At 71.5% G+C, this 55,306-nt stretch carries 56 protein-coding genes and 1 pseudogene (1 of these 57 cut by a window edge); 31 read left to right on the top strand and 26 right to left on the bottom strand.

The genetic code is table 11. The features are described 5' to 3' along the window. Positions 1-728 carry the 3' portion of an enoyl-CoA hydratase/isomerase family protein gene (locus ACZ5DS_RS00285; RefSeq protein WP_468232457.1) on the top strand. 76 nt of this gene lie to the left of the window's left edge, so only the last 728 of its 804 coding nucleotides appear in the window; its start codon lies beyond the left edge, outside the window; it ends in the stop codon at positions 726-728. A 49-nt stretch (positions 729-777) separates the two neighbouring features. On the opposite strand, the gene ACZ5DS_RS00280 is transcribed toward ACZ5DS_RS00285, so the two are convergent. Further along, entirely contained in the window at positions 778-1,503 is a 726-nt protein-coding gene (locus tag ACZ5DS_RS00280; protein ID WP_468232456.1) for a nucleopolyhedrovirus P10 family protein, read from the bottom strand. 87 nt (positions 1,504-1,590) lie between these two features. Here ACZ5DS_RS00280 and ACZ5DS_RS00275 point away from each other — a divergent pair, with 87 nt between their 5' ends. From ACZ5DS_RS00275 to amaP, 5 genes are read left to right on the top strand one after another with little or no spacing between them, the layout of a single operon-like run. Further along, the gene (locus tag ACZ5DS_RS00275) at positions 1,591-2,064 is read left to right on the top strand and encodes an Asp23/Gls24 family envelope stress response protein (protein WP_468232455.1); all 474 of its coding nucleotides are present in this window, start codon (positions 1,591-1,593) and stop codon (positions 2,062-2,064) included. A gap of 49 nt (positions 2,065-2,113) precedes the next feature. Beyond that, entirely contained in the window at positions 2,114-2,308 is a 195-nt protein-coding gene (locus ACZ5DS_RS00270) for a hypothetical protein (protein ID WP_468232453.1), read from the top strand. After that, complete coding sequence (locus ACZ5DS_RS00265; protein WP_468232451.1) at positions 2,305-2,688, top strand: hypothetical protein; 384 nt, start codon at positions 2,305-2,307, stop codon at positions 2,686-2,688. The genes ACZ5DS_RS00270 and ACZ5DS_RS00265 overlap by 4 nt, the downstream gene beginning before the upstream one ends. Further along, positions 2,685-3,323 carry a DUF6286 domain-containing protein gene (locus ACZ5DS_RS00260; protein WP_468232450.1) on the top strand — a complete coding sequence of 213 codons (639 nt, stop codon included), beginning with the start codon at positions 2,685-2,687 and terminating at the stop codon, positions 3,321-3,323. Before ACZ5DS_RS00265 ends, ACZ5DS_RS00260 begins: the two co-directional genes overlap by 4 nt. A gap of 5 nt (positions 3,324-3,328) precedes the next feature. Then, complete coding sequence (gene amaP, locus ACZ5DS_RS00255; RefSeq protein WP_468232448.1) at positions 3,329-3,910, top strand: alkaline shock response membrane anchor protein AmaP; 582 nt, start codon at positions 3,329-3,331, stop codon at positions 3,908-3,910. A 19-nt stretch (positions 3,911-3,929) separates the two neighbouring features. On the opposite strand, the gene ACZ5DS_RS00250 is transcribed toward amaP, so the two are convergent. The 7 genes from ACZ5DS_RS00250 to ACZ5DS_RS00220 form a co-directional block, all read right to left on the bottom strand. Then, the gene (locus ACZ5DS_RS00250) at positions 3,930-4,685 is read right to left on the bottom strand and encodes an SDR family oxidoreductase (RefSeq protein ID WP_468232447.1); all 756 of its coding nucleotides are present in this window, start codon (positions 4,683-4,685) and stop codon (positions 3,930-3,932) included. Between the two features lie 5 nt (positions 4,686-4,690). Continuing rightward, positions 4,691-6,496: a glycoside hydrolase family 15 protein gene (locus ACZ5DS_RS00245; RefSeq protein ID WP_468232446.1), complete on the bottom strand. Its 1,806-nt coding sequence runs from the start codon at positions 6,494-6,496 to the stop codon at positions 4,691-4,693. 80 nt (positions 6,497-6,576) lie between these two features. Beyond that, positions 6,577-7,374: an SURF1 family cytochrome oxidase biogenesis protein gene (locus tag ACZ5DS_RS00240; protein ID WP_468232444.1), complete on the bottom strand. Its 798-nt coding sequence runs from the start codon at positions 7,372-7,374 to the stop codon at positions 6,577-6,579. 49 nt (positions 7,375-7,423) lie between these two features. Beyond that, a complete protein-coding gene (locus tag ACZ5DS_RS00235) occupies positions 7,424-7,657 on the bottom strand; it encodes a hypothetical protein (RefSeq protein WP_468232442.1) in 234 nt (77 codons plus the stop codon). A 78-nt stretch (positions 7,658-7,735) separates the two neighbouring features. Beyond that, complete coding sequence (locus ACZ5DS_RS00230; protein WP_468232440.1) at positions 7,736-8,722, bottom strand: DEDDh family exonuclease; 987 nt, start codon at positions 8,720-8,722, stop codon at positions 7,736-7,738. A gap of 150 nt (positions 8,723-8,872) precedes the next feature. Continuing rightward, complete coding sequence (locus ACZ5DS_RS00225) at positions 8,873-11,476, bottom strand: MXAN_6230/SCO0854 family RING domain-containing protein (protein WP_468232439.1); 2,604 nt, start codon at positions 11,474-11,476, stop codon at positions 8,873-8,875. Positions 11,477-11,638: 162 nt separating this feature from the next. Next, a complete protein-coding gene (locus ACZ5DS_RS00220; protein WP_468232437.1) occupies positions 11,639-12,265 on the bottom strand; it encodes a TetR/AcrR family transcriptional regulator in 627 nt (208 codons plus the stop codon). Between the two features lie 102 nt (positions 12,266-12,367). Here ACZ5DS_RS00220 and ACZ5DS_RS00215 point away from each other — a divergent pair, with 102 nt between their 5' ends. From ACZ5DS_RS00215 to ACZ5DS_RS00190, 6 genes and pseudogenes are all read left to right on the top strand, one after another. Beyond that, complete coding sequence (locus tag ACZ5DS_RS00215) at positions 12,368-13,165, top strand: acetoacetate decarboxylase family protein (protein ID WP_468232436.1); 798 nt, start codon at positions 12,368-12,370, stop codon at positions 13,163-13,165. A gap of 1 nt (position 13,166) precedes the next feature. Further along, the gene (locus tag ACZ5DS_RS00210) at positions 13,167-14,051 is read left to right on the top strand and encodes an SDR family NAD(P)-dependent oxidoreductase (RefSeq protein ID WP_468232434.1); all 885 of its coding nucleotides are present in this window, start codon (positions 13,167-13,169) and stop codon (positions 14,049-14,051) included. Between the two features lie 13 nt (positions 14,052-14,064). After that, complete coding sequence (locus ACZ5DS_RS00205; RefSeq protein WP_468232432.1) at positions 14,065-15,348, top strand: amidohydrolase family protein; 1,284 nt, start codon at positions 14,065-14,067, stop codon at positions 15,346-15,348. Continuing rightward, complete coding sequence (locus ACZ5DS_RS00200; protein WP_468232431.1) at positions 15,345-16,571, top strand: amidohydrolase family protein; 1,227 nt, start codon at positions 15,345-15,347, stop codon at positions 16,569-16,571. The genes ACZ5DS_RS00205 and ACZ5DS_RS00200 overlap by 4 nt, the downstream gene beginning before the upstream one ends. Positions 16,572-16,596: 25 nt before the next feature. Further along, positions 16,597-17,307 (top strand): VIT1/CCC1 transporter family protein, encoded by a 711-nt coding sequence (locus ACZ5DS_RS00195; RefSeq protein WP_468232430.1) that lies wholly within the window; start codon positions 16,597-16,599, stop codon positions 17,305-17,307. An 80-nt stretch (positions 17,308-17,387) separates the two neighbouring features. Further along, positions 17,388-18,443 (top strand): annotated as a pseudogene (locus tag ACZ5DS_RS00190) (zinc-binding dehydrogenase); the annotation flags it as partial. Positions 18,444-18,496: 53 nt separating this feature from the next. On the opposite strand, the gene ACZ5DS_RS00185 reads toward ACZ5DS_RS00190, so the two are convergent. The 3 genes from ACZ5DS_RS00185 to ACZ5DS_RS00175 form a co-directional block, all read right to left on the bottom strand. After that, the gene (locus ACZ5DS_RS00185; RefSeq protein ID WP_468232429.1) at positions 18,497-19,507 is read right to left on the bottom strand and encodes a CopD family protein; all 1,011 of its coding nucleotides are present in this window, start codon (positions 19,505-19,507) and stop codon (positions 18,497-18,499) included. A 99-nt stretch (positions 19,508-19,606) separates the two neighbouring features. Next, positions 19,607-20,986: a CoA transferase gene (locus ACZ5DS_RS00180; RefSeq protein WP_468232427.1), complete on the bottom strand. Its 1,380-nt coding sequence runs from the start codon at positions 20,984-20,986 to the stop codon at positions 19,607-19,609. 41 nt (positions 20,987-21,027) lie between these two features. Beyond that, complete coding sequence (locus tag ACZ5DS_RS00175) at positions 21,028-22,554, bottom strand: S8 family peptidase (protein ID WP_468232425.1); 1,527 nt, start codon at positions 22,552-22,554, stop codon at positions 21,028-21,030. Positions 22,555-22,837: 283 nt separating this feature from the next. Between ACZ5DS_RS00175 and ACZ5DS_RS00170 the strand changes: the two genes are divergently transcribed. The 3 genes from ACZ5DS_RS00170 to moaA all read left to right on the top strand — a co-directional run bounded on the left by ACZ5DS_RS00170 (position 22,838) and on the right by moaA (position 25,960). Next, positions 22,838-23,194 (top strand): DUF485 domain-containing protein, encoded by a 357-nt coding sequence (locus ACZ5DS_RS00170; RefSeq protein ID WP_468232423.1) that lies wholly within the window; start codon positions 22,838-22,840, stop codon positions 23,192-23,194. Further along, positions 23,191-24,816: a solute symporter family protein gene (locus ACZ5DS_RS00165; protein ID WP_468232422.1), complete on the top strand. Its 1,626-nt coding sequence runs from the start codon at positions 23,191-23,193 to the stop codon at positions 24,814-24,816. The genes ACZ5DS_RS00170 and ACZ5DS_RS00165 overlap by 4 nt, the downstream gene beginning before the upstream one ends. A gap of 154 nt (positions 24,817-24,970) precedes the next feature. Further along, positions 24,971-25,960, top strand: coding sequence for a GTP 3',8-cyclase MoaA (gene moaA / locus ACZ5DS_RS00160; RefSeq protein ID WP_468232421.1), 990 nt, complete (start codon positions 24,971-24,973; stop codon positions 25,958-25,960). Here moaA and ACZ5DS_RS00155 read toward each other — a convergent pair whose 3' ends face one another. Both ACZ5DS_RS00155 and ACZ5DS_RS00150 read right to left on the bottom strand, forming a co-directional pair. Beyond that, on the bottom strand, positions 25,961-26,179 hold the full coding sequence (locus ACZ5DS_RS00155) for a hypothetical protein (RefSeq protein ID WP_468232419.1): 219 nt from the start codon (positions 26,177-26,179) through the stop codon (positions 25,961-25,963). Between the two features lie 225 nt (positions 26,180-26,404). Further along, positions 26,405-26,761, bottom strand: coding sequence for a DUF3099 domain-containing protein (locus ACZ5DS_RS00150; protein WP_468232417.1), 357 nt, complete (start codon positions 26,759-26,761; stop codon positions 26,405-26,407). A 243-nt stretch (positions 26,762-27,004) separates the two neighbouring features. Here ACZ5DS_RS00150 and ACZ5DS_RS00145 point away from each other — a divergent pair, with 243 nt between their 5' ends. Next, the gene (locus ACZ5DS_RS00145) at positions 27,005-27,283 is read left to right on the top strand and encodes a GlsB/YeaQ/YmgE family stress response membrane protein (protein WP_468232415.1); all 279 of its coding nucleotides are present in this window, start codon (positions 27,005-27,007) and stop codon (positions 27,281-27,283) included. Between the two features lie 85 nt (positions 27,284-27,368). On the opposite strand, the gene tyrS is transcribed toward ACZ5DS_RS00145, so the two are convergent. The 3 genes from tyrS to ACZ5DS_RS00130 are packed head-to-tail and all read right to left on the bottom strand — an operon-like array spanning position 27,369 to position 31,617. Next, a complete protein-coding gene (gene tyrS / locus ACZ5DS_RS00140) occupies positions 27,369-28,637 on the bottom strand; it encodes a tyrosine--tRNA ligase (RefSeq protein WP_468232413.1) in 1,269 nt (422 codons plus the stop codon). A 56-nt stretch (positions 28,638-28,693) separates the two neighbouring features. After that, positions 28,694-30,097, bottom strand: coding sequence for a metallopeptidase TldD-related protein (locus ACZ5DS_RS00135; protein WP_468232412.1), 1,404 nt, complete (start codon positions 30,095-30,097; stop codon positions 28,694-28,696). Beyond that, entirely contained in the window at positions 30,094-31,617 is a 1,524-nt protein-coding gene (locus ACZ5DS_RS00130; RefSeq protein ID WP_468232411.1) for a TldD/PmbA family protein, read from the bottom strand. The genes ACZ5DS_RS00135 and ACZ5DS_RS00130 overlap by 4 nt, the downstream gene beginning before the upstream one ends. A 248-nt stretch (positions 31,618-31,865) precedes the next feature. Between ACZ5DS_RS00130 and fabG the strand changes: the two genes are divergently transcribed. The 3 genes from fabG (at position 31,866) to ACZ5DS_RS00115 (ending at position 33,853) form a co-directional block, all read left to right on the top strand. Further along, positions 31,866-32,570 (top strand): 3-oxoacyl-[acyl-carrier-protein] reductase, encoded by a 705-nt coding sequence (gene fabG / locus ACZ5DS_RS00125; RefSeq protein WP_468232409.1) that lies wholly within the window; start codon positions 31,866-31,868, stop codon positions 32,568-32,570. Positions 32,571-32,575: 5 nt separating this feature from the next. Then, complete coding sequence (gene fabI / locus ACZ5DS_RS00120; RefSeq protein WP_468232408.1) at positions 32,576-33,343, top strand: enoyl-ACP reductase FabI; 768 nt, start codon at positions 32,576-32,578, stop codon at positions 33,341-33,343. A gap of 159 nt (positions 33,344-33,502) precedes the next feature. After that, entirely contained in the window at positions 33,503-33,853 is a 351-nt protein-coding gene (locus tag ACZ5DS_RS00115) for a hypothetical protein (protein ID WP_468232406.1), read from the top strand. On the opposite strand, the gene ACZ5DS_RS00110 is transcribed toward ACZ5DS_RS00115, so the two are convergent. Continuing rightward, on the bottom strand, positions 33,831-34,523 hold the full coding sequence (locus ACZ5DS_RS00110) for a FadR/GntR family transcriptional regulator (protein ID WP_468232405.1): 693 nt from the start codon (positions 34,521-34,523) through the stop codon (positions 33,831-33,833). The two genes, ACZ5DS_RS00115 and ACZ5DS_RS00110, sit on opposite strands and share 23 nt — an antisense overlap. 70 nt (positions 34,524-34,593) lie before the next feature. Between ACZ5DS_RS00110 and ACZ5DS_RS00105 the strand changes: the two genes are divergently transcribed. From ACZ5DS_RS00105 to ACZ5DS_RS00090, 4 genes are all read left to right on the top strand, one after another. Then, a complete protein-coding gene (locus ACZ5DS_RS00105; RefSeq protein ID WP_468232404.1) occupies positions 34,594-35,946 on the top strand; it encodes a CynX/NimT family MFS transporter in 1,353 nt (450 codons plus the stop codon). A gap of 48 nt (positions 35,947-35,994) precedes the next feature. After that, positions 35,995-36,114: an SGM_5486 family transporter-associated protein gene (locus tag ACZ5DS_RS00100; protein ID WP_468232402.1), complete on the top strand. Its 120-nt coding sequence runs from the start codon at positions 35,995-35,997 to the stop codon at positions 36,112-36,114. A gap of 165 nt (positions 36,115-36,279) precedes the next feature. Next, on the top strand, positions 36,280-36,486 hold the full coding sequence (locus tag ACZ5DS_RS00095) for a hypothetical protein (RefSeq protein WP_468232400.1): 207 nt from the start codon (positions 36,280-36,282) through the stop codon (positions 36,484-36,486). Positions 36,487-36,563: 77 nt separating this feature from the next. Then, the gene (locus ACZ5DS_RS00090; RefSeq protein WP_468232398.1) at positions 36,564-37,082 is read left to right on the top strand and encodes a SixA phosphatase family protein; all 519 of its coding nucleotides are present in this window, start codon (positions 36,564-36,566) and stop codon (positions 37,080-37,082) included. A gap of 79 nt (positions 37,083-37,161) precedes the next feature. Here the strand turns inward: ACZ5DS_RS00090 and serB are convergent, their stop codons facing one another. After that, complete coding sequence (gene serB / locus ACZ5DS_RS00085; protein ID WP_468232396.1) at positions 37,162-38,370, bottom strand: phosphoserine phosphatase SerB; 1,209 nt, start codon at positions 38,368-38,370, stop codon at positions 37,162-37,164. Between the two features lie 241 nt (positions 38,371-38,611). Then, positions 38,612-40,462, bottom strand: coding sequence for a streptophobe family protein (locus ACZ5DS_RS00080; RefSeq protein ID WP_468232395.1), 1,851 nt, complete (start codon positions 40,460-40,462; stop codon positions 38,612-38,614). A gap of 241 nt (positions 40,463-40,703) precedes the next feature. Here ACZ5DS_RS00080 and ACZ5DS_RS00075 point away from each other — a divergent pair, with 241 nt between their 5' ends. Next, a complete protein-coding gene (locus ACZ5DS_RS00075; RefSeq protein WP_468232394.1) occupies positions 40,704-43,238 on the top strand; it encodes an ABC transporter ATP-binding protein/permease in 2,535 nt (844 codons plus the stop codon). A gap of 78 nt (positions 43,239-43,316) precedes the next feature. Here ACZ5DS_RS00075 and ACZ5DS_RS00070 read toward each other — a convergent pair whose 3' ends face one another. The 3 genes from ACZ5DS_RS00070 to ACZ5DS_RS00060 all read right to left on the bottom strand — a co-directional run bounded on the left by ACZ5DS_RS00070 (position 43,317) and on the right by ACZ5DS_RS00060 (position 46,138). Continuing rightward, entirely contained in the window at positions 43,317-44,060 is a 744-nt protein-coding gene (locus ACZ5DS_RS00070; RefSeq protein WP_468232392.1) for a transglycosylase SLT domain-containing protein, read from the bottom strand. A gap of 300 nt (positions 44,061-44,360) precedes the next feature. Then, positions 44,361-45,446, bottom strand: coding sequence for an S-adenosylmethionine:tRNA ribosyltransferase-isomerase (locus ACZ5DS_RS00065; protein ID WP_468232391.1), 1,086 nt, complete (start codon positions 45,444-45,446; stop codon positions 44,361-44,363). Continuing rightward, positions 45,443-46,138, bottom strand: coding sequence for an SDR family NAD(P)-dependent oxidoreductase (locus ACZ5DS_RS00060; protein ID WP_468232389.1), 696 nt, complete (start codon positions 46,136-46,138; stop codon positions 45,443-45,445). The genes ACZ5DS_RS00065 and ACZ5DS_RS00060 overlap by 4 nt, the downstream gene beginning before the upstream one ends. 228 nt (positions 46,139-46,366) lie before the next feature. On the opposite strand from ACZ5DS_RS00060, the gene ACZ5DS_RS00055 reads away from it, so the two are divergent. From ACZ5DS_RS00055 to chpE, 3 genes are all read left to right on the top strand, one after another. Next, on the top strand, positions 46,367-47,512 hold the full coding sequence (locus tag ACZ5DS_RS00055; protein WP_468232388.1) for a GAF domain-containing sensor histidine kinase: 1,146 nt from the start codon (positions 46,367-46,369) through the stop codon (positions 47,510-47,512). Further along, positions 47,505-48,146 (top strand): response regulator, encoded by a 642-nt coding sequence (locus tag ACZ5DS_RS00050; protein WP_468232386.1) that lies wholly within the window; start codon positions 47,505-47,507, stop codon positions 48,144-48,146. Before ACZ5DS_RS00055 ends, ACZ5DS_RS00050 begins: the two co-directional genes overlap by 8 nt. A gap of 171 nt (positions 48,147-48,317) precedes the next feature. Then, on the top strand, positions 48,318-48,563 hold the full coding sequence (chpE, locus tag ACZ5DS_RS00045; protein WP_468232384.1) for a chaplin ChpE: 246 nt from the start codon (positions 48,318-48,320) through the stop codon (positions 48,561-48,563). Between the two features lie 162 nt (positions 48,564-48,725). Here the strand turns inward: chpE and ACZ5DS_RS00040 are convergent, their stop codons facing one another. Beyond that, positions 48,726-49,511, bottom strand: a complete 786-nt coding sequence (locus tag ACZ5DS_RS00040) for a hypothetical protein (protein WP_468232382.1) — start codon at positions 49,509-49,511, stop codon at positions 48,726-48,728. Positions 49,512-49,660: 149 nt separating this feature from the next. Here ACZ5DS_RS00040 and ACZ5DS_RS00035 point away from each other — a divergent pair, with 149 nt between their 5' ends. The 3 genes from ACZ5DS_RS00035 to ACZ5DS_RS00025 all read left to right on the top strand — a co-directional run bounded on the left by ACZ5DS_RS00035 (position 49,661) and on the right by ACZ5DS_RS00025 (position 52,016). Beyond that, positions 49,661-50,452 carry an ABC transporter ATP-binding protein gene (locus ACZ5DS_RS00035; RefSeq protein ID WP_468232381.1) on the top strand — a complete coding sequence of 264 codons (792 nt, stop codon included), beginning with the start codon at positions 49,661-49,663 and terminating at the stop codon, positions 50,450-50,452. A gap of 61 nt (positions 50,453-50,513) precedes the next feature. Continuing rightward, positions 50,514-50,945, top strand: coding sequence for an NfeD family protein (locus ACZ5DS_RS00030; protein WP_468232380.1), 432 nt, complete (start codon positions 50,514-50,516; stop codon positions 50,943-50,945). A 111-nt stretch (positions 50,946-51,056) separates the two neighbouring features. After that, positions 51,057-52,016: an SPFH domain-containing protein gene (locus tag ACZ5DS_RS00025; RefSeq protein ID WP_468232378.1), complete on the top strand. Its 960-nt coding sequence runs from the start codon at positions 51,057-51,059 to the stop codon at positions 52,014-52,016. 75 nt (positions 52,017-52,091) lie between these two features. On the opposite strand, the gene ACZ5DS_RS00020 is transcribed toward ACZ5DS_RS00025, so the two are convergent. The 3 genes from ACZ5DS_RS00020 to ACZ5DS_RS00010 form a co-directional block, all read right to left on the bottom strand. Continuing rightward, positions 52,092-52,598, bottom strand: a complete 507-nt coding sequence (locus ACZ5DS_RS00020; RefSeq protein WP_468232376.1) for an HNH endonuclease — start codon at positions 52,596-52,598, stop codon at positions 52,092-52,094. A 168-nt stretch (positions 52,599-52,766) separates the two neighbouring features. Further along, positions 52,767-53,306 carry a YbhB/YbcL family Raf kinase inhibitor-like protein gene (locus ACZ5DS_RS00015; RefSeq protein ID WP_468232375.1) on the bottom strand — a complete coding sequence of 180 codons (540 nt, stop codon included), beginning with the start codon at positions 53,304-53,306 and terminating at the stop codon, positions 52,767-52,769. 40 nt (positions 53,307-53,346) lie between these two features. After that, positions 53,347-54,129, bottom strand: a complete 783-nt coding sequence (locus tag ACZ5DS_RS00010; protein WP_468232374.1) for a sporulation protein — start codon at positions 54,127-54,129, stop codon at positions 53,347-53,349. Between the two features lie 137 nt (positions 54,130-54,266). Between ACZ5DS_RS00010 and ACZ5DS_RS00005 the strand changes: the two genes are divergently transcribed. Continuing rightward, complete coding sequence (locus tag ACZ5DS_RS00005; protein ID WP_468232373.1) at positions 54,267-54,917, top strand: DNA-3-methyladenine glycosylase; 651 nt, start codon at positions 54,267-54,269, stop codon at positions 54,915-54,917. The last annotated feature ends 389 nt before the right edge of the window (positions 54,918-55,306 follow it).

Below are 55,306 nucleotides of genomic sequence, written 5' to 3'. Positions count from 1 at the left end.
CCACGGTGACGCTGACGAATCCGGCCAAGCGCAACGCACAGAGCCCCGCCCTGTGGCGGGCGCTCGCCGAGGCCGGCCGGCTGCTGCCGGGCTCCGTCCGTGTCGTCGTGCTGCGCGGCGAGGGCAAGTCCTTCTCCGCCGGGCTGGACCGGCAGATGTTCACCCCGGAGGGGATCCCGGGCGAGCCGACGTTCACCGATCTCGCGCGCCGTGACGACGCCGCGCTCGACGCGAGCATCGCCGAGTTCCAGGAGGCGTTCACCTGGTGGCGGCGGAACGACATCGTGTCCATCGCCGCCGTCCAGGGGCACGCCATCGGCGCCGGGTTCCAGCTCGCGCTCGCCTGCGACCTGCGCGTCGTCGCGGACGACGTGCAGTTCGCCATGCGCGAGACCGCCCTCGGCATCGTCCCCGACCTGACCGGCACGCATCCGCTGGTCGGCCTGGTCGGGTATGCCCGCGCGCTCGAGATCTGTGTGACCGGGCGGTTCGTCGGGGCGGCGGAAGCGGTGACGTCCGGGCTGGCCAACCTCGCGGTGGCCGCCGGCGAACTCGACGCTGCCGTGCAGGACTTGGCCGGTGCGATGCTGGCTGCGCCGCGGGATGCGGTGGTGGAGACCAAGGCGTTGTTGCGGGGTGCGCTGGAGCGGGATTACGAGGCTCAGCGTGCTGCGGAGCGGGCTGCTCAGGGTCGGCGACTGCGGGACCTGGCCGGCGTAGGCGAATGAACCGTCAGCCGGGCAGGCGCCCGGTGTCGGCCACAGCGGGGCGGAGCAGTCATCCGACCGCTGTGACCAGTACCGCCACGGTCGGGTGGCCGTCCAATGCGTCCCGCACCGCCGCGCGCACCTTCCCGGCCACCTCCACGGCCCGGTAGTCCGTGCCCACCGCCACCTCCACCTGGACGTGGCGGTGGGGCAGCGATGTGTCGTTCGCGTGCTGCTCGATGTGCACGGCGCGGCCGAGCCCTCCCAGTGAGCCGGTCAAGCGGGTCACGCCGGGGACGGAGAGCGCGGCGGCGGCCACGCGGGACTCGTCCGGGTCCGTGGTCTCCCGCGCCGGCGGCGGCTGTGGTGCACGGACCTCGGCCGCCTGCCCGTCGACCGCCTCCAAGAGGTCCGTCACCCGGAGGTCGACCTCCAAGACCGCGAGGCCCAGGCGTTCCGTCGCGGCCGTCGCCAGGATCCGCCGCAGGCGCGACGCCGTCGTCGGCAGGGGCTCGGCGGCCGTGGCCGCGAAGTCCGCCGTCACGCGGAGCATGCCCGGGTGCAGGGCGCTCGGCGGAGGCGGTACGACGGGTTCGTGGACGTTCTCCGGATCGGCGAGCGCGATGCGCAGTGTGCCGAGGCGCACCCCGGACACCTCGGCCGCCACCGCGCGCTCCAGGGCCGCCCGGGCCGCCGCCTCCGTGATCCACGCCCCGGCGCGCGGGCCGCCGAGCGGCAGCAGCCTGCCCAGCCGCAGCTGCTGCCCGACTGTCTGTGCCCACCGTTCCCCGGTCATTCCTCCAGCCTGCCGCATACCCGGCGCGCTACGGAGCATCCTTGCTTACGGTGGTCGCAGGACGACGACCGAAAGGGATGTACGGCGATGACCGAGATGACGACGACTCCCGAAGGTGACAGCGAACCGCAGGTGTCCACCCGCAAGGCCACCCGGCGCGGCGGCGGAGACCCGGCGACCCGGGGGCGGACGACCATCGCCGACGGTGTCGTGGAGAAGATCGCCGGGCTGGCCGCCCGGGAGGTGGTCGGCGTGCACGCCATGGGCAGCGGACTGGCCCGTACGTTCGGGGCCGTGCGCGACCGGGTGCCGGGCGGCTCGAAGTCGGTGACCCGGGGGGTCAAGGCCGAGGTCGGCGAGGTGCAGACGGCACTCGACCTGGAGATCGTCGTGGACTACGGCGTGGCCATCGGCGACGTGGCCCGCGCGGTACGGGAGAACGTGATCGCCGCCGTGGAACGCATGACCGGACTCGAAGTCGTCGAGGTCAACATCGCGGTGAGCGACGTCAAGCTCCCCGAAGAAGAGGAAGAGGAGCCCGAGGCGCCCCGGATCCAGTGAGGAGCCGGGCGGCCGACCCCCGCACACCTGACGAACTGAGGAGCGCTGCATGAGCTTGGCCGTGGTCGGCATGATCGCCGGAATGGCGCTGGGGTTCGCCGGGTACTTCGGCGGGTTCGGAGCCTTCCTGCTGGTGGCGGCGCTGGGTGCCGTCGGGTTCATCGCCGGCCGGTTCCTGGAAGGCGACCTCGAACTGGGCGACTTCTTCCGCACCCGCGACGACCGGCGCGACCGGCGGCGGTGACCGCGGTGAGCGCGGAGACGGGCCCGGCACGCCGGCCCCTGGACCTCGTGCCGCCCGGTGAGCGCGGCGCCACCAGGATCGCCGACCGGGTCGTCGCGAAGATCGCCGCCCAGGCCGCACGCGAGGCGCTCGCCCCGCTGCCCGAAGGCGCCGCGGCCCCGCACGCCACGGTCGTCGTCCACCATGAGAAAGCCCGCGTCCGCGTCCAGCTCGAACTCGGCTATCCCTGCGACGTCGGCGCCCGCTGTGCCGCCGTGCGTCGTCATGTCGTGGAGCGGGTAGGCGCGTTGGTGAGCATGGAGGTGCCGGAGGTCGCCGTCCAGGTCGAGCGACTGCATCTGGCTCCGGCACCCGGCGCACCCCACGGGAGGACGCCATGAGCGAGCCCCGGCCCACCGCGAACACCACGCAGCCACTGCCCGTCCTCGACCTCGACAAGACCCCCGAAGCCCCACCGTCCCTGCTGCCCGAGGGAAGCGGCCGCTTCTGGTCGGCGCGCCGCGTCCCGGCGGGCATCGTCGCCCTGCTCCTCCTCGCCGGCGCGGGCGTCCTCCTGTACGACATCGCCGCCGTACGCGCCCACCGTCCCGCGCTGCACTGGCGCCGCGCGCTGGCCCGGCAGCTCGCCGAGCGGCCCCTGGACGACACCTGGGTGCTGGCCGGCGCGGGCGTCGTCGCCGCCCTCGGCCTGTGGCTGATCGTGCTGGCCGTCACCCCGGGCCTCAGGGACCTGTTGCCCATGCGGCGCCCGCACCCCGACGTCCGCGCCGGACTTGGGCGCGAGGCGGCCGCCCAGGTGCTGCGCGACCGGGCCATGGAGGTCTCCGGCGTGCGGGCGGTACGGGTGCGGATGCGCCGGAAGCGGGCCGACGTCCGCGCGGTCTCGCACTTCCGCGACCTGGACGACGTACACGCCGACCTGGACGCGGTGCTCGCCGACACGGTCCGGGGGCTCGGACTGAGCCGCCCGCCCGCGCTGTCGGTGCAGGTCCGACGCCCCGTCCGGAAGGGGTGAGCCGGATGCGCAGCGGTACCGTCAACCGCGTCCTGCTCGCCATCGTGGGCCTGCTGCTGCTCGCCCTGGGCGGCTCGGTGCTGGCCGTGGGCCTGGGCGCACCGCCACCGCACTGGTGGCTGCACACCGGCCCGCACGACGTCCTGCTCAGCAGCGCCGAGCGCACCCGCTGGCGGGACGCCGACTGGTGGTGGCCGACGGTCATCGCCGCCCTGGCCCTTCTCGTGCTGCTCGCCCTGTGGTGGCTCACCGCGATCCTCCGCCGACGCCGCCTGACCGAGGTCCTGGTCGACACCGGCGACGGCGAGGGCGCCCTGCTGCGCGGCAAGGCCCTGGAGTCCGCCCTGGCCGAGGACACGGCCCGCCGGCAGGGCGTGTCCCACACCGAAACCCTGCTGACGGGCCGCCGTACGGCTCCGGCGGTACGGGCCTGGCTCCGACTGGAACCGGACGTGGACCCCGGCACCGCACTGACGGACTTCACGGCCCAGGCCCTGACCCACGCACGAGAGTCGGCAGGCTTGGCATCACTCCCGGCGGAGGTACGACTGAGGGGGATCAAGCACCGTGCGGAGAGGGTGACTTGATGCACCCGAAAGCCGGCCCTCAGAACCCGTGCCTCATCCCCCCGTCCACAGGCACCATGATCCCCGTCAGATAGGAGGCAGCCGGAGACAGCAAGAAGGCCGAGACCCGCCCGAACTCCTCAGGCGTCCCATACCTCCGCAACGGAATCCGAGCCTCGTTCGCCGCCCGGGTAACCTCAGGATCCGCGGACATCGCATCAAGTTCGCGCACGCGATCCGTGTCGATGCGAGCCGGCAACAGCCCCACCACCCGGATCCCCCGCGGCCCCAACTCGTCGGCGATCGACTTGGCGAAGCCGGCGAGCCCCGGCCGCAGCCCGTTGGAGATGGTCAGCCCCGGAATCGGCTCGTGCACCGACCCGGACAGCACGAACCCGATGACCCCGCCGGGCTCCAGTTCCGCCGCGGCCGCGCGGGCGAACCGCACCGCGCCGAGGAACACCGACTCGAACGAGTTCCGCCACTGCTCGTCCGTGTTGTCGGCGACGAATCCCGGCGCCGGTCCGCCGACGCTGACGAGGACTCCGTCGAAGCCCCCGAAGTGCTCCCGCGCGGCCGCGATGAGCCGCTCGGGCGCGCCCGCGTCGGCGTTGTCGACGCTCACGCCGACCGCGTTCGGGCCCAGCTCCGCGGCGGCCTCGGCCACTCGCTTTTCGTCCCGGCCGGTGATGACCACCTTCGCCCCGTCGGCCACCAGCTCCCGCGCGGTGGCGTTGCCCAGCCCGCGCGTGGCGCCGGTGACGATGTACACCCGGTCTTTCAGTCCAAGATCCATGGCCCCTATCCTGCCCCGTGCCCGGTCCCTGTGGTCCCGTCGCCCCCGAACAGGGTGAGGGCGGTGTTCACCAGCGCGATGTGGCTGAACGCCTGCGGGTAGTTGCCCACCTGTTGGCCCAGCTCGGGGTCGTACTCCTCGGCCAGCAGTCCGACGTCGTTGGTGAGGCCCACCAGCCGTTCGAACAGCTCGCGTGCCTCGTCCGTGCGGTCCGTCATGTGCAGGGCGTCGGCGAGCCAGAACGAGCAGGCGAGGAAGGCGCCCTCGCCGCCCGGCATTCCGTCGACGCCGACGGCGTCGGTGTCGTAGCGGCGCACGAAGCCGCCGTGGCCCAGGTCCGCGCGGATCGCGTCGACCGTGCCTCTCACCCGCGGATCGTCGGGCGGCAGGAAGCCGACGCGGGGGATCAGCAGCAGGGAGGCGTCCAGCTCGCGCGAGCCGTAGTACTGGGTGAAGGTCCTGCGCCGGGAGTCGTAGCCGTGCTCGCACACCTCCCGGTGCACCTCGTCGCGCATCGCCCGCCAGCCCGCAAGGTCGCCCTTCAGCTCGTCGTACTCCTCCAGGGTCCGTACGGCGCGGTCGGCGGCCACCCACACCATCACCTTGGAGTGCACGAACTGGCGCCGGCCGCCGCGCACCTCCCACAGGCCCTCGTCGGGCTGCTGCCACTGCGACTTCAGGAAGTCCATCAGCGAGCGCTGAATGGCCCACATGTGGGGCTTGGTGGACAGACCCGAGGAGCGCGCCAGCGACAGCGAGTCCATCACCTCGCCGTACACGTCCAGCTGGAGTTGATTGACGGCGCCGTTGCCGACGCGCACGGGTGCGGAGTCGGCGAAGCCGGACAGCCAGGGCAGCTCGAACTCCGGCAGCCGTCGTTCGCCCGCCAGGCCGTACATGATCTGGAGGTCCGCCGGGTCGCCCGCGACCGCACGCACCAGCCAGTTGCGCCAGGCCTCGGCCTCCTTGTGGTAGCCCGCCGACAGCAGGGCGCCCAGGGTGAGGGTGGAGTCGCGCAGCCAGCAGAAGCGGTAGTCCCAGTTGCGCACACCGCCCAGCTCCTCGGGCAGCGAGGTGGTGGCCGCGGCGACGATCCCGCCCGTCGGGGCGTAGGTGAGGGCCTTGAGCGTGATCAGGGACCGTACGACGGCGTCCCGGTACGGCCCGTCGTAGCGGCAGCGGGACGCCCAGCGCCGCCAGTCCCGGACGCTGGTGCTCAGCGCGTGATAAGGGTCGACGAGCCGGGGACGCGGCTCGTGCGAGGGGTGCCAGGTGAGCACGAACGCGACCCGCTCGCCCTCGGCGACGGCGAACTCGGAGTGGGTGCCGAAGTCCTCGCCCCACATGTCCACGTGGGGCTCGGTGCGCAGCCACACCGAGTCCGGCCCGGCGACGGCCACCCGATGGCCGTCGGAGCGGCGCATCCACGGAATGATGGACCCGTAGTCGAAGCGCAGGCGGAGGGTGCTACGGACGGTGACGCGTCCGCTGACGCCCTCCACGATGCGTACGACATCGGGGGCGCGGTCGCGCTGCGGCATCAGGTCGGTGACCCGCACCGTGCCCTCGGCGGTCTCCCACTCGGTGTCGAGGACGAGGGTGTCGGGCCGGTAGGAGCGGCGCGTGCAGGTGTCCGCCCCCTTCGGCGCGATCCTCCAGTAGCCGTTGTCCTCGTCGCCCAGGAGCCGGGCGAAACAGGCACCGGAGTCGAAGCGGGGCAGGCACAGCCAGTCGATCGAGCCGTTCTTGGCGACCAGTGCCGCGGTCTGTTCGTCGCCGATGAGGGCGTAGTCCTCGATGCGCGCGTTCACGCGATGCGGGTTCCCGGCGGACCTGGGGGCCAATCAGGTGGTGCGCCGGGGGAGTGACGCCTGTCCCGGACGGGCCGGGCTCACACCGTGGCCGGTTCCGTTTCCTCCGGCTGCTCCTCGGCCGCGGCCTCCTCGCGGTCGCGGATCTCGCGCCGGACCAGGAACCACCAGCCCACCGGGACGCCCGCGGCGAACAGCCACCACTGGATCATGTACGCGTAGTTCAGCGGGGCGTCCTCGCTGCCCGGGTCGGAGATCTGCTCCGGGGAGCCGCCCTTCGGCTCGGGCGCCGTCTGCTCGACGTAGCCGCCGAGCACCTGCGCGCCGAGCCGCCGCGCCTCCTCCGCGCTGTCGATCAGCATGATCTGCCGGTCCGGCAGGCCCTTGACGTTCTTGATGCCGCTCGCCGCGGTGGTCTCGTCGGTCTTCAGCCGCCCGGTGATCGTGGTCCGGCCGGCGGGCGGCGCGGGGATCTCGGGGAAGGCGGTCTGCACGCCGTTCGCGGGGATCCAGCCGCGGTTGACCAGCAGCACCTTGCCGTCCGTCAGGACGAACGGGGTCAGGACGTGGAAGCCGACCTCGTCGTCGGAGTTGGTCCGGCGCCGGACCACGACCTCCCGGGAGGTGTCGAAGGTGCCGGTCGCGGTGACCGTGCGGTACTTCTCGGTGCGGGTCACGGTGTGCCCGGGGGAGGTGAGCTGCTCCACGGGGACCGGCTCGGCGTGCAGCGCCCGGGAGACCAGGTCGTTGCGGGCGGTGCGCTCCTCGTACCGGTGCTGCTGCCAGAACCCGAGCCGGATCATCGTCGGGATCAGCGCGATCGCGCAGAGGGTGAGGATCACCCACTGGCGGGTCAGCAGGAAGCGGTAGCGGTGCACCCCACGACGGTACAACTCGGTCGTGGGGTGCGATCGGGCGGGTACCGGGTCACACGCGGTCGACGATCCCCACCTTCCCCTCTTCGCGGGCGCAGTGGGCGCCGCAGTAGAAGTGGCCGTCGGCCTCCACGCCCTGGCCGATGATCCGCACCTTGCAGTGCTCGCAGATGGGGGCCATGCGGTGGATGGCACAGGTGAAGCAGTCGAAGACGTGGACTGCACCCTGGGCGTGGACCTCGAAGGTCATCCCGTAGTCATTGCCGCAAACTTCGCATTTCGCCATGGGGCACAGGGTGAGCCGTCACCGACGCCCGGGCGAGCGGGCGTCGGGCGAGTCGTGGGGAATCACCCATCCGTACGGTCACTCGTCGGCGCTCTCGACATCCCGCAGCAGCTGCCCGAACGCGGCCTCGTCGACGACCGGCGTGCCGTACTGCCGCGCCTTGACCGCCTTCGAGGTGCCCGAGTCGGGATCGTTGGTGACGAGCAGACTGGTGAGCCGGGACAGGCTCGTCGCCACGTGCAGCCCTGCCTCGGTCGCCCGGTCCTCCAGCAGCTCCCGCTCGGTGGAGGTGTCCCCGGAGAACGCCACCCGCATGCCCTGTTTGAGGCGTTTGCCGTCTTCGTACCGCCCCGGGTTGGGGTAGGGGCAGGCGGGCCGCTTCCGGGACGGGCGCCAACCGGACGGCCGGTAGCCGCCGTAACCGCCGCTCGCCTGCCGGCCGATCCGGGGCGCGTCCGACCACTCCGTCAGCGGCCGGCACTCCAGCAGCGGCAGCCGTACACCGCCCACCGCCGCGGCCCGCAGGCTGGGCCGGAACGCCTCGGCGAGCACGCGCGCGTCGTCCAGCGCGTGGTGCGCCCGCTGCTGGACGACCCCGTAGTGCGCCGCCAGCGACTCCAGCTTGAAGTTGGGCAGCGGCAGTCCCAGCTCCTTGGACAGCGCGATGGTGCACAGCCGCTGCCGCACCGGCGCCTCGCGCTCCGCGCGCGCGTACTCGCGCGCGATCATCTGCCAGTCGAAGACCGCGTTGTGCGCGACCAGCACCCGGCCGTCCAGCCGGGCGGCGAACTCCTCGGCGACGTCCGCGAACAGCGGCGCCCCTTCGAGTACCTCGCTCGTCAGACCGTGTATCCACACGGGGCCCGGGTCGCGCTCCGGGTTGACCAGCGTGTACCAGTGGTCCTCGACCTCGCCGCGCTCGTCCAGCCGGTAGACGGCCGCCGAGATGATCCGGTCGTCCCGGGCCAGGCCGGTGGTCTCCACGTCAACGACCGCGTATCCCTTCGGATACGCGGCCGGCCACTGGGTGGGGGAGGACACTGCGGTCGCACGGTCTTCGAGCATGGTCATTGAGGATACGGGCCGCGACTGACAGCGCCGTCCCACAGGGGGCGGCACCGGCCACGCGCACCCGCCCTCCTGCTCGGCCGCCGCACACGCGTGCGTGCCCGTAATAAGGCGGACCCGCAGGACAGTTCGGGGCGCCGGCGGACGTCACCCCAGCGCGGCCACCAGATCCTGGGCCGTCAGCGGCTCCAGACCACAGCCGTCGGCCGGGCCGGGCAGCAGCCGGTACACGGCTCCGCTCGCGCCCTGAGGCGCCACCCCGCCGTGCACCAGCGCGAGCAACACATGCTTCTTCGCGGCCGCTTCACCCGCACGCGTGTCGGCGTCCGCCGCGTCCGTCGCGGGCTCCCGCCGCTGCGGCGGCTCCAGGGCGCGCACCCGGGCGGCGAACGCGGTGTCCGGTTCCCCGTCCTGGCGCCGGTAGTGCCACAGCTCGTCGACGACGCCCGGATCGGGCGCGCGCCGGACGACCAGGACCTCGTCGGCGCGCGCCGACGCGTGCCACACCGCGAGGTCCCACAGCGTCGTACGACCGGACGCGAAGTACTGGAACAGGTCCCGTCCCACGCGGCCCAGGTCCTCACCGTGCCGGTACACGTTGTGGTAGCCGTCGGCCGAGGGAAGATGGAGGTCCGTCCACAGGAACGTGCGGTGGCGCAGGTCGACCAGCATCGGCACATGGATGCGCGAGTCGCCCACCAGGTCGTAGCGCTGACGCACCGTGCGCGGGTGGTACCCGGCGCCGCGCTCCTCCTCGGCCGCTGACGGCAGCGCCATGAAGCCCGCGAAGGCGTCGAGCAGCTCCTCGAACGGAATGTTGTTGAAGCTGAAGACGACCGGCACCACATACCGCACGCCCAGCTCGCCGAGCGCCGCGAGGTCCAGGTCCACGTACTCGGTGGCGCCGTCCGGTGCGGGTGCCGAGGTCAGGTCGCCGGAGTGGACGGCCCACCGGTCGCCGTACACGAGGTTCGTGTAGTCGCACAGGCCGGCGAACGTCCAGTGCTCGTCGTACAGGGCCACCGACAGGTCCAGGTCCACGCGTGTCTTCGCGGGCTGCATCCAGTGCAGGAAGAGCCGCAGCACCGCGCCCTCGGGCAGGGGCTGGGTGCTGCCGCGCGGCACCGACACCAGTGCCTTGGCGGCGGCGCGCTCGGCGGCGGGTACCGCGAGCCCGGCGAGCGCCGAGTCGAGCACCGCCAGGTCGAACCGGGGCCGCCCGGCCAGTCGGCGCAGCGCCTCGGCCTCCAGCAGCGCGCACGCGCGCGTGGTGACCGCTTCGGCGAGCGGTGCCCGCGTGTCGTCGACCGTGAACGCGTGCGTCACCTGCCCGCGCGGGAAGAACACCCGCCGCTCGCAGGGCAGATGACGGATCCGCATCCGGCCCAGCGCGGCGAGCAGCGGCCCGGGGCCCGCCTTGGGCAGGACACGCTCCAGCACCTCGGCGAACTCGTCGGGCAGCGTGTCGAGTTGGCGCAGCCGCAGCAGGTGGTCGAGGCGGCGCAGCAGCTCGCCCGGCCGCTGCGAGAGGAGGGCCAGCGCGGCCCGGGCATCTCGCTCGTACAGAGCCTGCTCCACCCGCGCGCCCCAGGTGGCCGCCCGGATGCGGCCGCCGACGACCCGCACGGCCTGCGGATGCTCGGCGGCCGTGCGCAGCAGGGCCTCGCCCAGGGACGTGCCGGTGGTGTCGGTGCCGCGCAGGACGGCGAAGGCGAGGGCGGCCCGCGGGTGGCGGGCGTGGTGCTCGAAGGGGTGGAGGAGCTCGGCGGCCCGCTTCCACGGGCCCGGGTGCCGCAGCACGTCCTCCACGAGCGACGGGACCGCCAGACCGTCGAGCACGCCGAGCAGCCGGTTGCGCAGCGCGCGGGGCAGCGAGCGCAGCCGCGGCGGCTCCAGCAGATCCCCCTCGCCGCCCGCCCACACGCACAGCAGGCGCAGCACGTCCGTCGCGGTGGTCAGATACGTGGCGAGCAGCTCGGTGACGGCCACGCGCGTGTGCCGGTCGGCCAGCAGCGTGCCGAGGACGAGTGCCTTGGTCTCGCGGACCGGGATCTCCTGCGGCAGCCGGCCGAGGTCCACGGGTGCGTGGCTCAGCAGCACCTTCAGGTCGGCGCGGTCCTGCGGCGGCAGGGGAGTGCGGCGGGCCGACAGCGTCCGCAGGGCGTGCACCGTGTCCGCCGCGCTGTCCGTGCCCAGCGTGAGCAGCTTCAGCGGGCCGGCCGGCACATCGCGCGGGCGGCGCGGCTCGCCCGGCACCAGGAAGGGATCGGCGGGGTCGATCCGGCGGTGGCAGAGCGGGCAGCCGGTGTAGTCCGCGCCGTCCCAGCAGGCGCGGCACACGAGGTGCGCGCACGGCGCCACCGGGTGCACGCTGCCCACCGTGCCGCACAGCACACAGGGCTGCGCGGGCCACTGCAGCAGCAGGGCGAAGACCCGGTCGACGTACAGCTGGAACGTGTCGTCGGGGACCGAGGCCGGGAAGCTGCGGAACAGCGGCATGTGGGTGCGGTCCGCGCCCAGTTCGGCGTCGATGTGCCGGATCAGCTGCCGGCCCGCGTCCGCCAGCCCCGCGGGGCCCAGCCAGGCCAGTGCCGCCCGCAGCTGTGCCGTCGGTGCGAAACCCCGGTCGAGCAGCTCGCCCTCCAGGGCGACGAGTCCCTCCGCCGTCGACGGATCGCCCGGGCGTGGTCCGGCCTGGTCGACGTAGACGGTACGGAGGCGGCGGAGCAGCACGGACGACAGTACGGACAAGCGGAATCCCCCGGCGGGACGGAAGTGACAGAAAGAAAGTGGTCGAGGCGGAGGCGGAGAGTGAGCGCGCTGCGATGTCCAGGAAAGGGAGAGAAGGAAGCACGCTTGCGGAGCCGCCCCCGCGATCAGGAACATTAGGCGCAGGGGAAGTCCGGCCGCCACTCATTTTCCGTGCGGTGCGAGCAGTGCGCCCACCAACGCGCGTACGACGGTGACGAACAGCTGATCGGTGTCGACGGGGCGGGCCAGCACGCGGGCCAGGGCGGGGTCGTCGCCGGCGGCCTCGGTGCTCCACAGCTCCTCCTCGTCGGGCTGCTGCACCGGGGCACGCTCGCGGTTGCGCTCGACCAGCACATGGCCGACGACCTGGAACTGCACCGCCCGCACGAGCTCGGCGGCCCGGGCGCCGCGCAGCCCCGCCGCGTGGGCCTCGCGCACCAGCGCCTGCTGGGCGGGCAGGAACATCCGCTCGGTCAGCCCGCGCTCATGCACCAGGGCCACCAGATGCGGGTGGTCGCGCAGCTGCCGGCGCAGGGAGCGCGCGACGGAGACGATCCGCTCCTCGGGCGTGCGCCCGAGGGGACGGATCTCGCCCAGGTCGGCCACGGTCCGCTCCACCAGGGCGTCCAGCAGGGCCTCACGGCCCCCGACGTGCCAGTAGATCGAGGTGACGGCGGTGCCCAGCTCGGCCGCGAGCCCCCGCATGGTCAGCGCCTGCGGGCCGTGCTGCCGCACCAGCTCGGCTGCGGCCTCAAGGACCTCCTCCCGGCTCAGCGCCCCTCTCGCCATGATCCCCCCAACTCCATTCGGTGCACGCGTATTTACCCCTCACCCAGTCTGCTGTAACTGTGTTACAGATGACGGCTTGTCAGAAGAAGGGCGGTACGGCGTATGACACGCGTACGGTACGGCGCACGGACCGAGCAGGAGATCACCGCGACACGCACCGCGAGCGCGCGGCTCCCCGACATCTGGTCCACCGGAGTGGTGGCCGTCTGGGAGACCGACCCGGACGCGGTCGCGGCGGTGCTGCCACCGCCCCTGAAACCCACCGGAATCCCACTTGTCCGGGTGAACATCAGCAAGGTCGACCTGCCCGGATACCCGCTCGGCGCGGGCTCCTTCGCGGTCGCCGCGGCGCACGGCGAGGTCGAGGGCTGGTACCCGCTGGTGATGCCGATGACCCACGAGCGCGCCCTCACCGGCGGCCGCGAGGTCTTCGGGGAGCCCAAAAAGCTCGGCGAGGTGACCGTCGAACGCGACGGCCTCGTCGTCCGGGCCTCACTGGCCCGGCACGGCATCGTGTTCGTGGAGGTGCGCGGCGCGGTGAGCGGGGACCTGCCCCTCCCGGAGCCGTCCCGCAAGACCGACTTCTACTTCAAGTTCCTTCCCGCAGTGGACGGTTCGGGCTTCGACGCGGACCCCGTGCTGGTGCACTGCGTACGGCACGAGAAGGTGCGCCGACTGGAGCGGGTCACCGGGGACGTCGTCCTGCGCGAGTCCCTGTACGACCCCGTCGCCGACCTCCCGGTGCTGCGCCTGCGAGAGATCACCATCGGCGAGAAGACCAGCGACCAGAGCGGCCGGGTCGTCGAGCGGGTCGACGCACAGGCCCTGCTGCCGTACGTCCACCAGCGCTACGACGACCCGCTCCAGATCCATGACGGGCCGCCCGAGGGGAGCGCGTGAGATGGACCTGAGGGCGGGACAGGTCGCCGTCGTCACCGGGGCGGCGAGCGGGATCGGGCTGGCGATGGCACGCCGGTTCGCGGCCGAGGGCCTGAAGGTCGTCCTCGCCGACGTCGAGGAGGCGGCCCTGGACAAGGCCGCGGCGGACCTGCGCGCGCAGGGCGCCGACGTGCACGCGCGCGTGGTCGACGTCGGCGTCCGCGAACAGGTCCTGGAACTGGCCCGGTCGGCGTACGAGACCTACGGCGCCGTACACGTCCTGTGCAACAACGCGGGGGTCGGCTCCGGTGCCGAGGGGCGCATGTGGGAGCACGAACCGAACGACTGGCAGTGGGCCTTCGCCGTCAATGTGTGGGGCGTCTTCCATGGCATCCAGGCGTTCGTGCCACGGATGATCAAGTCCGGTCAACCTGGTCATGTCGTCAACACATCGTCCGGTGACGGCGGCATCGCGCCCCTGCCGACCGCCTCCGTGTACGCGGTCACCAAGGCGGCCGTCGTCACCATGACCGAGTCGCTGTACGCCCACCTGAAGGCCGAGCACGCGCGCGTGGGTGCCTCGGTGCTCTTCCCCGGGCCGCACATGCTGCGCACCGGTCTGTGGGAGTCGCACCGCAACCGGCCCGCCCGCTACGCCAAACAGCGGCCCCGGAAGACGCCGTACCGCAGCCTCGACCAGTGGGAGGCGGCGATGCGCGACGCCGGCCAGGAGGTCCGCTTCACGCCCGTCGAGGAGGTCGCCGGGTCGGTCGTGGACGGCATCCGCGCGGACCGCTTCTGGCTGCTGCCGGCGAGCGAGCACAGCGACGCCCAGATCCGCGCGCGGGCGCGCTCGATGCTGGAGCGCGCGAACCCGTCGTACCTCGAAAGCTTCGTACTCGATTGACCGGGAGGCGGTTGTGACCGGCCAGGACCCGTACCTGATCATCTCTTCCGACTGCCATGCCGGGCTGCCCACCGAGCAGTACCGGCCCTACCTGGAGTCCCGTTTCCACCGGGACTTCGACGAGTTCCTCGCGGGCCGCGACCGGCGCCGCGCGGAGATGACCCGCCTCGGCATCCGCAACGAGGCGTTCGCGGCCCAGTGGTTCCAGGACAACGAGGAGGGCCTGCGCGGCGGCTGGGACGCTGCTCAGCGCCTGAAGGAGCTGGACGGGGACGGCGTGGCCGCCGAGGTCGTCTTCCCGGACGCCGACGCCGTGGACAGCCAGACCGCCGCGCCCTTCGGTGTGGGCCTCGGCCTCTCCGGCGACCACGATCCGCAGCTCGGCATGGCGGGCGCCCAGGCGCACAACCGCTGGCTCGCGGAGTTCGTGTCCGAGCACCCCGAACGGCACTGCGGAGTGGCTCTGTTGCCGGTCACCGGGGAGACCGACAGGGTGGTCGCCGAGGTGTACCGCGCCAAGGAGTCCGGCCTCGGCGCCCTGATGATCCCCGCCCTGTGGGCCGGCCGGGAGCCGTACCACGACCGCCGCTACGACCCGGTGTGGGCGGCCGCCGCCGAGTGCGGGATGCCCGTGCTCACCCACTCCGGCACGGCCCCGCGCGAGGAGTACGGCGACCACCTCGGCATCTACGTCAGCGAAGTGACCTGGTGGCCGGCCCGGCCGCTGTGGTTCCTGCTCTGGTCCGGGGTGTTCGAACGCCATCCGGGACTGCGGTTCGGGGTCGCGGAGTCGGGCTGCTGGTGGCTGCCGAACCTGCTGTGGTTCATGGACCGCCTCTACCTCGGCGCGCACGGGGGCAAGAAGCTCTCCCCGTTCCAGGAGCTGAAGCGCCCGCCGCACGAGTACCTCGACCGGCAGATCTTCGTCTGCGCCACCAACACCAAGCGGCGCGAACTGGCCCAGCGGTACGAGATCGGTGTCGACAACATCCTCTGGGGCAGCGACTTCCCGCATCCCGAGGGCACCTGGCCCGACACGCGCGCGTGGCTGCGGCGCACCTTCCACGACATCCCGGTGAGCGAGACCCGCCGGATGCTGGGCCTGGCCGCGGCGGAGGTCTTCGGCTTCGACGTACCACGGCTGACGCCTCTGGCCGAGCGCATCGGCCCCACCCCCGCCGACCTCGGCCAGCCGGCCGACCAGGCGGCCGTGGAGGCCTCCTGGGCGCGCTCGCGCGAGGTGGGCCGGCACTGGCTGACCGACCACGACTTCCCGACGCTGGGGGTGACGCAGTGAGCGACCGGTACACGGTGATCTCCGCCGACTGCCATGCGGGAGCCGATCTCCTCGACTACAAGCCGTACCTGGAGAAGCGCTACCACGACGAGTTCGACGTCTGGGCGGCCACCTACGTCAACCCGCACGAGGACCTGCTCGCCGACACGGCCGACCGCAACTGGAACTCCGAGCGGCGCCTTTCGGAGCTGGAGGCGGACGGGATCGTCGCGGAGGTGATCTTCCCGAACACCATCCCGCCGTTCTTCCCGTCGAGTTCGTTGATGACGCAGCCGCAGACCGCCGAGGACCTCGAACGGCGCTGGGCGGGCCTGCGCGCCCACAACCGCTGGCTGGCGGACTTCTGCGCGGCCGCGCCGGGCCGCCGGGCCGGCGTCTTCCAGATCCTCCTCGGCGACGTCGAGGAGGCCGTCAAGGAGATCAGGCGGGCCGCCTCGGCGGGCCTCAAGGGCGGCCTGATGCTGCCCGGCACCCCGCCGGGCTCGGGCCTGCCCGAGCTGTACTCGCGCACGTACGACCCGATCTGGGCCGTCTGCGCGGAACTCGGCGTCCCCGTCAACCACCACGCGGGCTCCGCCTCCCCGCCGCTCGGCGACGAACCGGCCGCCCGCGCGGTCTTCATGGTCGAGACGACCTGGTTCTCCCACCGCGCGCTGTGGCACCTGGTCTTCGGCGGCGTCTTCCGTCGGCACCCGGGGCTGAAGCTGGTGCTCACCGAGCAGGGCTCCGGCTGGATCCCGGGCGTCCTCGACATGCTGGACTACTACCACGGCCGCCTGGTCTCGACGGCCTCGACGGCCGACACCGCCGAGGCCAGGTTCGGCGCCGGCCTGGCCGAGGGCATGGGCGAGGCGCCGTCGCAGGTCTGGCGCGACCACTGCTACGTCGGCGCGAGCTTCATGCGCCCGCACGAGGTCCCGCTGCGCGACCGCATCGGCATCGACAAGATCATGTGGGGCAGCGACTACCCGCACGACGAGGGCACCTACCCGTACACCCGCGAGGGCCTGCGGTTCGCCTGCCCGGGCGTCCCGCGCGCGGAGCTGGCGGCCATGCTCGGCGGCAACGCGGCCCGCGTCTACGGCTTCGACCTGGACCTCCTGGACCCCATCGCGGCGAAGGTGGGCCCGACGGTCGAGGAGATCGCCGAGCCCCTGGAGGAGCCGCCGACGGACGCCACCAGCCCGGTGTTCGCGCGGGGAGCGTCGGTACGGGTCTGGTGACGGCCGGGGTGCGATCCTCCCTGCTGTGACGGAACCAACCCATGACGAGGCGCACGGCGGTGCGCTGGGCTCCCGCCTGAACTGGCTGCGGGCGGCCGTCCTCGGGTCGAACGACGGCATCGTGTCCACCGCCGGACTCGTCGTCGGCGTGGCCGGTGCCACGGACTCCCGCTCCGCCCTGCTCACCGCCGGTCTGGCCGGCCTGCTCGCCGGATCGATGTCCATGGCGGCGGGGGAGTACGTGTCGGTGTCGACCCAGCGTGACTCGGAGATGGCCGCACTGGCCCTCGAGCGGCGGGAGCTGCGCGAACAGCCCGAGCAGGAGCTGGAGGAGCTGACCGAGCTCCTCCAGCGGCGCGGGCTGACCCAGGAGGTCGCCCGGGAAGCCGCCGAGCAGCTCAGCGCCCGAGACGCGCTGAAGGCCCACGCGCGCGTGGAGCTGGGCATCAACCCGGACGAGCTGACCAACCCCTGGCACGCGGCCTGGGCGAGCTTCCTGTCCTTCACGGTGGGCGCACTGCTGCCCCTGCTGGCCATGGTGCTGCCCCCGGCCGACCGGCGGCTTCCGCTCACAGTGGCGTCCGTGCTGGCCGCGCTCGTGCTCACCGGGTGGAGCAGCGCCCGGCTGGGAGCGGCCGACCCGAAACCCGCGGTGCTGCGGAACGTGGCGGGCGGGGCACTGGCCATGGGGGTGACGTACGTGGCGGGGACGCTGCTGGGCGCGGTGGGGGTGTAGCGGACCAGCACCCTGGCCGCGCGGCCCGCGGCAGCCACGACGTACCGTGAAGTGCGCTCGCCCCCCGGGCGCACCGCCGGCGCGCCTGCATCTGCGGCAGCGACCTGTGGGCGTACCGGGGCGAGGCGGATCGGCAGCCGGGGCTGGGGGTGCCCCCAGGCCCTTAAGGCACTGGGGGAGCATCGGGCGCGAGTTCCTCGGCGTGGTCGAGGAGACCGGCTCCGAGGTGTCGGCCGTCCGCCGCGGTGACCTGGTGGTCGCGCCCTTCATGTGGTCCGACGGCGTCTGCGACTACTGCCGCGAGGGCCTGACGACGTCCTGCGAGCACGGCGGCTTCTGGGGCTCCGTCGGCTACGACGGCGGCCAGGGCGAGGCCGTGCGCGTGCCGTTCGCCGACGGCACCCTCGTCCAGCTGCCGAAGGAGGCGGCCTCCGACGACCACCTGCTGTCCGCCCTGCTGGGCCTCTCCGACGTGCTCGGCACCGGCCACCACGCCGCCCTCGGCGCGGGCGCCCGCCCGGGCGCCACGGTCGCCGTGGTCGGCGTGGTCGGCGACGGCGCGGTGGGCCTGTGCGCGGTGCCGGCCGCCAAGCGGCTGGGCGCCATGGGGGTGCCCCCGGTCGAGCGAAGCCGAGACTGGGGGAGGATCATCGCGCTGGGCCGCCACGAGGTCCGCACCGACATCGCGCGCCGCTTCGGCGCCACCGACGTCGTCGCCGAGCGCGGGGACGCGGCCGTCGAGGCCGTCCGCGCCCTCACCCGCGGCCAGGGCGCGCACGCCGTCGTCGAGGCCGTCGGCACCGAGCAGTCCATGCGGACGGCCGTGAACATCACCCGCGACGGCGGCGCCATCGGCTTCGTGGGCGTGCCCCACGGCTGGGGGTGCCCCCAGGCCGTTCAGGCACTGGGGGAGGCACCGGCCGGACCTCGGCGTCATGTTCGACCGGAACATCGCCCTGCGCGGCGGTGTCGCGCCGGTCCGCGCCTACATCCCCGACCTGCTGCCGGACGTCCTGGACGGCACGATCGACCCCTCGCCGGTCTTCGACATGACCGTCGGCATCGAGGGGGTACCGGACGGCTACAAGGCGATGGACGAGCGCACCGCCCTCAAGGTGCTGGTCACCAACGACTGAATCAACGACGGCTGCGTCAACATCGCTGAATCAACGTCACTGTCCACACTTGATCAGGACCAGCGGATCGGCAGCGGCAGTGCCGTGAGCAGACCCGAGACCGCGACCACCGCACCCAGGGCGATCACCTCGGCCCGCGCGGGGGCGTACGCGGTCAGCGGGTCGGCCGCCCGGCTCAGCCGGATCCGTGCCCACAGGGCGAGCACGGCGACGACGGCGACCAGGATCACCTTGGCCAGCAGGGTGCGTCCGTACGCCGTCGTCGTCAGCTGGTCCAGGATCGTGGCCGCCGGCATGCGCCGCAGTGCGCTGCACACGCCTGTCGCCGTGAGGGCCGCGAGCAGAACCGCGGCCACGCGCGCGTAGAGCCCCAGCAGCGCGGCCCCGGCCGCGTCGCCGCGCCACAGCCTGAGGGTCCGCAGCGCGTGCAGCAGTCCGCCCGCCCACAGGGCCGCGCAGGTCAGGTGCACCAGCGTCAGACCCGAGCCGACCAGCGGGTTGTGTTCGGTCGCGGGGTGTGCGCGCAGCGCCTCCGCGACCACCACCGCGGCCGGCGGCCACACCTGGGCCGCCGGGCGACGCGCGAGCGCGCACACCGCCGTCAGCAGGAAGGCGTTGACCTCCACCAGAGCCAGCTTGCCGTCGCGGGAGTCGTACAGGGCGCCGACGTCGATCTGGCCGAGGCTGTGCGGGACCAGGTTGCCGGTGGAGACCACCGAGGCGAGGGCCAGCGCGGCCACGAAGCCCGTGCAGGCCGCCAACAGAGCCCAGCTGCACGGCCGTTCGGGCGGGGCACCGGGCAGGTGCCGGGCGAGCCGGAGCACGAACAGCTCGCCGAGCGGGACGCACAGGGCGGCGAACAGCACCCCGCGCAGCAGCGCGATGCCACCCACGCCGGGCGCGGCGGCCTCCCCGCTGCCGTGCAGCGCGGCGGGAGGCCCGAACAGCGGGATCAGGGCGGCCAGGGCCACCAGGACCACGACGGCGACGGCCCGGCCGATGCCGGAGCGCCGGGCCGGGTCGTCCCCGTCGGCGGCCTCGGCGGTCGGTCGTGTCAAGGTCACCCGTGATCCTCACCAGCCGTCGCAGAGCAGGGCAACTCAAGGAAAACAGCTGACGCTACGGCATTCCACCCATTCGTACGCTTCCGGTCGCCCGCGCGCTCACTTCCAGGCGGCCGGGCCCGAACCCCATGGCACCGGAGGCCGTACCCAGTGGGCGGGGCCGCCCGCGAAGCACACCGGTGGCAGGGCGTGCCGCAGTCGGCCGAGGGCGCTGTCCGTCTCAGCCAGCCAGGCGTTGGGGCCCTCGTACGCGGCGCCTCCCACGGCCGAGTCGGGTCGGATCCCGTCGGTCAGCCAGAGCGCGGTCCGGGCGAGCGCCAGCCGGACGAGCCGACCGGATCCGTCGTACGACTGCTCGGTCAGCGCCCGCAGTACGGCCGCCGCCAGCAGATAGCCGGTGCCGTGGTCCAGGGCCTGCGCGGGCAGTGCACCGGGCTGCCCGGCCGAGCCCTCGGTCACCGCGATGCCCGTCGCTGCCTGCACCAGGCTGTCGAAGCCGCGCCGCCCGCCCCAGGACCCGTACGCGCCCCATGCCGAGACCTGCGCCACGACCAGGCCGGGGCGCCGCTCGGCCAGCGCCTGCGGGGAGAGCCCGAACCGGTCCAGGGCACCCGGCCGGTAGCCGGTGACCACGACGTCCGCCGCGGCCAGCAGCTCCTCGAAGGTGTCCCGGTCGGTGGCGAGGTCGAGGGTCGCCGACCGCTTCCCGAAGCCCGTGTCCGTGTGCTGGTCGGCGAGTTCGGGCAGCTGCGGGGCGTCCACGCGCAGGACGTCCGCGCCGAGCAGGGCCAGCGTCCGGGTGGCGACCGGACCGGCCAGCACCCGGGTCAGGTCGAGCACGCGGAGCCCGGCGGCCGGCAGCAGGGGAGCGGCGGCCGGATCGAGCGGAGGGAGTACGCGCGCGGGCGCCGGGTCCAGCCGCTCCCGCTCGACCAGGGGCCGAGCGGCCACCTCGGCGGCCTGCGCGTGCGCCGCCCACTCCTGCGGGGTGCGCAGGGCCACGGCGAGGCCTCCGGCGCCGTACACCGCCTCCTCCACCTCCAGGGCGGAGCGCTCGGCGAGCCGGCCGGCCACCTCCTCCACCGAGGCGTTCGCCGGCAGGCCCAGTGCGCCGAGCAACCGGGCCCGGTGGTGCGGGTAGTTGGCGTGCGTGCGCACCCAGCCGTCGGCCGTCGGCCAGAACCGCGACAGCGGTGCGAAGACGACCGGCGCACGCCCGTCGACCTGAAGCAGCCGTTCGCTGTGGAATGCGGCGGCGACCGCACCGTCGTCGACCCGGACCTCCGGCACCTCGGCGAGCCCCGCCCGCCGCGCCCCCAGCTCGGCGGCGGCCAGCGCGCACGCGCCGACGCACGCGCGCGCCAGCCGCCGTACGGGGAGGCGCGCCGGAAGCGCGCCCTCCCGCACCACGGTGGTGACCCGTTCGGCAGGGCCGGGACGGCCGCCCAGGACGGACCATGCGTACTTGATGTCAGTCATGACTGCACTATGCAGTATTGACTGAATCAATATATGGACGCCTACTGGACAGCGCGCAGCGCGTTGACGACGCCGAAGCCGTAGAAGCCGTTGACGCGCTTGCCGCCGACGCAGGTCGCGTCCACGACGCCGTCGCCGTTGCCGTCGTAGGGGTCGGCCGGGCAGCCCGGGTTGTCCGCCTGGGCCTTCAGGAGGGCCTGCAGCTGGGCGGGGGTGGCGTACGGGTGGGCCGACTTCAGCAGCGCGGCCACGGCGGCCACGTGCGGGGACGCCATCGACGTGCCCTGGAGGAAGCCGTACTGGTTGTTCGGCAGCGTGGACAGGATGCGGCCGTTCTTCGACGGCGTGTCCGGGATCTGGTACTTGTCGCCACCCGGGCCCGCCACGTCCACGACGCCTTGGCCGTAGCTGGAGTAGTACGACTTGGCACCCTTGACGCCCACCGCGCTCACGGTCACCACGCCGGGCAACTGGGTCGGCACGTCGAAGCACTCGTGCGGGTCGACCGTCCGCGACACGGCCGTGGAGTCGTCCGGGCTGGAGGTGTCCACGATCGAGTCCGCGTCGAGGTCGTGGTTGGAGTTGCCGGCCGATGCCACATTGAGCGTGCCCTTGCGCTGTGCATACAGCTGGGCCCTGTTGACCGCGTCAACGATGGCACGTTGATCGGGATCGTCCATGCAGTTGTACAGCCACGGGTCAACGTAGTAGCTGTTGTTGGTGATCTCGATGCCGTGGTCCGCGGCGAACACGAAGGCGCAGACCACGCTTTCGGGGTAGAACAGCGAGGTCGCGTCCGGCTGGGACACGGTGATGCTCGCGACCTTCACACCCGGCGCCACACCCGCCACGCCTATGCCGTTGCGGGCCGCGGCGATCTCGCCCGCCACATGCGTGCCGTGGTAGTGGCTGGCGTCCACCGGCCGCCAGGCGCCGTAGGTCGTGTCCGCCTTGCCGCTCACACAGTTCGCCGACTGGGAAGCGGAGAAGTTCGGGGCGATGTCCGGGTGGGTGTCGTCGACGCCGGTGTCGATCACCCCGACGGTCACGTTCCTGCTGCCCGGGTCGATCGTGGCGGCCCTGTCGGCGCCGATCGCCCGCAGGTCCCACTGGTCGGCCTCAAGGGGTTCCTCGCCCGCCGTCGCGCCCTGGGCGATCTTCGTGGCCTCCGCCTTCGACAGGACCTGCACCGCGCCCTCGTCGGTCGTGCCCGCCGCCGTCAGCGGAGCGGTACGCGTGGCGCCTGCCGACTGCACACCGCGTACGGCACGCATCTGCGCGCCGAAGTCGGGGTTGGCGGAGTGGGCGACGATCACACCGATCCGGTCGTAACTCGCCACGATGGTGCCGCCGTTGCGCGTGATCTCCTGCTGCACCGACTCGATCGTGTGGTGGTCCGTCCTGGTGTTGACCACATACGCGAGGTTGGGGCCGTCCGCCGCCCGCGCCGCCGTGGCCGCCGGGGTCGCCGCCGAGGCCGCCGACGGAAGGAAACCGAGCGAGGCGGTCAGTGACAGCACGACCGGCACGGCGAGCGCGAGCCGACGTCTGGAGCGCAGATGAGCCATGGGATCTCCACATCATCCGGATACGAGACAGCCCGAGACGCAGGTGCTGTTCGGGCAGGTACATGACGGGTGGTGCAGGGCGAAGCTATCTCTCGGGACTGATCTCCGAAAGAGCCAGGCGGGCTTGAACCGCTCCGCGCGTGGCGCCGTGACCGTGGACAGAGGGCCCGTGAGGATCGTGGCCCTGCCGGAATCACGCAGGGGAGTCTGTCGGTGACTCCCTGTAATGTGATCCCGTCCCTGTGAGGCCAGACAGCGCATGTCCGTGACGCGAGGAGACTCCGTGGCTACCGAGACACCGCCACCCGCGAAACCCCAAGCCCACCTTCCCTCCACCGAGGAGTTCGTCGAGGTGCAGCAGAGCGCGGAGTTCGGTGAACTGCGCCGCGCCCACCGCTCCTTCGCCTTCCCCCTGACGATCGCCTTCATCGCCTGGTACCTGCTGTACGTCCTGCTCTCCAACTACGCGGGCGGCTTCATGGGCACCAAGGTCGTCGGCGACATCAACGTGGCCCTGGTCCTGGGCCTCGCCCAGTTCCTCACCACGTTCCTCATCGCCTGGTGGTACGCGCGGCACGCCGCCGCCGAGCTCGACCCCAAGGCCGAGGCCATCAAGTCCCGGATGGAGGGCGGAGCATGAGCCCCGCGCAGCACACCCTGCTCGCCGCCGGCGAGGCGAGCGAACACCGACCGCTGATCATCACCCTGTTCGCGGTGTTCGTCGCCGCGACCCTCGTCATCACCGTCTGGGCGGGCCGGCAGACCAAGGACGCGTCCGACTTCTACGCCGGCGGCCGCCAGTTCACCGGCTTCCAGAACGGCCTCGCCGTCTCCGGCGACTACATGTCCGCCGCGTCCTTCCTCGGCATCGCCGGCGCCATCGCCCTCTTCGGCTACGACGGCTTCCTCTACTCCATCGGCTTCCTCGTCGCCTGGCTCGTCGCCCTCCTCCTGGTCGCCGAGCCACTGCGCAACTCCGGCCGCTACACCATGGGCGACGTGCTGGCCTACCGGATGCGGCAGCGGCCCGTCCGCACGGCCGCCGGCACCTCCACGATCGTCGTGTCGATCTTCTACCTGCTCGCCCAGATGGCCGGCGCGGGCGTCCTGGTCTCCCTGCTCCTGGGCATCACCAGTGACGGCGGCAAGATCGGCATCGTCGCCCTGGTCGGCGTCCTGATGATCGTGTACGTCACCATCGGCGGCATGAAGGGCACCACCTGGGTCCAGATGGTCAAGGCGGTGCTCCTGATCCTGGGCGCCCTGCTGCTGACCTTCCTGGTCCTGCTGAAGTTCCACTTCAACATCTCGGACCTGCTGGGCAAGGCCGCCGACAACAGCGGCAAGAGCTCGGCGTTCCTGGAGCCCGGCCTGAAGTACGGCGCCACCGGCACCACCAAGCTGGACTTCATCTCGCTCGGCATCGCCCTGGTCCTCGGCACCGCGGGCCTGCCGCACATCCTGATCCGCTTCTACACGGTCCCGACGGCCAAGGCCGCCCGCAAGTCCGTGATCTGGGCGATCGGCCTGATCGGCGCCTTCTACCTGATGACCCTCGCCCTCGGCTTCGGCGCGGCCGCACTGATCAAACCGGACGAGATCATCGCCTCCAACAAGGCCGGCAACACGGCCGCACCCCTGCTCGCCCTCCACCTCGGCGGAGTGGACTCCAACTGGGGCGCGATCCTGCTGGCCACCATCTCCGCGGTCGCCTTCGCCACGATCCTCGCGGTCGTCGCGGGCCTGACCCTGGCCTCGTCCTCCTCCTTCGCCCACGACATCTACGCCAACGTCATCAAGAAGGGGCAGGCCACCGAGAAGCAGGAGATCAACGCGGCCCGCTACGCGACCGTCGGCATCGGCGCCGTCTCGATCGTCCTCGGCGCCCTCTCCCGCGACCTGAACGTCGCAGGCCTGGTCGCCCTCGCCTTCGCGGTCGCCGCCTCCGCCAACCTGCCGACCATCCTCTACAGCCTGTTCTGGAAGCGGTTCACCACCTCCGGCGCCCTGTGGTCGATCTACGGCGGCCTGGTCACCGCGGTCGGCCTGGTGCTGTTCTCGCCGGTGGTCTCCGGCAAGCCGACCTCGATGTTCCCCGACGTCGACTTCCACTGGTTCCCGCTGGAGAACCCGGGCATCATCTCGATCCCCGTCGGCTTCCTGCTGGGCGCCGTGGGCACCCTGCTGTCGAAGGAGGCCCCGGACACCGGCAAGTACGCGGAACTGGAGGTGCGGTCCCTGACCGGGACAGGAGCCCACTGAGCTTCGTACGGACGGCCGCGTCGTTCGGGACTGTACGGTCCTACGACGCGGCCGCGTCGTACCTCGTAAGATCGGGCTGCTGTCGATGTCAGTGGTCTCACGTAGGCTCGCAAGTGACGGAAGACAAGCGCTCCGGATCGAGGGAGGGGGCCACGTGCTCATCGACACCTACGGCCGTGTGGCCACCGACCTGAGGGTCTCGCTGACCGACCGGTGCAATCTGCGCTGCACCTACTGCATGCCCGAGGAAGGCCTGCAGTGGCTGGCCAAGCCCGACCTCCTCACGGACGACGAGATCGTCCGCCTCATCGACATCGCGGTCCGCCTGCTCGGCATCGAGGAGGTCCGCTTCACCGGCGGCGAGCCCCTGCTGCGCCCCGGCCTGGTCGGCATCGTCGAACGCGTCGCGGCCCTCGCCCCCCGCCCCCAGATGTCCCTCACCACGAACGGCATCGGTCTCAGGCGCACCGCCTCCGCCCTGAAGGCGGCGGGCCTGGACCGGGTCAACGTCTCCCTGGACACCCTGCGCCCGGACGTCTTCAAGACCCTCACCCGCCGCGACCGCCACAAGGACGTCATCGAGGGCCTTTTCGCCGCCCGCGAAGCCGGCCTCACCCCGGTCAAGGTCAACTCGGTCCTGATGCCGGGCCTGAACGAGGACGAGGCCCCGGACCTGCTGGCCTGGGCACTGGAGCACGAGTACGAGCTGCGCTTCATCGAGCAGATGCCCCTGGACGCCCAGCACGGCTGGAAGCGCGAGGGCATGGTCACCGCCGGCGACATCCTGGCGTCGCTGCGCACCCGCTTCGACCTCACCCCCGAGGGCGCGGACGAGCGCGGCTCGGCCCCGGCGGAGCGCTGGCTGGTGAACGGCGGCCCGCAGCGGGTCGGCGTGATCGCCTCGGTCACCCGCCCGTTCTGCGCGGCCTGCGACCGCACCCGCCTCACCGCCGACGGCCAGATACGGACCTGCCTGTTCGCCACCGAGGAGACCGACCTCCGAGCCGCCTTGCGCTCCGACGCCCCCGACGAGGAGATCGCCCGCATCTGGCGCCTGGCGATGTGGGGCAAGAAGGCAGGGGCGGGTCTGGACGATCCTTCTTTCGTCCAGCCGGACCGCCCGATGTCGGCAATCGGCGGCTAGTCAGGATTCCTCGGGAGCCTGCCAGTCCTCGACCTTCACCACGTCCTTCAAGAACCCCCGCACCCCGAGGAACTGCGAAAGATGCTCGCGGTGTTCCTCGCAGGCGAGCCACGCCTTGCGTCGTTCCGGCGTATGAATCTTCGGGTTGTTCCACGCCAGCACCCACACGGCATCGGCACGGCAGCCCTTGGCGGAGCAGATGGGGGTCTCGTCACTCACAGCTTCGTCACTGGTTCCGTCTCACAGAGCCCCGCAAAACAAGGCGACGCCGAGCAGCCACGGGGGGAGCTGCCCGGCGTCGGTCCGTCGCTCCGACGGGGGATGCGGAGCGCGTACGCAGTATGTCACGGGTCACCCATCGCCCGGCACTGGAACTACACGATTGATCTGAGCTTTTCTTGAGCTTGACTGGGCCGGCAGCCACCTCCGCCGCGTCCGCCGTGGTCACGCCCCTTCGGGTCGTTCGGACTCCGCCTGCGCCGTCTGCTCCTCCGCGCGCGGCGCCGCGATCATCGGCCGCGTCGGCGCGGCGACGAAGGTCGACGGAAGCGACGGCGGCCGCTCCCGGCCCGCGTTCGCGATCACCACGGCGACATAGGGGAGGAGCGCACCGAACACGAGCGCCACGACGGCGACGTACCGTTCCACGTTCCACAGCGTGGCGGCGAGGATCACCGAGGCGGTACGGATCGTCATCGAGATGACGTAGCGCCGCTGCCGCCCCCGTACGTCCTCGGCCAGCCCGGTCCGGGCACCGGTGATCCGGAACACCTGGCCGCTGCCCCCGTGCTGTTTCCGCATCACATCCACCATCCGCCCGCATGGGACTCTCCCCGGCCCGCTCCTTCGTCCCTGCCCCGCGGGGAACCGGGCCGGAACAAGTCCACGTTACGCCGCGACTGCAGCGGTCACGAGACCGGGTCGCCGCCTGCCTGCACCGATGCCCTCGGCCGCGCCGCGTACGGGCGCACCCGACATGCGTCGTACGGCGGACGGACCCAGACTGACCGTAATGCTCACGTCGAGCCGTACGAGGAGGCAGCCATGGGCTGGTTGTGGGCGATCATCGTGGGATTCGTGCTGGGTCTCATCGCGAAGGCGATCATCCCCGGCAAGCAGCACAGCCCCCTCTGGCTGACCACCATCTGCGGCATCCTGGGGGCCATCGCGGGCAACGCGATCGCCCGTGCCTTCGGTGTCGCGGCGACCCCGGGCATCGACTGGAGCCGGCACGCCTTCCAGCTCGTCGCCGCGATCATCATCGTCTTCGCCGTCGACACGCTCTACATGGCGACGCTCGGCAAGAGGAAGCAGCAAGCCTGAACCGGAGCGCCCCGACAGGGGCGCGGGGGCGCGAGAAACCACGACGAAGCCGCAGCCCCGCACACCGCCCACGCCCCCCACGGCGCTACGCGGAAACGACCTCCACTGCAGCAAGATTCTTCTTGCCCCGCCGAAGCACCAGCCACCGCCCGTGCAGCAGATCCTCCTTGGCCGGGACGGCGTCCTCGGCGGTGACCTTGACGTTGTTCACGTAGGCACCGCCCTCCTTGACCGTGCGCCGCGCAGCGGACTTGCTGGCCACCAGCCCGACCTCGGCGAACAGGTCGACCACCGGGCCCAGCTCGGCCACCTGGATGTTCGGCACCTCGGACAGCGCGGCCGCCAGCGTCCGGTCGTCCAGCTCCGTCAGCTCGCCCTGGCCGAACAGGGCCTTGGACGCGGCGATCACGGCGGCCGTCTGGTCGGCGCCGTGCACCAGCGTCGTCAGCTCCTCGGCGAGCGCGCGCTGCGCCGCACGAGCCTGCGGACGCTCCGCCGTCTGCTCCTCCAGCTCCTCCAGCTCCTCGCGGGACTTGAAGGACAGGATCCGCATGTACTTCGAGATGTCACGGTCGTCCACGTTCAGCCAGAACTGGTAGAACGCGTACGGCGTCGTCATCTCCGGGTCGAGCCAGACGGCGCCGCCCTCGGTCTTGCCGAACTTGGTGCCGTCCGCCTTGGTCATCAGCGGGGTGGCCAGGGCGTGCGCCTCGGCGTCCGGCTCCAGCCGGTGGATCAGGTCGAGACCGGCCGTGAGGTTGCCCCACTGGTCGCTGCCGCCCTGCTGGAGCGTGCAGCCGTACCGCCGGTACAGCTGCAGGAAGTCCATGCCCTGCAGGATCTGGTAGCTGAACTCGGTGTAGCTGATGCCCTGGTCGGACTCCAGGCGGCGGGCCACCGAGTCTTTCGTCAGCATCTTGTTGACGCGGAAGTGCTTGCCGATGTCCCGCAGGAACTCGATCGCCGAGAGGCCCGCGGTCCAGTCGAGGTTGTTCACCATGACGGCCGCGTTCTCGCCCTCGAAGGACAGGAACGGCTCGATCTGGGCGCGCAGCCTGCCCACCCAGCCGGCCACCGTCTCCGGGTCGTTCAGCGTGCGCTCGGCGGTGGGGCGCGGGTCACCGATCAGGCCCGTCGCGCCGCCGACCAGCGCCAGCGGCCGGTGCCCGGCCTGCTGGAGCCGGCGCACGGTGAGCACCTGCACCAGATGCCCCACGTGCAGCGACGGCGCCGTCGGGTCGAAACCGCAATAGAACGTGACGGGACCGTCCGCGAGAGCCTTGCGCAAAGCGTCCTCGTCGGTGGACAGGGCGAACAGCCCACGCCACTTCAGCTCGTCGACGATGTCCGTCACGGTTCTCGTGTCTCCTCGGTGATCCTGGGGCAGTCGGGTGACAGCCGCCTACGAGGTTATACGCCCTGACTGACAGAGCTCATGTTGAAATCGGAGATCCGCAGCGCCGGCATCGCGGTCCGGGTGAAGTAGTCGCTCCACTCGCGCGGCAGCGTCTTCTCCGTGCGCCCGGCCTCGGTGGCCCGGCCGAGCAGGTCCACCGGCGACTCGTTGAACCGGAAGTTGTTCACCTGCCCGGTCACCTCGCCGTTCTCCACGAGGTAGACGCCGTCCCGGGTCAGTCCGGTGAGCAGGAGCGTCGCCGGGTCGACCTCGCGGATGTACCACAGGCAGGTCAGCAGCAGCCCGCGCTGGGTGCCCGCGACCATCTCCTCCAGGGAGCGGTCCTGCCCGCCGTCCAGGATCAGGTTCCCGATCGCCGGGGCGACCGGCAGCCCGGTCAGGCCCGCGCTGTGCCGGGTCGTGGTCAGGTGCTTGAGCACGCCCTCGCCGATCCACTCGGTGGGATGCGCCGGCAGCCCGTTGTCGAACACGGACTGGTCGCCGCCGGAGGAGTGGGCGACCACGAACGGCGCGCACTCCAGGCCCGGCTCGTTCGGGTCGCTGCGCAGGGTCAGCGGCAGCTCGCTCAGCTTCTCGCCGACACGGGTGCCGCCGCCCGGCGTGGAGAACACCGTCCGGCCCTCGGCCGCGTCCCGGCCCGAGGCCGACCACAGCTGGTAGATGAGCAGGTCCGCCACCGCGGTCGGCGGCAGCAGCGTCTCGTACCGGCCGGCGGGCAGCTCCACGCGCCGCTCGGCCCAGCCGAGGCGTACCGCCAGCTCGGCGTCCAGGGCGCCCGGGTCGACGTCCTTGAAGTCCCGCGTGGACCGGCCCGCCCACGCCGAGCGGACCCGGTCCGGGGACTTGGCGTTCAGCTCCAGCGTGCCGCTCGGCTGGTCGTGCCTGAGGCGCAGCCCGGTGGACGTGCCCAGGTACGTCGACACCATCTCGTGGTTGGCGAACCCGTACAGCTCGCGGCCGCCGGCACGCGCGCGTGCGAAGGCCTCGCCGAGCGCGGGGGCGAAGTCCGCGAAGACGACGGAGGAGGTCTCGGCGGGCGCGTCCGTGAAGTCCGGGGACTCAGGAACACCGGTGACCAGCGGCTGGGCGTCCTCGGCGGGCCCGGCCCCGCGCGCGGCCTCCTCGGCGGCCCGCACCAGCGGCTCCAGCTCCTCGGCGGTCACGGCGGACCGCGAGACGACACCGGAGGCGGTGCCCTGCTGCCCGTCCACGGTCGCGATCACGGTGAGGGTACGGCTGCGGGTGACGCCGTTGGTGGTGAGCGCGTTTCCCGCCCAGCGCAGGTTGGCGGTGGACTGCTCGTCGGCGATGACGACACAGCCGTCGGCCCGGGAGAGCGCGAGCGCCTGCTCGACGATCTCGTGGGGCTTGTTCGCCTTGGTGGTGGGCGCGCTCATCGACCGGCCTCCTGCGTGGTGTTCAGAATGTTGACGCCCTTGAAGAGGGCGGAGGGGCACCCGTGGGAGACCGCGGCGACCTGGCCCGGCTGGGCCTTGCCGCAGTTGAAGGCGCCACCGAGGACATAGGTCTGCGGGCCGCCCACGGCCGCCATCGAGCCCCAGAAGTCGGTGGTCGTGGCCTGGTAGGCGACGTCCTTCAGCTGCCCGGTGATCCGCCCGTTCTCGATCTTGAAGAAGCGCTGCCCGGTGAACTGGAAGTTGTACCGCTGCATGTCGATCGACCAGGACCGGTCGCCGACGACGTAGATGCCCCGGTCGACGCCCCCGATCAGGTCCTCGGTGGACAGCCCGGCGGGATCCGGCTGCAGGGACACGTTGGCCATGCGCTGCACCGGGACATGCCCGGGGGAGTCGGCGTACGCGCACCCGTTGGACCGGTCGAACCCGGTCAGCTTCGCGATCCTGCGGTCCAGCTGGTAGCCGACGAGCCTGCCGTCCTTCACCAGGTCCCAGGACTGCGCCTCGACGCCTTCGTCGTCGTAGCCGATGGTCGCGAGCCCGTGCTCGGCGGTGCGGTCACCGGTGACGTTCATCAGCTCGGAGCCGTACTTCAGCTTGCCCAGCTGGTCGAAGGTGGCGAACGAGGTGCCGGCGTACGCGGCCTCGTAGCCGAGCGCGCGGTCCAGCTCGGTGGCGTGCCCGATGGACTCGTGGATGGTCAGCCACAGGTTGGACGGGTCGACCACCAGGTCGTACAGGCCCGGCTCCACGCTCGGCGCCCGCATCTTCTCGGCCAGCAGCTCCGGGATGCGCTCCAGCTCGGCGTCCCAGTCCCAGCCGGTCCCGGTCAGGTACTCCCAGCCGCGGCCGACCGGCGGCGCGATGGTCCGCATCGAGTCGAACTCGCCGCTCGACTCGTCGACCGACACGGCGGTCAGCTCCGGATGCAGCCGCACCCGCTGCTGGGTGGTCACGGTGCCCGCGGTGTCGGCATAGAACTTGTTCTCGTGCACGGTGAGCAGCGAGGCGTCCACATGGCTCACGCCGTCCGCCGCCAGCAGCCGATTGCTCCACTCCGCCAGCAGCGCGGCCTTCTCCTCGTCGGGCACCGAGAACGGATCGATCTCGTACGACGAGACCCATGTCTCCTCGGCGTGCACCGGCTCACCGGCCAGCTCCACCCGCTCCTCGGATCCCGCCGCCCTGATCACCTGCGCCGAGAGCTTCGCCATCGCCACCGCCTGCGAGGCGACCTTGGCGGCCGCGTCCAGGGTCAGGTCCACCCCGGACGCGAAGCCCCACGTACCGCCGTGCACGACCCGGACCGCGTACCCGAGGTCGGTGGTGTCCGACGACCCGGCGGGCCTGGCGTCCCTGAGCCGCCAGGACGCGCTGCGCACCCGCTCGAACCGGAAGTCCGCATGCTCGGCCCCGAGCGCACGCGCACGGGCGAGCGCGGCGTCGGCCAGGGCCCTGAGCGGAAGCGCCGTGAACGCTTCGTCGATGGAATGAGGCACGGAGGTCTCCCTGCTGTCGTGGCCTGTCGCATCCGATCATGTCCTGGGAGCGGCCCGGCGGACCACAGGTTTCGCTCCGGTACGAGCCTTTTCTGTAGGGATCCGACAGCGTCGCACTCGCGCCACTGTCGGTGCCCGCTTGCCCGCGGAAGGGCCGCTACCGATAGGTTTTCGATGAAGCCGCCTGCCATCCAGGTGTCCGGGCGGGTTGTACGACCGCATCAGACCGCAATCGAAAGGGTGATCCGTTGAGCCGCTCGGTTCTCGTCACCGGAGGCAACCGGGGCATCGGCCTCGCCATCGCCCGAGCTTTCGCCGATGCCGGCGACAAGGTCGCGATCACGTACCGCTCGGGTGAGCCGCCGGCCGGCTTCCTCGCCGTGAAGTGCGACATCACCGACGCCGAGCAGGTGGAGCAGGCCTACAAGGAGATCGAGGACCAGCACGGTCCGGTCGAGGTCCTGATCGCCAACGCCGGCGTCACCAAGGACCAGCTCCTGATGCGCATGTCCGAGGAGGACTTCACCTCGGTCATCGACACCAACCTCACCGGCACCTTCCGCGTCGTCAAGCGCGCCAACCGCGGCATGCTGCGCGCCAAGAAGGGCCGCGTCATCCTGATCTCCTCCGTGGTCGGCCTGCTCGGCTCGGCGGGCCAGGCGAACTACGCCGCCTCCAAGGCCGCCCTGGTCGGCTTCGCGCGCTCCCTCGCCCGTGAGCTGGGCTCGCGCAACATCACCTTCAACGTCGTCGCGCCCGGCTTCGTCGACACCGACATGACCAAGGTGCTCAGCGACGAGCAGCGCGCCGGCATCGTGTCGCAGGTGCCGCTCGGCCGGTACGCGCAGCCGGAGGAGATCGCCGCGACGGTGCGGTTCCTCGCCTCGGACGACGCCTCGTACATCACTGGAGCCGTCATCCCCGTTGACGGCGGACTGGGAATGGGTCACTGATCACCATGAGCGGAATCCTCGAGGGCAAGCGCATCCTGATCACGGGTGTGCTGATGGAGTCCTCCATCGCCTTCCACGTCGCCAAGCTCGCCCAGGAGCAGGGCGCCGAGATCATCCTGACCGCCTTCCCGCGGCCCACGCTGACCGAGCGCATCGCCAAGAAGCTGCCGAAGCCGACCAAGGTCATCGAGCTGGACGTCACCAACGAGGAGCACCTGGCCCGGCTGGCCGACATCGTCGGCGAGGAGCTGGGCGGTCTCGACGGCGTCGTGCACTCCATCGGCTTCGCGCCGCAGGACGCGCTCGGCGGCAACTTCCTCAACACGCCGTTCGAGTCCGTCGCGACCGCCATGCACGTCTCGGCGTTCTCCCTGAAGTCGCTGACCATGGCCTGCCTGCCGCTGATGCAGAACGGCGGCTCGGTCGTCGGCCTCACCTTCGACGCGAAGTTCGCCTGGCCGCAGTACGACTGGATGGGTCCGGCCAAGGCCGCCCTGGAGGCCACCAGCCGCTACCTCGCCCGCGACCTGGGCAAGCAGAACATCCGCTGCAACCTCGTCTCCGCCGGCCCGCTCGGCTCCATGGCCGCCAAGTCCATCCCGGGCTTCGCCGACCTGGCCTCCGTGTGGGACACCCGCTCCCCGCTGGAGTGGGACCTGAAGGACCCCGAGCCGGCCGGCCGTGGTGTCGTCGCCCTGCTGAGCGACTGGTTCCCGAAGACCACCGGCGAGATCATCCACGTGGACGGCGGTCTGCACGCCATCGGCGCGTGACCCTCGCCTGACGTCGACGCCCCGTTCCCCGCACGTCCGCGGGGGCGGGGCGTCACTCGTTCGGCGTACTCGGCCGGGCAGGGCCGGGTGCGGGCGGCGCACCCTGGATTACGGATTCACCCGCGCATCCCTCCGCAGCCCGGCCGAGGAGGTCCTTTTGTGCGCCTGTCCCGCAGCCTGGCCCCGGTGATCGTGGCCGTAGCCCTCGTGCTCTCCCTGCCGTACGACGCGATGCCCCACGCGCGCGTGGGCGACGGCAAGCCGCCCGCCCCGAGCCTGTTCGGCGCCGCCTGCCGTACGACCGTACGCCGCTCCCACGTGGTGGCCTACTGCCACAACCCCTACGTCGACACCGACCGGGTCCGCCTGCACATCGAGTGCGCGCGCTGGTGGGACATCGACACCGACAGCGCCCCGGTGGACACCGCGCCCGCCATGACCGTCCGGCTGACCGGCCGGTGCTGGAAGGAAGTCCGCTCGGTGTGGATCAGCCACCAGAAGGCGCGTTGAACCGGTCCGGGCGGCACAGGAACGGATAGCTCGCGGCCTCCGTGGCGGCCGCCTCCGCGTCGCCCGCGCGGATCGCATCCAGCAGCCCGGTGTGCTCCATGTACGTCTCGGGCGTCAGCTCGGCGCCGACGTCCGCGCGCAGCCAGTCCCGCAGCACCTCGCCCAGGTCGGCGTACATCGCCGTCATGACGTCGTTGTGGGAGGCGGCCACCACGGCCAGGTGGAAGGTCGCGTCGGCGGTCACGAACGCCTCGGCCTCGCCGGCCGCCCAGGCCTCCTCGCGCCGCACCAGCAGCGCGTCCAGCTGCTTGAGATCCTTCTCGGTGCGCCGCTCGGCGGCCAGCTTGGCCGCCGCCGACTCCAGCGTGGAGCGCAGCTCGGCGATGTGCCGGGGGTCGGCTCCCGCGAACCGGCGGTGCATCACGCCGGCCAGCTCGCTCGTCGCCGCGACATAGGTGCCCGAGCCCTGACGGATGTCCAGCAGACCGTTGTGCGCGAGCGCGCGAACGGCCTCGCGGACGGTGTTGCGGGCGACCCCCAGCTGCTCGACCAGCTCCGGCTCGGTCGGGATGCGGGAGCCGACCGGCCACTCGCCGGAGGCGATCTGATTGCGCAGCTCGGCGATGACCTGCTCGGACAGCGCCGAACGGCGCGGGTGGCTCAAGGGCATGGCACACCTTCGCACGAGAGGCCCGGGGGGAACCGCACGGGGAATGGACAACCAATCATCCCATGATTCTATGATGGCCGGCATGGCTAGTGAGGAAACCCGGACCTCGGCACCCCGTACGGCGACGTCTCCGCCCGAACCCCCCAAGGCCGCGTCGTCGACCGCACGCGGTACGACCACCGAAGCGGGTGCGCCCCGGACGCCCGCCATGCGCGTGTGGGCGACCCGGCTGGTCGTCGTCGGCATCGTGCTGGCCGCGGTGAACCTCCGCCCGGCCATCACCAGCCTCGGCGCGCTCCTGGAGGAGGTCCGCGACGGCCTCGGCATGAGCGGCAGCGTGGCCGGGCTGCTCACCTCCGTGCCCCCGCTCTGCTTCGCCGTCTTCGGTGTCACCGCACCCCGCCTGGCCCGCCGCTTCGGACCGGCCGCCGTGGTGTGCGCCGGCATGGCCGCCATCACCGCGGGCCTGCTGATACGGCCGTACACCGGAAGCACGGCCGGTTTCCTGGCCGCCAGCGCACTCACCCTCATGGGCATCGCCGTCAGCAACGTGCTGATGCCGGTCATCGTCAAGCGCTGGTTCCCCGACCGGGTCGGCTCCATGACCGGCCTGTACTCCATGGCCCTCGCCCTCGGCACCTCGCTGGCCGCCGCGGTGACCGTGCCCATGACCGACGCCCTGGGCGGCAGCTGGCAGTCCGGCCTCGCCGTGTGGGCCGGGCTCGCGGCCGCCGCCGTCCTGCCCTGGCTGCCACTGGTACGAGAGCGGGGCGCCGCCCCCGTCCAGGCGCCCGCGCCGTCCGTGCGGGAGCCCGGCGAGCAGCGGCAGCAGGCCCCACTGCGCATCACCCGCAGCCGCACCGCCTGGGCGCTCGCCGTCTTCTTCGGACTCCAGGCCACCGCCGCCTACATCACGATGGGCTGGATGCCCCAGATCTTCCGCGACTCCGGCGTTCCCGCGAGCACGGCCGGCCTGCTCCTCGCCGTCACCATGGTGATGGGCGTCCCCCTGGCCTTCGTCATCCCGCGGGTCGCCACCCGGCTGCCCCACCAGGGGCCGATCGTGCTCTTCCTGGGCGCCTGCGGCCTGGCCGGATACACCGGCCTGTACGTCGCCCCCGCCGCCGGCGCCTGGGCCTGGGCGGTGCTGCTCGGCGTCTCCAACTGCGCCTTCCCGCTGGCGCTGACCATGGTCGGCATGCGGGCCAGGACCGGCCCGGGCGTCGCCCAGCTGTCCGCGTTCGCCCAGAGCACCGGCTATCTGATCTCCATCCCCGGCCCGCTGCTGGTCGGCGTGCTGTACCAGCACAGCGGCGGCTGGGGGCTGCCGATCGCCCTCATGACGGGCCTGATGCTGCCCCAGATGGCGGTGGGCTTCCTCGCGGGACGCGACCGCATCGTGGAGGACGAAGCGAGCCGGTAGCCGGCCCCCGGCGGACCGGGTCCGGACGAAGGGTGCGAGACTGGGCGCATGCAGCCTGTGCTCGACCCGAACCCGAAGAACGGCCAGAAGAAGATGCTGGTCGTCTTCGGCTCGTTCTTCGCCATCTTCGTGATCATCGCCGTCATCGCGACGATCGCCTCGCCCTGACCCGGTTCGCACCCTGATGGTGGGGCTAGCCCCCCCATCCCCTAGGGGGTCAGGGTCAGGGTCAAGTGGGTGGATCTCCGGATGGGTTGGCGGCCCCGGATTCCGTAGCTTCGAGATGTGACCGCACCAGGCGGCCAGGAGACTCGAAGACCCACGGAGGCGACCATGCCGGCCCGCACGCACACCCGGCCCCACCCGGCGCACACGGGCGGCGTCGACATCCGGCTGCCCTGGTGGGCGCTCGCCCTGCCCGCGCTCGCCTTCATCGCGCTGCTCGCGCTGATACTGAACCCGTCGGACGCCCACGCGGCGAGCGGCGACCCGGCGATCACGCAGCTCTTCGAGCGTGTGCAGCAGCTGCTCGCGCGCTGACGCGGAGCCCCCGCACGCGGTGAATCCGCATGTCAACTCCCTGCGCCGCATGGTCTGTTTCATGCGAAGCTGAGCCCATGAGCGTCGCAGAACCCCGCAGGATCGTCCTCTTCCGGCATGCGAAAGCCGACTGGCCCCAGGTGTCCGACCACGAGCGCCCGCTCGCCGAGCGGGGCCGCAAGGACGCCGCAGTCGCCGGGCGCAAGCTGGCCGACACCGGTATCACCTTCGACCTGGCCCTGTGCTCCACGGCGGTCCGGACCCGCGAGACCTGGAAGCTCGCGGTCCACGAACTCGCCCACCGGCCGAAAACCATCTACGAGGAGCGGGTCTACGAGGCCTCGCCGGGCGAGCTGATCGCCGTGCTCAACGAGACCCCGGACGACGTGCAGAGCGTGATCCTGATCGGCCACAACCCCGGCGTGCACGGCCTGGCCGACGTCCTGGCAGGCGAGGCCGAGGGCGACACTCTCACGCGGATGAGCCGCCGCGGCTTCCCCACAGCGGCCTTCGCGCTGCTGACCTTCGACGGCGCCTGGAAGGGCCTGGAGCCGGGTGTGGCCACGCTGACGGACTACTGGGCGCCATCCGAGTGACGGCACACACGGCAGGAGGGCCCGGCACCGAGCGGTGCCGGGCCCTCCTGCCGTGTGTGCACGAGCGGTCCGGGGCGGCTCAGCCCTCGTCGTGGGTGTCGGCCGCCTCGACCTCTTCGCGGGTGATGCCCAGCAGATACAGGACCGTGTCCAGGAAGGGGAAGTTCACCGCGGTGTGCGCGGCCTCGCGGACCACCGGCTTGGCGTTGAAGGCGACACCCAGACCGGCCGCGTTCAGCATGTCCAGGTCGTTGGCGCCGTCGCCGATCGCCACCGTCTGCGACAGCGGCACCCCGGCCTCCGCGGCGAACCGGCGCAGCAGCCGCGCCTTGCCCGCGCGGTCCACGATCTCGCCGGTGACCCGCCCGGTCAGCTTCCCGTCGACGATCTCCAGGGTGTTGGCCTGGGCGAAGTCCAGCCCGAGCCGCTCCTTCAGATCGTCGGTGACCTGGGTGAACCCGCCGGAGACCACGCCGACTTGGTAGCCGAGCCGCTTCAGCGTACGGATCAGGGTGCGCGCGCCCGGCGTCAGCCGTACCTCGCTGCGCACCTTCTCCACCACGGAGGCGTCCAGCCCCTTCAGCAGCGCCACCCGCGCGTGCAGCGACTGCTCGAAGTCCAGCTCCCCGCGCATCGCCGCCGCCGTCACCTCGGCGACCTGGTCCTCGCAGCCGGCATGCGCGGCGAACAGCTCGATGACCTCGTCCTGGATGAGCGTGGAGTCCACGTCCATGACCACCAGCCGCTGGGCGCGCCGGTGCAGGCCCGCCGAGACGACCGCGATGTCGACACCCAGTGCCGCCGCGTCGGTCGCCAGGGCCGTGCGCAGCGGCTCGGTCTCCACTCCGGAGACGGCGAACTCCACGGCCGTCACCGGGTACTTGGCGAGGCGGAAGATACGGTCGATGTTGCCGCCGGTCTTCGCGATCCGGGCGGCGACGGCGGCCGTCGACTCGGCGGTGAGGGGGTGACCGAGGACCGTCACCAGGGAGCGCCCGTGACCGCGCGGACGGTTGTCGCCGTGTCCCGAGATGATCTCCGCCTGCATCTTCATCGACTCGGCCCAGCTGTGCACGGTGGCCCGCAGGTCGCCCTCCAGGCCGGCCGGCGGCTGGGTGACCAGAACGCACAGCACCAGGCGCCCCCGGGTGACGACCTGCTCGATGTCGACCACGTCGACGAGGTACGCGGCAAGGGTGTCGAAGAGGCCGGCCGTGATGCCCGGCCTGTCCTTGCCGAAGATCTTGACGAGGAGAGTGGGGACCTCGGAGGTCTGCGAAGCGCTCATGGTGTCACCACCGTATCCGGCACCCAGTGCCTTCCGCCCGTGAGGTCCGCCTGACGGACACGGAACAATGGGTGTCGGGCCGATGTCGAGGATCTTGCCTCTGCACGACGGCCCGCGCGGTGCGCCACCGGCGTACGGCTGCGTGCTCTACCACGACTGTGCCACGCCCGCGCTCGCGACGGGCAGACAGATGGGCAGACGGGCAGCACAAGGGCGTCCGCTTCTCACGGAGGCCGGGGGCTCACTTCCTGGGCCTGCCGGGCGGACGCGGCGGCAGGGGTGGAGGTGGCGGTGGCCCCTCGTCCGGCGCGTCCGGCGCATCGGGCGCACGGTCACGCGAGCGTGGGTGTGAGCCGGGACGGCGTCGGGGCGACGGGGGAGGCATGTCGACGGGGCGGGCGAGGGTGGGGGCGCCGTACACATCGCCCCCGGTCGGCTGCGGCCGCGCGTCCTCGGGCTCCGCCTGCAGCTCCTCCGGCACCCGGAGATAGGGGTTCGTCTCGGGGTTCGGCGGCCGGTACGGCCTGCTCGGCACGTACGGCCCGGACTCGCCGCCGTACCGGGAGCGCCCGGGGGCGCCGCCCTGGGCCGAGGTCCCGCCACCACCGCCGTACGCCGGGTTTCCGGAACCACCGTCGTACGCAGCGCGCCCGGCCCCACCGCCGTACCCCGAATCCGCGCCTCGCACTCCAGCCGGCGCCTCACCCCGCGCCGGCCCCACCACCCGTGCCCCCGCCGCCCCCGTGACCCAGGCGAACAGTGCCCCCGTCGCCCCGGCCCCCGCGCCCCACACGGCGCCCAGGAGCAGGGCCATACCCAGATGGCCGTGCAGTTGGATGCCCGCGCCGAAGGCGTCGAAGCCCAGGACGGACAGGGAGGCGTCCACCGAGACGTCCGCCAGCCAGGCGAGGAAGGGCAGGGCGAGCGCGGTCACGATCCCGAGCCGCAGGGCGCAGCGGCCGGCGAACCCCGCCGCGCCGCCCGTGCCGGGCACCGGCGTCCGTACCGCCGTCAGTACCCCGGCCAGCAGCATCATCAGCGCCGCCGCGATCGTGAGCAGCCACACCCGCCCGTCCAGCTCGGCCAGCCGGCCCAGCGTGACGGGCTGGTCGGACCGCGCGCTCAGGAGCTGGTCGAGGGGGTGGGGCAGCACGGTGCCCAGGGCGCCGGTGGCCTTGCCGTCCCATGGGACGAACAGTCCCATCGGGATGCCGAGCCACACCCCGTTCGGCGCGCCCAGCAGGGCCGCGCCCGCGATCCGGCCCGGGTGGTCGTCGCCGATCGCCGCGTACGCCGCCGCCGCGAGCCCGGCAGCCACGGCCACCAGCAGTACGGTGACCAGCGCCGAGACGGCCGGCCGCACCACCCGGTGCACGGCGTCCCAGCCGGGCGGCAGGGGAGTGCGGCGGGAAGCGAGCAGGGCGATCAGCAGGATTCCGGCGGACCAGCCCAGGCCGCCGAGCAGGGTGGGCGCGGTGTCCACGCTGAAGCCGACGGCGGCCTTCGCGTCGATCAGATCACCGATCCGGTCCGGCAGCAGCCCGCCGACATCCCCCAGGCCGGGGATGCTGAGGCCGCCCCCCTTGCCGTCCCCACCGGGCAGGTCGTCCAGGCCGAGCGAGCCGCCGTCGAGGGTGATGACGTCGTGCCCGGCCCAGGCCAGGCCGCCGAGCGTCGCCACGAAGAGGACGACCACCGCGCCCGCACGCGCGAGGAGTTCGGACGGCGCGATCACAACTCCGGCCGCGCGCAGGGACCGTAGGAAGAACCACGACAGCAGCAGTGCGCCGACCAGGCTCACCCCCAGTGGCGTGATCTCGACAGCCGTGTGCGCCTCGGCGCCCTTCAGCCCGAAAGCGGACACATCGCCCGACGGCGAGACCGAACCACCCGCCCCGAGCGCCACAACGGCCGCCGTCATGGGGCCCAGTGAGCCCGCCGCGTCCGCCTGCAGCAGATGCAGACCGAGCGCGGCCGTGCCCGCCATCCCTATCAACGACCAGCTGACGGCGGCGATCGCGGACAGCAGGATGTCCGTCCACGGCAGCGAGGTGCCGTGCCGTGCGGTCTCGACGCCCGTGGCAGCACTCATGGCAGACCCCCCGATCCGCGGCGCGGCACCGCAGCCGCGCGTGTCCCCCTCGCGGGGGATTACCACTCTCCGGCCCGGTTTCAACCCCGTCAACGGGGCGACTTGAAGCGCGTACCGGCGCCCTTCACAAGGCCCGACTTTCGGTCACGGGGCCGAGCCTGAAATAGTTCCCCACGATGTTCGACATCCCTAGACTCCCTGTGATGGGGGTAACTCGGGGGACAACTCAGTGGGGCATGGAGTGCCGGAACTCGTACTCGAATCAAACGGACGTACCTGGACGCTCGATCCGTCCAGGCCCTACACCCTCGGACGCGATCCGCAGGGTGACATCGTCTTCGACGACGCCAGGGTCTCCTGGCGCCACGCCACGGTCAGTTTCAACGGCCGCAGTTGGGTCATCGAGGACCACGGCAGCACCAACGGCACCTTCGTGCAGGGCCAGCGGATCCACCAGATGGAGATCGGCCCCGGCTCGTCGGTGCACCTCGGCAACGGGACCGACGGACCGCGCGTGAACCTCTCCGGTGCCGCCGCCACCGCGCAGCCTCAGCAGCAGGCCGCGCCGTACGCTGCCCAGGGCGCGGGGCCCGGCTGGGCGCAGCAGGCTCCGCCGCAGCAGGCCCCGCAGGCCGGTTGGCAGCAGCCGCAGCAGGCCGCGCCGATTCCGCAGCAGCAGGGTGCTCCGGCCGAGCAGTACGCGCAGAAGGTGCCCGGTGGTGGCGCGGGGGCGCCGCCGGTCTACGGCGACCGCAGCCCGACGACGTTCCACCAGTTCGCCATCGGCCACGTGATGCGCATCGGTCGTGCCCTGGAGAACGAGCTGGTCGTCTCCGACCTGCAGGTCTCCCGGCATCACGCCGAGTTCCACTCGATGCCCGGCGGGCGCTTCGAGATCCGGGACCTGGGCTCGCACAACGGCACCTACGTCAACGGCCAGCCGATCCCCAAGGGCGGTTCGGTCCAGCTCGGCCCGAACGACATCGTCGGTGTCGGCCACTCGACCTTCCGTATTGTCGGCGACCGTCTCGAGGAGTTCGTCGACACCGGTGAGGTCTCCTTCTCGGCGCGCCACCTGACCGTCACGGTCGACGGCGGCAAGCAGATCCTGAAGGACGTCTCCTTCGGCGTCCCGGAGAAGTCCCTGATCGCGGTCATCGGCCCGTCCGGCTCCGGCAAGTCGACCCTGCTGAAGGCGCTCACCGGCTACCGGCCCGCCAACCAGGGCGAGGTGCTGTACGACAACCGGAACCTGTACAAGCAGTTCGCCGAGCTGCGCCAGCGCATCGGTCTGGTCCCGCAGGACGACATCCTGCACAAGGAGCTGACCGTCAAGAAGGCCCTGAAGTACGCGGCCAAGCTGCGCTTCCCGGCCGACACCACCGCGCAGGAGCGCGACGCCCGCATCGACGAGGTGCTGCGCGAGCTGAAGCTGGACATCCACAAGGACAAGAAGGTCACGTCCCTCTCCGGCGGCCAGCGCAAGCGCGTCTCGGTGGCCCTGGAGCTGCTCACCAAGCCGTCGCTCATCTTCCTGGACGAGCCGACCTCGGGTCTCGACCCGGGCATGGACCGCGATGTCATGCAACTGCTGCGCGGCCTCGCCGACGACGGCCGCACCGTCCTCGTGGTCACCCACTCGGTGGCCGAGCTGGCCCTGTGCGACAAGCTCCTGGTGATGGCGCCGGGCGGTGCGGTCGCCTACTTCGGCCCGCCCGAGGAGGCGCTGAACTTCTTCGGCTACGACACCTGGGCCGACGTCTTCTCCGCCTTCGAGAACTACCGCGACTACGACTGGGCGGGCCGCTGGAAGGGCTCGCAGCACTACCAGATGTACGCCGCGGACATCGACGCGGTCGCCCCGCAGTCCGTACACATGCCTCCGCCGCAGGCCATCAGGCCGCCCAAGCCACAGGGCTGGGGCTCCCAGCTGATGACCCTGATCCGGCGCTATGTGGCGGTCATCGCCTCCGACAAGGGCTTCCTGGCGCTGACGGTGATCCTGCCGGCGGTGCTCGGCGCGGTCAGCCTGCTGATCGACCACAACCGGGGCCTGCTGGTCAACGAGGCGGTCAACCCGCGCACCGGCCAGCACATCCCGAACGGTACGGCCACGACCGTGCTGCTGATCCTCGCGGTCGGCGCGTGCTTCGCCGGTGCGGCGAACTCCGTGCGTGAGCTGATCAAGGAACGGGTCATCTACGAGCGGGAGCGCGCGACCGGCCTGTCCCGGTCGGCCTACCTGATGTCGAAGGTGGTGGTCCTGGGCGTGATCACCGTGCTCCAGGGCCTGATGGTCGGCGTGATCGGCTTCTCCAGCCGTGAGATCCCCGACGAGGGGCTCGTCCTCGGCAGCTCGACGCTGTTCGAGCTGTGCCTGCCGATCATGGCGCTCGGCTTCAGCTCGATGATGTTCGGCCTGGTGATCTCCTCGCTGGTGAAGACCGCCGAGAAGACCATGCCGCTGCTGGTGATGTTCGCGATCATCCAGGTCGTCTTCACCGGCTGCCTCTTCACCCTGCACGGCACCCTCGGGGTCAACGAGTTCTCGTACCTGATGCCGTCGCGCTGGGCGGTGGCCGCCGCGGGCGCCACGCTGGACTTCAACAACATCGCGCCGAACGCCGACGACCCGGGCAACACGGACCCGCTGTGGGACCACGCGGCCTCGGCCTGGGGCCTGGACATGGTCGCGCTGATCGCCCTCGGTGTGGTCTGCGGCTTCTTCGTCGCCCGCTTCCTGCGCCGGCACGAGCCGGAGGTCATGCGGAAGTAACCGCACCCGGACGACGTGAAGGGCGGCACCCCCAGGGGGTGCCGCCCTTCCGCGTTACGTGAGAGGTCCGCGCCGGCCTCAGTACGCGCTGTTCACGTTGTCGATCGAGCCGTACTTGTCCGCCGCGTAGTTGGCGGCGGCGGTGATGTTGGCGACCGGGTCGTAGATGTTCCACGACGTGCCGGCGACGTGGTAGGCGTTGAAGGTGGGCGGGATCACCTGCAGCAGGCCCTTGGACGGGATGCCGTTGATGGCGTTGACGTCCCAGTTGTTGATGGCCATGGGGTTGCCGGACGACTCCCGCATGATGTTCTTGTGCAGGCCGTGGTAGCTGCCCGGGATGCCCTTGGACTTCATGATGTCCAGGGCCTGGCGGATCCAGCCGTCGAGGTTGTTCGAGTAGGTCTTCGCGGCGACCAGCTGCACCTGGGGGCGCTGCGCGGAACGGCTCGCGGCCTCCTTGGCGACGCGCTCCTGGGCAGCCTTCTTGGCGGCCTCGGCGGCGGCCTTCTGCTGCGCCTGGGCGTCGGCCTGCTTCTTGGCCACGGCGGCCTCGGCGGCCTGCTTCTTGGCGGCGAAGCCGTCGAGCTTGACGGTCTCGGTGGCGAGCTGGTTCGTCAGCGCGGCCTTGACGTCCTTGGCCGGCTGGGCAGCCACCTGCGCCGCCTCGGCCGGGGCACCGACGGTGATGGTCTCAGCGCTGCTGGGGACGGCCGAGAAGGCGAGGGCGGCGGCACCGAGGACGCCGACACCGGCGATGGCGATCTTGTGCTGCTTGGTCAGCGCACGACTATGACCACGGGTGAGGATGTTCTTGGGCATGGCTGATGGACCTCTTCGAGTAGCGCGGAGGTCGCTCTCCTGCGTCCGCCGAGGATCGGCTCCTCCGGTACGGACGCCGCCGGGGGGAACCCGCAGCGCCGAGCGACGGGAGCAATTCTTAGCGGCCGCAAAATGCCCTGGCAAAGGTGTGACGTACGATCCCCGATAGTGGATCAGGGAAGGGCAAAACGGGACAGACTGGACCGTCTGTCCCGTTCAGCTTGGGGTGGTTTATCTCCTATGCACCTTCGTACGTGATGTGGGCCCTATGTGCGGGCTCACATCGACGGCGTAACAGTCTCACCAGGAGTTGCCGTCGCAACGCTCTGTGTGAGGGTTCTCCTCCGGGAGGATGAGATGGACGTCCCCGAACTCGTGCCACAGGTAGAGCCCGCGCAGCGCCTCGTCGTACGCGCGGTCGACCGCGGCCCGCCCCGCGACCGCCTCCAGCATCAGCAGATGCGAGGCCTCCGGCTCGTGCAGCCCGGTCAGCAGCCCGTCGACCACCCGCACCCCGCGTTCGGGCGTGACCACCAGATCGGTCCACCCCTCGGCCGCCCGCACCACCCCGTCCGCCCCCGTCGCCGACTCCACGGCGCGCACGGCCGTCGTCCCGACCGCGACGACTCTGCCGTCACCTGCCCTGGCCGCGTTGATCAGCCGCGCGGACGCCTCCGGCACCGCGAACCGCTCCGGATACGGCGGCTCGTGCGCCTCCGCCGACGCCACCCCCGTGTGCAGGGTGATCGGCGCGAACTGCACCCCGCGGCTCACCAGCTCCGCCACCAGCCGCGCGGTGAAGGGCCGCGCCGCACTCGGCATCTCCGCACTGCCCGCCCCGTCCGCCGAGGGCAGCGCGAACACCGTCTGGTACACGGACAGCGGCTGGTCCCGCTCCGTATAGGAGTAACGGATGGGACGCCCGTGCTCCCGCAGCACCCGAAGGACCTCCGCCCCGGACACCCGCCCCCACCACAGCCGCTCACCCCGCGCGCTCAGCGGCTCCTCCAGCACCAGCCGAGCCCCGCCCGGCAACCCCACCTCTGTCCCCGCAGGCACGCCCGCACGCGCGCGCGTAGTACCCCGTCCGTCCGGTTCCCGCAGCTCGACCGCCCACCGCCCGTCGTCCCCGCGTGTGGAGAAGTGCACCACCACGCGCGCGTGCCCGATCCGCCCGTCCACCGCAGCGGCCAGCGTGGGCGAGGTGTTCACCACCAGCAGGTCCCCCGCCCGCAGCAGCCGCGGCAGCTCGGCGAACACGTGGTGCGCCACCTCGGTGCCGCGCGACACCAGCAGCCGTACGGCGTCCCGGTCGAGGCCGGGCCCGCGCTGCTCGGCCGGCTCCCGCGCCGACAGCTCCTCCGGAACCGTCACCGCCGTGGTCATCGCCCCTCCACCAGGGACGGCGCCGCATACCGCCCGCTCGCCGGCCGATCGTCCAGCAGCCGCAGGAACGCCGGTACGACGCTGTCGGGCGCCGGACGCGGATCGTCGTCGTCCGGTACGGCCGCCGCGTACAGGTCCGTCGCCATGTCCCCGGGGTCCACCGCCCACACCCTGAGCCCCGGCTCCTCCGCGCCGAGCACCGCGGCCAGCTGGTCCAGGGCCGCCTTCGAGGCGCCGTAGCCGCCCCACGTCTCGTACGCCTCCGCCGCCGCGTCCGAGCTGACCGCGATCACCGCGCCCGCCTGTGACTCCCGCAGCAGCGGCAGCGCCTCCTGGACCAGGCCCAGCGCCGCCACCACGTTCACCTCCAGCGCCCGCCGCAGGCCCTCCAGGGGCAGCTCCGCCAGCCGCACCAGCGGCTCGGCACCCAGCGCGCTCGCGTTGCTCACCACCAGGTCGACACCGCCCAGCTTCCACGCGGCGGCCACCAGCTCGGCCCGGTGCCGGGCGTCCGTGACGTCCCCGGGCAGCGCCTCCACCCGCACACCGTGCCCGGCGACCGCCTGCGCGGCCTGGTGAAGGGGATCCGCACCCCGGGCGTCGAGCACCAGATCCCAGCCCCGCGCGGCCAGCGCCTCGGCGAGCGCCCGCCCCAGGCCCTTGGAAGCCCCCGTGATGATCGCTACCGGCATGACAACCGTCCCCTCGTCGCTTGCCGCCCGTGTCGGGCGGTGCCCACAACGTAGGAACGGCACCCACCGCGCCGCCTCGGCCGCGGGCCGCAAAACGGCGGGGCCCTTCGACGTACGCCGCACGTCCGGGGGCGGAGGGCCTACCCCGCCGGACCTAGGCCCATCGGACCGGACCCCGCCGTCACAGGTCCGATCCGCACTGTCACACCCCGCCGGTACCGTGAGGGCATGAGTCAAGGCCCCCGGTCCGGCCTCGCCGCGGTGAGCTCCGCGTTGCTGGCCATGAGCAGGCACCTCGAGGTGCGCGACGTCCTCAAGACGATCGTCGCCTCCGCCCGCGAGCTGCTCGACGCGCGGTACGCCGCCCTCGGCGTCCCCGACGACCACGGCGGCTTCGCCCAGTTCGTCGTCGACGGTGTCAGCGACGCCCAGTGGAAGGCCATCGGCCCGCTGCCCCGCCAGCACGGCATCCTCGCCGCGATGCTGCACGAGGCCAGGCCCGTGCGCCTGGCCGACGTGCGCAAGGACCCGCGCTTCGAGGGCTGGCCCGCGGCCCACCCGCAGATGTCCGACTTCCTGGGCCTGCCGATCAAGGACGGCGAGGACGTCATCGGGGCCCTGTTCCTCGCGAACAAGCGCTGCCCCAAGCCGGAAGGCACCTGCGGCTTCACCGCGGAGGACGAGGAACTGCTCTCCATCCTCGCCCAGCACGCCGCCATCGCCCTCACCAACGCCCGCCTCTACGAGCGCAGCCGCGAGCTGACCATCGCCGAGGAGCGCTCCCGCCTCGCCCACGAACTGCACGACGCGGTCAGCCAGAAGCTCTTCTCCCTGCGCCTGACCGCCCAGGCCGCCGCCGCCCTGGTCGACCGCGACCCCGCCCGTGCCAAGGGCGAGCTGCATCAGGTCGCCGCGCTCGCCGCCGAGGCGGCCGACGAACTGCGCGCCGCCGTCGTGGAGTTGCGCCCCGCCGCCCTGGACGAGGACGGCCTGATCGCCACCCTGCGCACCCAGATACAGGTCCTCGACCGCGCCCACATCGCGCGCGTGACGTTCGCCGGCAACGGTTTCCGCGCCCTGCCCGCCGCCCAGGAGGAGGCTCTGCTGCGGGTCGCCCAGGAAGCCCTGCACAACGCCCTGCGCCACTCCGGTGCCGAGCACGTCGACGTGACCGTGGAGCGGCGCGGCTCCGGAGCCGTCCTGCGCGTCACCGACGACGGCAGCGGCTTCGACCCGACGACGGTCCGCCGCGCCGGACGCCACCTCGGCCTGGTCTCGATGCGGGACCGGGCGAGCGGGGCCGGCGGCACACTGACCGTGCAATCGGCGCCCGGCAAGGGCACCACGATCGAGATGGAGGTCCCCGGTGGCTGACGCAATCAAGGTGCTGCTCGTCGACGACCACCAGGTCGTCCGCCGGGGCCTGCGCACCTTCCTGGAGGTGCAGGACGACATCGAGGTCGTGGGCGAGGCCGCCGACGGCGCCGAAGGAGTCGCCGGCGCCGAGGAGTTGCGGCCCGACGTCGTCCTCATGGACGTCAAGATGCCGGGCATGGACGGCATCGACGCGCTGCGCAGACTCCGCGAACTCGACAACCCCGCGCGCGTGCTGGTCGTCACCAGCTTCACCGAGCAGCGCACGGTCGTCCCGGCCCTGCGCGCGGGCGCCGCCGGGTACGTCTACAAGGACGTGGACCCCGACGCGCTGGCCTGCGCCATCCGCTCCGTGCACGCCGGCCACATCCTCCTCCAGCCCGAGGTCGCCGGCGCCCTGCTCTCCCAGGAGGAGACCAACTCGGGCCAGGGCAGGGGAGGTTCGCTCACCGAGCGGGAGCGCGAGGTGCTCGGCCTGATCGCCGACGGCCGCTCCAACCGGGAGATCGCCCGTGCCCTCGTGCTCTCCGAGAAGACCGTCAAGACGCACGTGTCCAACATCCTCATGAAACTGGACCTCGCCGACCGCACCCAGGCCGCGCTGTGGGCCGTTCGCCATGGCGTGACCGGCTGAAACGCCCTCCCCAACGCCTCACCGACGGCAACGCGGAGGGTTCCGTTCCGGACTGAGATTCATACCGTCGTGGGAATGTCACCCGGACGGCGCATCCTCGGGCGATCCCCGCCGTTCTCCAGTGCGTGCTGCGGCGAACCGCCGCGGTGAACGTCTAGGAGGGGTTGGAAAGTGAAGAACCTGAAGAAGGCGGCGGCCGTGACGATGGTGGCCGGCGGTCTGGTGGCCGCCGGTGCGGGGATGGCCTCCGCCACGACCGGTGCCCACGCCTGCGGCGAGGCCCACGGCTCCCCGGGCGTCATCTCGGGCAACGTCGTCCAGGCCCCGGTGCACGTCCCGGTGAACGCGGTCGGCAACAGCGTGAACGTCATCGGCGTGCTGAACCCGGCCTTCGGCAACCTCGGTGTCAACCACTGAGGATCCGCCCACAGCGACCACAGGCCTCCCGAGTGCACCGGGAGGCCTGTCACTGTGTGGCGCCGACCGATGTCCAGCCCGTCCGACGCTCTACGACAAGGCCGTTCGGGCCGAAGCGGCCGCCCTTGGACACGTCCACACCAACGCCGCTGACCACAGCGGTCAGCGTCCCCGCTCCCGCTCCTCCACGATGGAGTTGTACGCCGCCACCTGCGCCCGCCGTGCCGTCCGCTCCACAGGCCGCAGCGCCTGCGACCGCGCCGCCATCTCCGCGGAGCTGACCGCGCCCCCGTGCCCCCGGTCGTAGGCCAGCGACACCAGCAGCCCCACCCGCTGCGCCAGCTCCAACACCCGCACCGCACGCGGCGGATACCCCGGCGCCAGCACCTCACGCCCCCGCTCGGCCCGCGCCCGGTACGCATCGATCGCCGCCTCCGCCACCGGACCCGACCCGGCGACATCCAGCTTCGACAGCACCTCGGTCGCGTCCCGCAGGGCCTCCGCCAGCTCCCGCTCCGCCTCGCCCAGCGACGGCACATCCGCGGGCGGCGCCTCCCGCACCGCCAGCACCCGCCAGACCACCTCGACATGCAGATCACCCTCGGGCCCGGCCGCGTACACGTCCGGCACCAGCCCGAACGCGGCACCGAAACAGACCACGGCCTCCTCGGCCTCCAGCGCCCGCGCATTGAACTCCGGCGGCCCGCTCAGCCCCAGCGGATGACCGGGCGCGGGGAGTGCGACCCGCAGGCCGGTCACCCCCAGCGACCGCAGCCGGCCCAGCGCGAGCGTGAGTCCGACCGGCGCCGGCTCACCCGGCAGCCCCTCCACCCGGTGCACCGCGTCCTCGCCCACGATGGCGAGAACGGCGTCATCCGGAGAGACAAGTCCGGCCAAAAGGGCATTTCCCCAAGCGGCAAGGCGTCCTGAACGCGGTTCCGAGAGCATGCCCCCACCCTAAGGACAGGACCGATGGAATGGAGCGGCGCACTCGTGGCGTAGATTTCATAAGGGCTGCGCCCACCGGCGCGGCGGACCGAGCCACAGGCGTACGCGACAGCCGAGACCGGCACACTGCAAGGGGAGACAACGCGCTCATGAGCGATGTTCTGGAGCTTCAGGACGTATCCGTGGTCCGGGAGGGCCGGGCCCTGGTGGACCAGGTCTCCTGGTCGGTGAAGGAGGGCGAGCGCTGGGTCATCCTCGGCCCCAACGGCGCCGGCAAGACCACTCTCCTGAACGTCGCCTCCAGCTACCTCTTCCCCAGCAAGGGCACCGCCACCATCCTCGGCGACACCCTCGGCAAGGTCGACGTCTTCGACCTCCGCCCCCGCATCGGCATGGCCGGCATCGCCATGGCCGAGAAGCTCCCCAAGCGCCAGACCGTCCTGGAGACCGTGCTCACCGCCGCCTACGGCATGACGGCCCACTGGCAGGAGGAGTACGACGAGGTCGACGAGCAGCGCGCCCGCGCCTTCCTCGACCGCCTCGGCATGACCGACTACGTGGACCGCAAGTTCGGCACCCTCTCCGAGGGCGAGCGCAAGCGCACCCTGATCGCCCGCGCCCTGATGACCGACCCCGAACTGCTCCTGCTCGACGAGCCCGCCGCAGGACTCGACCTCGGCGGCCGCGAGGACCTGGTCCGCCGCCTCGGTCGGCTCGCCCGCGACCCCATCGCCCCCTCGATGATCATGGTCACCCACCACGTCGAGGAGATCGCTCCCGGCTTCACCCACGTCCTCATGATCCGCCAGGGCAAGGTCCTCGCCGCCGGCCCGATCGAGCTCGAGCTCACCTCCCGCAACCTCTCCCTCTGCTTCGGCCTCCCGCTCGTCGTCGAGCAGGTCGGCGACCGCTGGACCGCCCAGGGCCTGCCCCTGTCCTGACGCCGCGCCGCTCCCGTTCGCGCCCTGTCCGCCGCCCGACCCGCGGCCCTACCATGACCATGTGGACGACATCGACGCATGGGTGTGGTGGCTCGTCGGCGCGGCGGCACTCGGAATCCCGCTCGTGGTCACCGCGATGCCCGAGTTCGGCATGTTCGCGGTGGGAGGCGTAGCGGCCGCGGTCGTCGCAGCCCTCGGCCTGGGCGCAGTGATCCAGGTCCTCACCTTCGTCGTCGTCTCGGTCGCCCTCATCGCCGTCGTCCGCCCCATCGCGGCCCGGCACGGCAGACAACGACCTCAACTCGCCACCGGAGTGGACGCGTTGAAGGGCAAGCAAGCCGTCGTCCTGGAACGCGTCGACGGCTCCGGCGGCCGGATCAAGCTCGCCGGAGAGGTCTGGTCCGCCCGCTCCCTCGACACCGGTCGCGCCTACGAAGTGGGCCAGGAGGTGGACGTCGTGGAGATCGAGGGAGCCACCGCGATCGTCATCTGAGCCATCTGACCGGCGAGTTGCGCGGCGGTCTGTCAGACTCGACCAGCAAGATCTTCAACATCCATAAGATCTGCCCGAGAGGCCGAGGCGGAGAGGGGTACGGGGAACACGATGGAACCGGTCATCATCGTCCTGATCATTCTGGTGGTGTTGGTCTTCATCGCCCTGATCAAGACCATCCAGGTCATCCCACAGGCCAGCGCCGCCATCGTCGAGCGCTTCGGCCGCTACACGCGGACCCTGAACGCGGGCCTGAACATCGTGGTCCCGTTCATCGACACCATCCGCAACCGCATCGACCTGCGTGAGCAGGTCGTACCGTTCCCGCCCCAGCCGGTGATCACCCAGGACAACCTGGTCGTGAACATCGACACGGTCATCTACTACCAGGTGACCGACGCCCGGGCCGCCACCTACGAGGTCGCCAGCTACATCCAGGCGATCGAGCAGCTCACCGTCACCACGCTGCGCAACATCATCGGCGGCATGGACCTCGAGCGCACCCTGACCTCCCGCGAGGAGATCAACGCGGCCCTGCGCGGCGTCCTCGACGAGGCCACCGGCAAGTGGGGCATCCGCGTCAACCGCGTCGAGCTGAAGGCCATCGAGCCGCCCACCTCCATCCAGGACTCGATGGAGAAGCAGATGCGCGCCGACCGTGACAAGCGCGCCGCGATCCTCACCGCGGAAGGCACGCGCCAGGCGGCCATCCTCACCGCCGAGGGCGAGAAGCAGTCCCAGATCCTGCGCGCCGAGGGTGAGGCCAAGGCAGCCGCCCTGCGCGCCGAGGGCGAGGCCCAGGCGGTCCGTACGGTCTTCGAGGCGATCCACGCCGGCGACCCCGACCAGAAGCTCCTGAGCTACCAGTACCTCCAGATGCTCCCGAAGATCGCCGAAGGCGACGCCAACAAGCTCTGGATCGTCCCCAGCGAGATCGGCGACGCCCTCAAGGGCCTCTCCGGCGCGATGGGCAACTTCGGCCCGCTGGGCGGCGGTTCGGGCAACAACGGCTCGTCGGGCAACGGAAGCAACGGCGGCACGGAACGCCGAGAGAAGCCGTCCATCGACTGACGGCGACTTATGTCGACGTATACAGCCCCGCGCCCCTGAAATGGGGCGCGGGGCTGTATAGATCCCGGCAGACGACTAGGCCGCATCCCGAGCGAGCCACTCAGGCAGCGCGGCGAGGTCCTCCTGCCCCAGCGCGAGCAACATCGCATCAGCCGGCGTCGGCTCGAACGGCTCCCGCAGCAAAGCCATACCGGCCTCCTCCGGAGTCCGGTTGGCCTTCCGGTGGTTGTCCTCCGCGCACGCGGCGACCGTATTCAGCCACGTGTCCTGCCCACCCTGCGACCGCGGCAGCACATGGTCCACGGTCGTCGCCCTGCGCCCGCAGTACGCGCACCGGTGCCGGTCCCGGACCAGCACCCCCCGCCGCGACCACGGGGCTTGTCTTCGGAACGGCACCCTTACGTACCTGCAGAGCCTGATCACCCGGGGCGCGGGTATGTCCACATCGGCACCACGCATCCGCAGTTCGGGATGGGCCTGCTCGACGACGGCCTTGTCCTGGAGCACCAGAACAACGGCTCGGTTCAGAGTCACCGTCGACAGCGGCTCGAAGCTCGCGTTCAGAACCAGCGTGTCACGCATCCAGCCCACCTCCCGTGTGCACCTGCCCACCCCCCCGGCGGGCTTGGATCAACTCTGGACGGGCGCGCCGAGATGGACAACGCAATAAAAAATGCCCGCCTCCGATCACTTCCAAGACCGGAGGCGGGCAAACGTTCAATGAACGCTCGGCTGAATCAGAGCGGTGCGTCAGCCCTTGGCGGGGTTCTCGTACTCACCGATGAGCTGGGCACGCGCGATCGTGTGGAACCGCAGGTTGAAACCGACGACGGCTGGAGAGACGTCCGCACCCGGGCCGAGCTTCTCCTGGTCCACCGCGTACACCGTGAAGACGTACCGGTGCGGGCCGTCCCCGGGCGGCGGAGCGGCACCGCCGAAGTCCTTCGACCCGTAGTCGTTGCGCACATGCACCGCACCCTCGGGCAGGCCCTCGAACTTGCCGCTGCCGGCACCCGCCGGCAGCTCCGTCACGGAGGCGGGGATGTCGAACAGGACCCAGTGCCAGAACCCGCTGCCCGTCGGCGCGTCGGGGTCGTAGCAGGTCACCGCGAAGCTCTTCGTCTCCGCCGGGAACCCCTCCCACCGCAGCTGCGGCGAGGTGTTCCCCTCCGCATAGACCTGGGCACTCCCGAGCGTCGCGCCCTCCTCGACGTCCTCGCTCGTCACCGTGAACGACGGCACGGGCGGGTGGAAGTCATGGGGGAGCGGCCGCCGCTTGAGGTCGGTCACCTCGGTACCTCCTGATCGTTCTCGTTCAGTAGGTCCGAGCCTAGAACCAGTTCCGCTTGCTGCCGACCTCGGACAGCCACTGGTTCAGGTAAGCCGCCCAATCGGTCCCGTGGAAGTCGTGCAGACCCACCTGGAAGGAGCGGTAGGTGTCCGAGCCCTCGCTGAACAGACCCGGCTTCTTGTCCATCTCCAGGACGACGTCCATGGCGTGCTCGTCGGCCACGAAGCTCAGCTCGACCTGGTTCAGACCCCGGTACTGCGACGGCGGGTAGAACTCGATCTCCTGGTAGAACGGCAGCCGCTGCCGCGTACCCCGGATGTGTCCGCGCTCCATGTCCGCGTTCTTGAAGCGGAAGCCCAGCTGGATGAAGGCGTCCAGAATCGCCTTCTGCGCCGGCAGCGGGTGCACGTTGATCGGGTCCAGGTCGCCGGAGTCGACGGCTCGCGCGATCGCCAGCTCGGTCGTCACCCCGATGTTCATCCCGCGCAGCGCCTGCCCGTCGATCATCGTGACCGGCGTCTCCCACGGGATCTCCAGCCCGAACGGCACCGCGTGCACAGCGCCCGCCTGAAGCTCGAAGGCACCACCGAGCCGCACCTTGGTGAACTCGATGTTCTGCTTGTACTCCTCGTCGCCGCTCTCCACCTCGACCTTGGCCTGCAGGCCCACGGACAGGCCCTCGATGTCCTGGTTCACGGACCCGCCCTGGATCCGCACCTCGCCCTGGACCACGCCGCCCGGTACGACATTGACCTCGGTCAGCACCGTCTCGACCGAGGCCCCACCGGCCCCGAGGCTCGCGAGCAGCTTCTTGAACGCCATGACTCTCCCTTTACGAACGGACCCTCGACCCGTACAAACGCGATCCGGCCACAACCGGTTCCGAGGCCACACCCTGGCAAGGGGATCAATCCTTGACCACCCCTTGGCACGGAACGCCTGGACTACCCTCGGACGGCATGATCGCGCCCCCGGACCGTACGCCACTCCCGCGAGAGTTCTTCGACCGCCCCGTCATGGACGTCGCCCCCGACCTCCTGGGACGCATCCTGGTCCGTACGACCCCCGACGGCCCGATCGCCGTGCGTCTCACGGAGGTCGAGGCGTACGACGGCCCCAACGACCCCGGCTCACACGCTTACCGCGGCCGCACCCCCCGCAACGAAGTGATGTTCGGGCCGCCCGGGCATGTGTACGTCTACTTCACCTACGGCATGTGGCACTGCATGAACCTGGTCTGCGGACCCGAGGGCACAGCGAGCGCGGTGCTGCTTCGCGCCGGCGAGGTGATCGAGGGTGCCGAGCTCGCCCGCAAACGTCGACTTTCGGCCCGAAGTGACAAGGAACTGGCCAAGGGGCCGGCCCGCCTCGCCACGGCCCTGGAGGTCGACCGCGCCCTGGACGGCACGGACGCGTGCGCCTCGGGCGCGACACCGCTGAGGATGCTGACCGGCACGCCTGTGCCCTCCGACCAGGTACGCAGCGGTCCGCGCACCGGAGTCGCCGGCGAGGGAGGCAACGGCGACATCCATCCCTGGCGCTTCTGGGTGGCCAACGACCCGACGGTGAGCCCCTATCGGGCCCATGTTCCGAGGCGTCGCTCAAGTTGACGCGCCCCTGGAAGGTGCGTAATGTAGCCCGAGCCGCTGAACCGGGTACGGCAATCGCCTGCAGCCGGAGCGGCCAACCCACTACCTAGCTACAACCCCTCAGCGGGGTCGATTTCGGCGCGCCTGTGTGCCCGAATTCGAATCTCGCGAGACTCGATTATGAGTTGCCGAGGGAATCGGCTAACGTAGTGAATGTCGAAAGGCCGACAGGCGAAAGCCCAAAGCCTCAGACAATCCCGCCGACCGGGAATCGGACGCCGAAAGGATCTGATAGAGTCGGAAACACCGAAGGGGAGCCCGGAGGAAAGCCCGAGAGGGTGAGTACAAAGGAAGCGACCGTTCCTTGAGAACTCAACAGCGTGCCAAAAATCAACGCCAGATATGTTGAT

It is taken from the genome of Streptomyces sp. NPDC031100, assembly GCF_055570785.1.
Note: the sequence above shows the minus strand (reverse complement) of the source record. Positions and strands in the feature narration are given on the sequence as shown.

Excerpts from the sequence above, each read along its gene's own strand:
- ACZ5DS_RS00040 (WP_468232382.1), bottom strand. The coding sequence starts at position 49,511 with ATGCTCTCGGAACCGCGTTCAGGACGCCTTGCCGCTTGGGGAAATGCC.
- ACZ5DS_RS00070 (WP_468232392.1), bottom strand. The coding sequence starts at position 44,060 with ATGCCCAAGAACATCCTCACCCGTGGTCATAGTCGTGCGCTGACCAAG.
- ACZ5DS_RS00135 (WP_468232412.1), bottom strand. The coding sequence starts at position 30,097 with ATGAGCGCGCCCACCACCAAGGCGAACAAGCCCCACGAGATCGTCGAG.
- ACZ5DS_RS00095 (WP_468232400.1), top strand. The coding sequence starts at position 36,280 with ATGCCGGCCCGCACGCACACCCGGCCCCACCCGGCGCACACGGGCGGC.
- ACZ5DS_RS00080 (WP_468232395.1), bottom strand. The coding sequence starts at position 40,462 with ATGAGTGCTGCCACGGGCGTCGAGACCGCACGGCACGGCACCTCGCTG.
- ACZ5DS_RS00275 (WP_468232455.1), top strand. The coding sequence starts at position 1,591 with ATGACCGAGATGACGACGACTCCCGAAGGTGACAGCGAACCGCAGGTG.
- ACZ5DS_RS00020 (WP_468232376.1), bottom strand. The coding sequence starts at position 52,598 with ATGCGTGACACGCTGGTTCTGAACGCGAGCTTCGAGCCGCTGTCGACG.
- ACZ5DS_RS00010 (WP_468232374.1), bottom strand. The coding sequence starts at position 54,129 with ATGGCGTTCAAGAAGCTGCTCGCGAGCCTCGGGGCCGGTGGGGCCTCG.
- ACZ5DS_RS00065 (WP_468232391.1), bottom strand. The coding sequence starts at position 45,446 with ATGACCACGGCGGTGACGGTTCCGGAGGAGCTGTCGGCGCGGGAGCCG.
- ACZ5DS_RS00270 (WP_468232453.1), top strand. The coding sequence starts at position 2,114 with ATGAGCTTGGCCGTGGTCGGCATGATCGCCGGAATGGCGCTGGGGTTC.
- ACZ5DS_RS00005 (WP_468232373.1), top strand. The coding sequence starts at position 54,267 with ATGATCGCGCCCCCGGACCGTACGCCACTCCCGCGAGAGTTCTTCGAC.
- ACZ5DS_RS00165 (WP_468232422.1), top strand. The coding sequence starts at position 23,191 with ATGAGCCCCGCGCAGCACACCCTGCTCGCCGCCGGCGAGGCGAGCGAA.
- ACZ5DS_RS00060 (WP_468232389.1), bottom strand. The coding sequence starts at position 46,138 with ATGCCGGTAGCGATCATCACGGGGGCTTCCAAGGGCCTGGGGCGGGCG.
- ACZ5DS_RS00215 (WP_468232436.1), top strand. The coding sequence starts at position 12,368 with ATGACACGCGTACGGTACGGCGCACGGACCGAGCAGGAGATCACCGCG.
- ACZ5DS_RS00110 (WP_468232405.1), bottom strand. The coding sequence starts at position 34,523 with ATGCCCTTGAGCCACCCGCGCCGTTCGGCGCTGTCCGAGCAGGTCATC.
- ACZ5DS_RS00100 (WP_468232402.1), top strand. The coding sequence starts at position 35,995 with ATGCAGCCTGTGCTCGACCCGAACCCGAAGAACGGCCAGAAGAAGATG.
- ACZ5DS_RS00210 (WP_468232434.1), top strand. The coding sequence starts at position 13,167 with ATGGACCTGAGGGCGGGACAGGTCGCCGTCGTCACCGGGGCGGCGAGC.
- ACZ5DS_RS00280 (WP_468232456.1), bottom strand. The coding sequence starts at position 1,503 with ATGACCGGGGAACGGTGGGCACAGACAGTCGGGCAGCAGCTGCGGCTG.
- ACZ5DS_RS00220 (WP_468232437.1), bottom strand. The coding sequence starts at position 12,265 with ATGGCGAGAGGGGCGCTGAGCCGGGAGGAGGTCCTTGAGGCCGCAGCC.
- ACZ5DS_RS00035 (WP_468232381.1), top strand. The coding sequence starts at position 49,661 with ATGAGCGATGTTCTGGAGCTTCAGGACGTATCCGTGGTCCGGGAGGGC.
- ACZ5DS_RS00105 (WP_468232404.1), top strand. The coding sequence starts at position 34,594 with ATGATGGCCGGCATGGCTAGTGAGGAAACCCGGACCTCGGCACCCCGT.
- amaP (WP_468232448.1), top strand. The coding sequence starts at position 3,329 with ATGCGCAGCGGTACCGTCAACCGCGTCCTGCTCGCCATCGTGGGCCTG.
- ACZ5DS_RS00230 (WP_468232440.1), bottom strand. The coding sequence starts at position 8,722 with ATGCTCGAAGACCGTGCGACCGCAGTGTCCTCCCCCACCCAGTGGCCG.
- ACZ5DS_RS00180 (WP_468232427.1), bottom strand. The coding sequence starts at position 20,986 with ATGACTGACATCAAGTACGCATGGTCCGTCCTGGGCGGCCGTCCCGGC.
- ACZ5DS_RS00150 (WP_468232417.1), bottom strand. The coding sequence starts at position 26,761 with ATGCGGAAACAGCACGGGGGCAGCGGCCAGGTGTTCCGGATCACCGGT.
- serB (WP_468232396.1), bottom strand. The coding sequence starts at position 38,370 with ATGAGCGCTTCGCAGACCTCCGAGGTCCCCACTCTCCTCGTCAAGATC.
- ACZ5DS_RS00260 (WP_468232450.1), top strand. The coding sequence starts at position 2,685 with ATGAGCGAGCCCCGGCCCACCGCGAACACCACGCAGCCACTGCCCGTC.
- ACZ5DS_RS00025 (WP_468232378.1), top strand. The coding sequence starts at position 51,057 with ATGGAACCGGTCATCATCGTCCTGATCATTCTGGTGGTGTTGGTCTTC.
- ACZ5DS_RS00090 (WP_468232398.1), top strand. The coding sequence starts at position 36,564 with ATGAGCGTCGCAGAACCCCGCAGGATCGTCCTCTTCCGGCATGCGAAA.
- fabI (WP_468232408.1), top strand. The coding sequence starts at position 32,576 with ATGAGCGGAATCCTCGAGGGCAAGCGCATCCTGATCACGGGTGTGCTG.
- ACZ5DS_RS00175 (WP_468232425.1), bottom strand. The coding sequence starts at position 22,554 with ATGGCTCATCTGCGCTCCAGACGTCGGCTCGCGCTCGCCGTGCCGGTC.
- ACZ5DS_RS00055 (WP_468232388.1), top strand. The coding sequence starts at position 46,367 with ATGAGTCAAGGCCCCCGGTCCGGCCTCGCCGCGGTGAGCTCCGCGTTG.
- ACZ5DS_RS00145 (WP_468232415.1), top strand. The coding sequence starts at position 27,005 with ATGGGCTGGTTGTGGGCGATCATCGTGGGATTCGTGCTGGGTCTCATC.
- ACZ5DS_RS00235 (WP_468232442.1), bottom strand. The coding sequence starts at position 7,657 with ATGGCGAAATGCGAAGTTTGCGGCAATGACTACGGGATGACCTTCGAG.
- ACZ5DS_RS00250 (WP_468232447.1), bottom strand. The coding sequence starts at position 4,685 with ATGGATCTTGGACTGAAAGACCGGGTGTACATCGTCACCGGCGCCACG.